Annotated in this window: 60 protein-coding genes and 1 pseudogene (2 of these 61 cut by a window edge); 40 read left to right on the top strand and 21 right to left on the bottom strand. The window is 44.4% G+C overall.

What is annotated here, in order from left to right; all coding sequences use genetic code 11:
- From RMO68_RS07025 to RMO68_RS06885, 29 genes are all read left to right on the top strand, one after another.
- Positions 1–537, top strand: partial view of a GGDEF domain-containing protein gene (locus RMO68_RS07025; RefSeq protein WP_310440018.1) — the 3' portion only. It extends 390 nt beyond the left edge of the window; 537 of the gene's 927 nt are visible here — the last part of the coding sequence; its start codon lies beyond the left edge, outside the window; the stop codon is at positions 535–537.
- The gene (locus RMO68_RS07020) at positions 537–1,088 is read left to right on the top strand and encodes a CvpA family protein (protein WP_310440017.1); all 552 of its coding nucleotides are present in this window, start codon (positions 537–539) and stop codon (positions 1,086–1,088) included. The genes RMO68_RS07025 and RMO68_RS07020 overlap by 1 nt, the downstream gene beginning before the upstream one ends.
- A gap of 3 nt (positions 1,089–1,091) precedes the next feature.
- Positions 1,092–1,574 (top strand): Fur family transcriptional regulator, encoded by a 483-nt coding sequence (locus RMO68_RS07015; RefSeq protein WP_310440016.1) that lies wholly within the window; start codon positions 1,092–1,094, stop codon positions 1,572–1,574.
- 25 nt (positions 1,575–1,599) lie between these two features.
- On the top strand, positions 1,600–3,117 hold the full coding sequence (gene lysS, locus RMO68_RS07010) for a lysine--tRNA ligase (RefSeq protein WP_310440015.1): 1,518 nt from the start codon (positions 1,600–1,602) through the stop codon (positions 3,115–3,117).
- Entirely contained in the window at positions 3,114–4,361 is a 1,248-nt protein-coding gene (locus RMO68_RS07005; protein WP_310440014.1) for a serine hydroxymethyltransferase, read from the top strand. The genes lysS and RMO68_RS07005 overlap by 4 nt, the downstream gene beginning before the upstream one ends.
- Positions 4,362–4,377: 16 nt before the next feature.
- Positions 4,378–4,920, top strand: coding sequence for a DUF1882 domain-containing protein (locus RMO68_RS07000; RefSeq protein WP_310440013.1), 543 nt, complete (start codon positions 4,378–4,380; stop codon positions 4,918–4,920).
- Positions 4,921–4,953: 33 nt separating this feature from the next.
- Positions 4,954–5,853, top strand: a complete 900-nt coding sequence (locus RMO68_RS06995; protein ID WP_310440012.1) for an SPOR domain-containing protein — start codon at positions 4,954–4,956, stop codon at positions 5,851–5,853.
- A 1-nt stretch (position 5,854) separates the two neighbouring features.
- Positions 5,855–7,267, top strand: a complete 1,413-nt coding sequence (locus RMO68_RS06990) for an anthranilate synthase component I family protein (RefSeq protein WP_310440011.1) — start codon at positions 5,855–5,857, stop codon at positions 7,265–7,267.
- Positions 7,264–8,058: a shikimate dehydrogenase gene (locus RMO68_RS06985; RefSeq protein WP_310440010.1), complete on the top strand. Its 795-nt coding sequence runs from the start codon at positions 7,264–7,266 to the stop codon at positions 8,056–8,058. Before RMO68_RS06990 ends, RMO68_RS06985 begins: the two co-directional genes overlap by 4 nt.
- Positions 8,055–8,831: a TOBE domain-containing protein gene (locus RMO68_RS06980; RefSeq protein WP_310440009.1), complete on the top strand. Its 777-nt coding sequence runs from the start codon at positions 8,055–8,057 to the stop codon at positions 8,829–8,831. The genes RMO68_RS06985 and RMO68_RS06980 overlap by 4 nt, the downstream gene beginning before the upstream one ends.
- Before the next feature lie 35 nt (positions 8,832–8,866).
- The gene (locus RMO68_RS06975) at positions 8,867–9,298 is read left to right on the top strand and encodes a hypothetical protein (RefSeq protein WP_310440008.1); all 432 of its coding nucleotides are present in this window, start codon (positions 8,867–8,869) and stop codon (positions 9,296–9,298) included.
- A gap of 286 nt (positions 9,299–9,584) precedes the next feature.
- Complete coding sequence (locus RMO68_RS06970) at positions 9,585–10,001, top strand: molybdopterin-binding protein (RefSeq protein ID WP_310440007.1); 417 nt, start codon at positions 9,585–9,587, stop codon at positions 9,999–10,001.
- 12 nt (positions 10,002–10,013) lie between these two features.
- Positions 10,014–10,769, top strand: a complete 756-nt coding sequence (modA, locus tag RMO68_RS06965; RefSeq protein ID WP_310440006.1) for a molybdate ABC transporter substrate-binding protein — start codon at positions 10,014–10,016, stop codon at positions 10,767–10,769.
- A 73-nt stretch (positions 10,770–10,842) separates the two neighbouring features.
- Positions 10,843–12,252, top strand: a complete 1,410-nt coding sequence (locus tag RMO68_RS06960; RefSeq protein WP_310440005.1) for an OprD family outer membrane porin — start codon at positions 10,843–10,845, stop codon at positions 12,250–12,252.
- Positions 12,253–12,287: 35 nt separating this feature from the next.
- Positions 12,288–12,869: a globin gene (locus RMO68_RS06955; protein WP_310440004.1), complete on the top strand. Its 582-nt coding sequence runs from the start codon at positions 12,288–12,290 to the stop codon at positions 12,867–12,869.
- A 1-nt stretch (position 12,870) separates the two neighbouring features.
- Positions 12,871–13,635 (top strand): TonB family protein, encoded by a 765-nt coding sequence (locus RMO68_RS06950; protein WP_310440003.1) that lies wholly within the window; start codon positions 12,871–12,873, stop codon positions 13,633–13,635.
- Positions 13,636–13,645: 10 nt separating this feature from the next.
- Complete coding sequence (locus RMO68_RS06945; RefSeq protein WP_310440002.1) at positions 13,646–14,665, top strand: ABC transporter substrate-binding protein; 1,020 nt, start codon at positions 13,646–13,648, stop codon at positions 14,663–14,665.
- Positions 14,665–16,908, top strand: coding sequence for a TonB-dependent receptor domain-containing protein (locus tag RMO68_RS06940; RefSeq protein ID WP_310440001.1), 2,244 nt, complete (start codon positions 14,665–14,667; stop codon positions 16,906–16,908). The genes RMO68_RS06945 and RMO68_RS06940 overlap by 1 nt, the downstream gene beginning before the upstream one ends.
- A gap of 1 nt (position 16,909) precedes the next feature.
- The gene (locus RMO68_RS06935; protein ID WP_310440000.1) at positions 16,910–17,929 is read left to right on the top strand and encodes an iron ABC transporter permease; all 1,020 of its coding nucleotides are present in this window, start codon (positions 16,910–16,912) and stop codon (positions 17,927–17,929) included.
- A complete protein-coding gene (locus tag RMO68_RS06930) occupies positions 17,920–18,711 on the top strand; it encodes an ABC transporter ATP-binding protein (protein ID WP_310439999.1) in 792 nt (263 codons plus the stop codon). Before RMO68_RS06935 ends, RMO68_RS06930 begins: the two co-directional genes overlap by 10 nt.
- Positions 18,708–19,679 carry an ABC transporter substrate-binding protein gene (locus tag RMO68_RS06925; protein ID WP_310439998.1) on the top strand — a complete coding sequence of 324 codons (972 nt, stop codon included), beginning with the start codon at positions 18,708–18,710 and terminating at the stop codon, positions 19,677–19,679. The genes RMO68_RS06930 and RMO68_RS06925 overlap by 4 nt, the downstream gene beginning before the upstream one ends.
- A gap of 40 nt (positions 19,680–19,719) precedes the next feature.
- Complete coding sequence (locus RMO68_RS06920) at positions 19,720–20,727, top strand: LLM class flavin-dependent oxidoreductase (protein WP_310439997.1); 1,008 nt, start codon at positions 19,720–19,722, stop codon at positions 20,725–20,727.
- Between the two features lie 15 nt (positions 20,728–20,742).
- Positions 20,743–22,710, top strand: a complete 1,968-nt coding sequence (locus RMO68_RS06915) for a TonB-dependent receptor (protein WP_310439996.1) — start codon at positions 20,743–20,745, stop codon at positions 22,708–22,710.
- An 86-nt stretch (positions 22,711–22,796) separates the two neighbouring features.
- The gene (locus RMO68_RS06910; RefSeq protein ID WP_310439995.1) at positions 22,797–23,591 is read left to right on the top strand and encodes a class I SAM-dependent methyltransferase; all 795 of its coding nucleotides are present in this window, start codon (positions 22,797–22,799) and stop codon (positions 23,589–23,591) included.
- Positions 23,588–24,436, top strand: a complete 849-nt coding sequence (gene modD / locus RMO68_RS06905; RefSeq protein ID WP_310439994.1) for a ModD protein — start codon at positions 23,588–23,590, stop codon at positions 24,434–24,436. Before RMO68_RS06910 ends, modD begins: the two co-directional genes overlap by 4 nt.
- Positions 24,433–24,828 carry a hypothetical protein gene (locus tag RMO68_RS06900; RefSeq protein WP_310439993.1) on the top strand — a complete coding sequence of 132 codons (396 nt, stop codon included), beginning with the start codon at positions 24,433–24,435 and terminating at the stop codon, positions 24,826–24,828. The genes modD and RMO68_RS06900 overlap by 4 nt, the downstream gene beginning before the upstream one ends.
- Positions 24,818–25,492, top strand: coding sequence for a molybdate ABC transporter permease subunit (gene modB / locus RMO68_RS06895; protein ID WP_310439992.1), 675 nt, complete (start codon positions 24,818–24,820; stop codon positions 25,490–25,492). Before RMO68_RS06900 ends, modB begins: the two co-directional genes overlap by 11 nt.
- The gene (locus RMO68_RS06890; protein ID WP_310439991.1) at positions 25,489–26,364 is read left to right on the top strand and encodes an ATP-binding cassette domain-containing protein; all 876 of its coding nucleotides are present in this window, start codon (positions 25,489–25,491) and stop codon (positions 26,362–26,364) included. The genes modB and RMO68_RS06890 overlap by 4 nt, the downstream gene beginning before the upstream one ends.
- Positions 26,365–26,372: 8 nt before the next feature.
- Positions 26,373–26,846 (top strand): peptidylprolyl isomerase, encoded by a 474-nt coding sequence (locus tag RMO68_RS06885; protein ID WP_310439990.1) that lies wholly within the window; start codon positions 26,373–26,375, stop codon positions 26,844–26,846.
- Between the two features lie 4 nt (positions 26,847–26,850).
- On the opposite strand, the gene RMO68_RS06880 is transcribed toward RMO68_RS06885, so the two are convergent.
- The 10 genes from RMO68_RS06880 to gltB all read right to left on the bottom strand — a co-directional run bounded on the left by RMO68_RS06880 (position 26,851) and on the right by gltB (position 38,399).
- A complete protein-coding gene (locus tag RMO68_RS06880) occupies positions 26,851–27,492 on the bottom strand; it encodes a DUF3530 family protein (protein WP_310439989.1) in 642 nt (213 codons plus the stop codon).
- Between the two features lie 68 nt (positions 27,493–27,560).
- Entirely contained in the window at positions 27,561–28,550 is a 990-nt protein-coding gene (locus RMO68_RS06875; RefSeq protein WP_310439988.1) for a tRNA-dihydrouridine synthase, read from the bottom strand.
- A gap of 48 nt (positions 28,551–28,598) precedes the next feature.
- Positions 28,599–29,621, bottom strand: coding sequence for a hypothetical protein (locus RMO68_RS06870; protein ID WP_310439987.1), 1,023 nt, complete (start codon positions 29,619–29,621; stop codon positions 28,599–28,601).
- A gap of 12 nt (positions 29,622–29,633) precedes the next feature.
- Entirely contained in the window at positions 29,634–29,987 is a 354-nt protein-coding gene (dksA, locus tag RMO68_RS06865) for an RNA polymerase-binding protein DksA (protein WP_015653385.1), read from the bottom strand.
- A 9-nt stretch (positions 29,988–29,996) separates the two neighbouring features.
- On the bottom strand, positions 29,997–30,455 hold the full coding sequence (locus tag RMO68_RS06860) for a 23S rRNA (pseudouridine(1915)-N(3))-methyltransferase RlmH (protein ID WP_310439986.1): 459 nt from the start codon (positions 30,453–30,455) through the stop codon (positions 29,997–29,999).
- Entirely contained in the window at positions 30,452–31,009 is a 558-nt protein-coding gene (locus RMO68_RS06855; protein WP_310439985.1) for a thiamine phosphate synthase, read from the bottom strand. The genes RMO68_RS06860 and RMO68_RS06855 overlap by 4 nt, the downstream gene beginning before the upstream one ends.
- A gap of 2 nt (positions 31,010–31,011) precedes the next feature.
- Entirely contained in the window at positions 31,012–31,854 is an 843-nt protein-coding gene (gene accD, locus RMO68_RS06850; RefSeq protein ID WP_310439984.1) for an acetyl-CoA carboxylase, carboxyltransferase subunit beta, read from the bottom strand.
- Positions 31,851–32,579, bottom strand: coding sequence for an inositol monophosphatase family protein (locus RMO68_RS06845; protein ID WP_310439983.1), 729 nt, complete (start codon positions 32,577–32,579; stop codon positions 31,851–31,853). Before RMO68_RS06845 ends, accD begins: the two co-directional genes overlap by 4 nt.
- On the bottom strand, positions 32,579–33,961 hold the full coding sequence (locus RMO68_RS06840; RefSeq protein ID WP_310439982.1) for a glutamate synthase subunit beta: 1,383 nt from the start codon (positions 33,959–33,961) through the stop codon (positions 32,579–32,581). The genes RMO68_RS06845 and RMO68_RS06840 overlap by 1 nt, the downstream gene beginning before the upstream one ends.
- Positions 33,962–33,965: 4 nt before the next feature.
- Positions 33,966–38,399 carry a glutamate synthase large subunit gene (gltB, locus tag RMO68_RS06835; protein ID WP_310439981.1) on the bottom strand — a complete coding sequence of 1,478 codons (4,434 nt, stop codon included), beginning with the start codon at positions 38,397–38,399 and terminating at the stop codon, positions 33,966–33,968.
- Between the two features lie 181 nt (positions 38,400–38,580).
- Between gltB and recO the strand changes: the two genes are divergently transcribed.
- The gene (gene recO, locus RMO68_RS06830) at positions 38,581–39,198 is read left to right on the top strand and encodes a recombination protein RecO (RefSeq protein WP_310439980.1); all 618 of its coding nucleotides are present in this window, start codon (positions 38,581–38,583) and stop codon (positions 39,196–39,198) included.
- On the opposite strand, the gene RMO68_RS06825 is transcribed toward recO, so the two are convergent.
- Positions 39,195–40,034 carry a CheR family methyltransferase gene (locus RMO68_RS06825; protein ID WP_310439979.1) on the bottom strand — a complete coding sequence of 280 codons (840 nt, stop codon included), beginning with the start codon at positions 40,032–40,034 and terminating at the stop codon, positions 39,195–39,197. The genes recO and RMO68_RS06825 overlap by 4 nt on opposite strands.
- Complete coding sequence (locus tag RMO68_RS06820; RefSeq protein WP_310439978.1) at positions 40,018–40,605, bottom strand: CheB methylesterase domain-containing protein; 588 nt, start codon at positions 40,603–40,605, stop codon at positions 40,018–40,020. The genes RMO68_RS06825 and RMO68_RS06820 overlap by 17 nt, the downstream gene beginning before the upstream one ends.
- Before the next feature lie 113 nt (positions 40,606–40,718).
- Here RMO68_RS06820 and RMO68_RS06815 point away from each other — a divergent pair, with 113 nt between their 5' ends.
- Entirely contained in the window at positions 40,719–40,964 is a 246-nt protein-coding gene (locus tag RMO68_RS06815) for a hypothetical protein (protein WP_310439977.1), read from the top strand.
- 28 nt (positions 40,965–40,992) lie between these two features.
- On the opposite strand, the gene RMO68_RS06810 is transcribed toward RMO68_RS06815, so the two are convergent.
- The 6 genes and pseudogenes from RMO68_RS06810 to RMO68_RS06790 form a co-directional block, all read right to left on the bottom strand.
- On the bottom strand, positions 40,993–41,397 hold the full coding sequence (locus RMO68_RS06810) for an Rrf2 family transcriptional regulator (protein WP_310439976.1): 405 nt from the start codon (positions 41,395–41,397) through the stop codon (positions 40,993–40,995).
- Complete coding sequence (locus tag RMO68_RS06805; protein ID WP_310439975.1) at positions 41,397–41,840, bottom strand: DUF4395 domain-containing protein; 444 nt, start codon at positions 41,838–41,840, stop codon at positions 41,397–41,399. The genes RMO68_RS06810 and RMO68_RS06805 overlap by 1 nt, the downstream gene beginning before the upstream one ends.
- 121 nt (positions 41,841–41,961) lie before the next feature.
- Complete coding sequence (locus RMO68_RS06800) at positions 41,962–42,333, bottom strand: response regulator (protein ID WP_310439974.1); 372 nt, start codon at positions 42,331–42,333, stop codon at positions 41,962–41,964.
- The gene (locus RMO68_RS11160) at positions 42,330–42,746 is read right to left on the bottom strand and encodes a CZB domain-containing protein (protein ID WP_409574823.1); all 417 of its coding nucleotides are present in this window, start codon (positions 42,744–42,746) and stop codon (positions 42,330–42,332) included. The genes RMO68_RS06800 and RMO68_RS11160 overlap by 4 nt, the downstream gene beginning before the upstream one ends.
- Before the next feature lie 51 nt (positions 42,747–42,797).
- Positions 42,798–43,127 (bottom strand): annotated as a pseudogene (locus tag RMO68_RS11155) (methyl-accepting chemotaxis protein); the annotation flags it as partial.
- Positions 43,128–43,641: 514 nt separating this feature from the next.
- Positions 43,642–45,549 (bottom strand): PAS domain-containing sensor histidine kinase, encoded by a 1,908-nt coding sequence (locus tag RMO68_RS06790; protein ID WP_310439972.1) that lies wholly within the window; start codon positions 45,547–45,549, stop codon positions 43,642–43,644.
- Positions 45,550–45,651: 102 nt separating this feature from the next.
- On the opposite strand from RMO68_RS06790, the gene RMO68_RS06785 reads away from it, so the two are divergent.
- Positions 45,652–46,164, top strand: coding sequence for a rhodanese-like domain-containing protein (locus RMO68_RS06785; RefSeq protein WP_310439971.1), 513 nt, complete (start codon positions 45,652–45,654; stop codon positions 46,162–46,164).
- 14 nt (positions 46,165–46,178) lie between these two features.
- Here the strand turns inward: RMO68_RS06785 and RMO68_RS06780 are convergent, their stop codons facing one another.
- From RMO68_RS06780 to fliP, 3 genes are read right to left on the bottom strand one after another with little or no spacing between them, the layout of a single operon-like run.
- Entirely contained in the window at positions 46,179–47,438 is a 1,260-nt protein-coding gene (locus RMO68_RS06780) for a hypothetical protein (protein ID WP_310439970.1), read from the bottom strand.
- A complete protein-coding gene (gene trmA / locus RMO68_RS06775) occupies positions 47,435–48,550 on the bottom strand; it encodes a tRNA (uridine(54)-C5)-methyltransferase TrmA (RefSeq protein WP_310439969.1) in 1,116 nt (371 codons plus the stop codon). The genes RMO68_RS06780 and trmA overlap by 4 nt, the downstream gene beginning before the upstream one ends.
- Positions 48,551–48,558: 8 nt before the next feature.
- Positions 48,559–49,266, bottom strand: coding sequence for a flagellar type III secretion system pore protein FliP (gene fliP / locus RMO68_RS06770; protein ID WP_310440308.1), 708 nt, complete (start codon positions 49,264–49,266; stop codon positions 48,559–48,561).
- A 140-nt stretch (positions 49,267–49,406) separates the two neighbouring features.
- Here fliP and glmU point away from each other — a divergent pair, with 140 nt between their 5' ends.
- The 8 genes from glmU to RMO68_RS06730 all read left to right on the top strand — a co-directional run.
- Positions 49,407–50,711, top strand: coding sequence for a bifunctional UDP-N-acetylglucosamine diphosphorylase/glucosamine-1-phosphate N-acetyltransferase GlmU (gene glmU, locus RMO68_RS06765; RefSeq protein ID WP_310439968.1), 1,305 nt, complete (start codon positions 49,407–49,409; stop codon positions 50,709–50,711).
- Positions 50,711–51,979 carry a bifunctional phosphopantothenoylcysteine decarboxylase/phosphopantothenate--cysteine ligase CoaBC gene (gene coaBC / locus RMO68_RS06760; RefSeq protein WP_310439967.1) on the top strand — a complete coding sequence of 423 codons (1,269 nt, stop codon included), beginning with the start codon at positions 50,711–50,713 and terminating at the stop codon, positions 51,977–51,979. The genes glmU and coaBC overlap by 1 nt, the downstream gene beginning before the upstream one ends.
- Positions 51,976–52,653: a di-trans,poly-cis-decaprenylcistransferase gene (locus RMO68_RS06755; protein WP_310439966.1), complete on the top strand. Its 678-nt coding sequence runs from the start codon at positions 51,976–51,978 to the stop codon at positions 52,651–52,653. Before coaBC ends, RMO68_RS06755 begins: the two co-directional genes overlap by 4 nt.
- On the top strand, positions 52,653–53,402 hold the full coding sequence (locus RMO68_RS06750; RefSeq protein ID WP_310439965.1) for a prepilin peptidase: 750 nt from the start codon (positions 52,653–52,655) through the stop codon (positions 53,400–53,402). The genes RMO68_RS06755 and RMO68_RS06750 overlap by 1 nt, the downstream gene beginning before the upstream one ends.
- Complete coding sequence (locus RMO68_RS06745; RefSeq protein ID WP_310439964.1) at positions 53,395–54,417, top strand: LptF/LptG family permease; 1,023 nt, start codon at positions 53,395–53,397, stop codon at positions 54,415–54,417. The genes RMO68_RS06750 and RMO68_RS06745 overlap by 8 nt, the downstream gene beginning before the upstream one ends.
- The gene (truA, locus tag RMO68_RS06740; protein ID WP_310439963.1) at positions 54,414–55,142 is read left to right on the top strand and encodes a tRNA pseudouridine(38-40) synthase TruA; all 729 of its coding nucleotides are present in this window, start codon (positions 54,414–54,416) and stop codon (positions 55,140–55,142) included. The genes RMO68_RS06745 and truA overlap by 4 nt, the downstream gene beginning before the upstream one ends.
- Before the next feature lie 92 nt (positions 55,143–55,234).
- On the top strand, positions 55,235–57,115 hold the full coding sequence (gene htpG, locus RMO68_RS06735; RefSeq protein WP_310439962.1) for a molecular chaperone HtpG: 1,881 nt from the start codon (positions 55,235–55,237) through the stop codon (positions 57,113–57,115).
- Between the two features lie 198 nt (positions 57,116–57,313).
- Positions 57,314–57,671, top strand: the beginning of a protein-coding gene (locus RMO68_RS06730) for a hypothetical protein (protein ID WP_310439961.1). 404 nt of this gene lie beyond the right edge of the window; 358 of the gene's 762 nt are visible here — the first part of the coding sequence; the start codon lies at positions 57,314–57,316; the stop codon falls past the right edge of the window.

Here is a 57,671-nt window from a genome sequence, read left to right as displayed (position 1 = left end):
AATGAAGTTATTTATACCCTATTGGAACAAGTCAAAACGTTGGAGATCAAAACTTCACTTGATCCTTTGACGAAAACCTACAACCGTTACGCTCTGCATGAACACATTCGTGCCCTTTTAGAAAAAGAGCAGTTAAATTTTGAAATTTTTGCCCTAATGGTAGATGTCGATAACTTCAAACTCATCAACGATAAATTCGGCCATATCGCAGGTGATAAAGTACTGATATTTTTAGCCAAACTCTTTAAAAAAGCTCTGCGTGAAGGGGATCGCGTATATCGATTCGGCGGGGAAGAGTTTATCATTTTACTCAATCGTACGGATATGGAAGGGGCGCATTTGGTAGCCGAACGGCTCCTAACCCTTTGTCGTAATAATAAACCTTTGTTTCAAAACCAACAAATTGCGGTTACTTTGAGTATCGGGATGACAAAAATTAAAGAAAAAGATACGATTGATACCATTATCGAACGTTCAGATACGGCGTTATATAGAGCTAAAAACAATGGTAAAGACCGTTTGGAAATGGAGTTATAATGGATTTAAATTATTTTGATGTTGCGGTTGGTTCCGTTATCCTCTTATTAGGTTTAAAAGGGCTTTTAAACGGCTTTTCGAAGGAAGTATTCGGATTAGCGGGAATCGTCGGAGGGGTCTTTGTCGCTTCACATATCGGCGGAATTATCGGGAAGTTTTTAAGCGATACTCTCTTTCATTTTGAGAGTGCTACCGCCGTTAATCTCGTCGGATTTATTTTTGCGTTGGGAATTTTTTGGCTCCTCATGGTTGCCTTGGGAACAGGATTTAAAAAACTCACGGCTCTAAGCGGTTTAGGGCCGTTGGATCGCGTATTGGGTTTTGTCGTCGGAAGCAGTAAATTCTTCTTTATTATCTCGATTATCGTGTATGCACTCTTCAGTGTTACGGCAATCCGAGAGAATTTTGAAGAGAAAATGGCCGATAGCTTTTTTTATGAACCCATGTTTGCAACCGGAAATTTTATTTTACATATTGAAACGGATGATGTCACATCCCTTATGGATGATGAGAACGAGACCGATATCAATACCTCTACAAAGGAGAACTAATCGATGAATTCTTATACCGATTTTACGGAACGAACCGTTGAATACAATAAACTATTAAGTGATTTCAAACAGCTTCTAAAAGTCAACGGGCTAAAATTCACCATTCAACGTGAAGTCATTTTAGAGATGCTTTATAATTCCGACGAACACCTCACACCCGAGGGGCTTCACCATCTGATTCAACAAAAGCATCCTGAACTCAATACCGGCATTGCTACCGTTTATCGTACGCTATCTTTGCTTGAGAGTTCTGATATGGTAACGTCCCTCTCTTTCGGTGCGCAGGGAAAAAAATATGAACTCGGTGCCAAAGATCATCATGATCACGTTATCTGTACCCAATGCGGAAGTATTACTGAATTTGTGGATGAGCAAATCGAACAGCGTCAACGAGAGATTACCGAAGCGTTGGGTTTTGTGATGCAAGAGCATTCCATGCAAATTTACGGTATCTGTAAAAATTGTCAAAATAAGTCTAAAAAATAATTCTATAGTTACGAAAGGAACCCCATTGGCATTCGAAAACCAATACGTACAACAACGAATCGAAAAAGCTGAGGCACTAAGAGCGCTCGGTATCGATCCATATGCAAATAACTCTTTCCGAAATACGACCATTGATAAATTTCATAACGTCAACTCAGATTTATTCCAAAGTGAAGAAAAACGAAATGAAAACCGTCACTATACGGTTGCCGGACGGATCAAACTTTATCGTCTGATGGGAAAAGCGAGTTTTGTTAAAATCGAAGACGAAAGCGGAATGCTCCAAATCTACGTTGCACGTGATAATCTTAGCGAAAATTTTTATAACGACGTTTTTAAAAAACTGATTGAAGTAGGCGATATCATCGAAGTGAGCGGTTATCCGTTTGTAACCCAGCACGGAGAACTTTCGCTCCATGCCGATAAACTTACCATCCTCACTAAAGCAATCTCCCCTCTCCCGGAAAAATTTCACGGAATTGTCGACAAAGAGATGCGTTATCGCCAACGTTACCTTGATCTTATTATGAACTCGGAAGTGCGTAAAACGTTTCATATCCGTTCACGTGTAATCAGCCTTACCCGACGCTTTTTCGAAGACAAAGGGTTCCTTGAAGTGGAAACACCGATGATGCACCCGATCGCCGGCGGAGCCAATGCAAAACCGTTTGTAACCCATCACAATGCCCTCGGCATTGATCGTTTTTTACGGATTGCCCCTGAACTCTATCTCAAACGGCTCATCGTCGGAGGATTTGAAGCGGTATTTGAAATTAACCGTAATTTCCGTAATGAGGGGATGGATGCAACCCATAATCCTGAGTTTACCTCTATCGAGTTTTATTGGGCATTCAAAACCTATAAAGATCTTATTGTTATTACCAAAGAGTATTTTGAATATCTTTTTGACCACCTTGATCTTCCAAAACGCCTTCCGTACGGCGATTTGGAAGTCGATTTCGATCAATTCACCGAAATTGAGCTGATTAAAAGTCTTAGCGTCATCGGCGGTGTTCCTGAAGCAATCGTTAACGACAAAGAGGCAATTTTGGCATTTTTAAAATCCAAAAACCTCGAAGCCAACGCGGCTATGAATCTCGGACAACTTCAAGGGGAGCTTTTCGATGAATTCGTCGAAGCCAAACTTATCAATCCGACCTTTATTACCCACTATCCGGTCGAGATATCGCCTCTTGCGCGCCGCAATGACGAACGTCCTGAACTCACCGATCGTTTCGAGCTCTTTATCGCGGGACGCGAAATCGCTAACGCTTTTAGCGAACTTAACGATCCTGTCGATCAATTGCAACGTTTTGAGGGGCAAATGGCGGCTAAAGATTCGGGTGATGATGAAGCTCACGAAATGGACGAGGATTTCGTCACCGCACTCAGCTACGGAATGGCACCGACAGCGGGTCAGGGGATCGGGATTGATCGTCTCGTCATGATGCTGACCAACCAACACTCAATTCGGGATGTATTGCTCTTCCCGGCTATGAAACCGCACCACAACAACCAAACCAACCACGGAGAAGAAGAATGAGTTTCCTCAAAGAATACGACAACGAAATTTACGCCCTATGTGAGCAAGAGCTTGAACGTCAAACCGACCATTTGGAGATGATCGCGTCTGAGAATTTCACCCTCCCTGCAGTTATGGAAGCAATGGGATCTGTATTTACCAATAAATACGCGGAAGGATACCCTGCGAAGCGTTACTACGGCGGATGTGAATACGCGGACGGTGTTGAACAGCTGGCGATTGATCGAGCTTGCAAACTATTCGGTTGTAACTTTGCCAACGTACAACCGCATTCGGGCTCATCGGCAAACGGTGCAGTCTATGCTGCCCTACTCCAAGCGGGAGACAAACTCCTCGGTATGGATCTAAGCCACGGCGGGCACTTGACTCACGGTTCAAAAGTAAGCTTCTCCGGTAAAAACTACCACAGCTTCTCATACGGTGTCGAACTTGACGGACGTATCAATTATGAGCGTGTCATGGACATTGCTAAAATCGTTCAACCGAAAATTATCGTCTGCGGTGCGTCAGCCTACGCTCGTGAAATCGATTTCAAAAAATTCCGTGAGATCGCCGATGCGGTCGGAGCACTTTTATTCGCCGATATCGCCCATATCGCAGGTCTTGTGTGTGCGGGTGAGCACCCTAGTCCGTTCCCATATGCGGATGTCGTTACCACGACAACTCATAAAACTCTCGCAGGCCCACGTGGTGGTATGATTATGACCAACGATGAAGAGATCGCGAAAAAGATCAATTCTGCTATTTTCCCAGCACTTCAAGGGGGGCCGTTGGTACACGTTATCGCGGCAAAAGCGGTCGGATTCAAATTTAACCTCTCTCCTGAGTGGAAAGTATACGCTAAGCAAGTAAAAGCCAATGCGGCCGTACTGGCTAAAGTGTTGATGGAACGCGGCTATGATATCGTCAGCGGCGGAACCGATAATCACCTCGTTCTCGTATCTTTCCTCAACAAGCCGTTCAGCGGTAAAGATGCCGATGCGGCACTCGGTCGTGCAGGGATCACCGTTAATAAAAATACCGTACCGGGTGAAACACGCTCACCGTTCGTCACTTCAGGTGTTCGTATCGGAAGTCCTGCTCTGACGTCACGCGGTATGAAAGAGAAAGAATTTGAACTTATCGCCAATAAAATTGCGGATGTTTTAGACGATATCGAAAACGTCACTAAGCAAGCCGCTATTAAAGAAGAGCTCAAAGCTCTCGCTAAAAACTTTGTTATTTATAAACAACCAACGTATTAATTAAGGAAAAATGCCCATGACATCGATGGATATGAAACTAATCAAAATGATTTCAGACCATTACTGGCTGAAACATGATAACGTTGTCGATAAAATCGATTTCAAAGGGCGTACATTTTTCAACAAATACGAAAAGATCGATAAAACGCTTACCCAAGCGGTTATCGATCAACATCTCAAAAAACAGATTACCGTAGCTCACTCTCTCATTAATAAAATGAATAAAGTTGAAAACATCGTTATCGACTACAACGGGACTGATCCTCAACGCTTTTACCATAAGGCACAATTATTGCTTAGAGAAGAGGGATTCATCAATTTCACCGCATTTGAGACCAAAACACCGGGACATTTGCATGTTTATATCCATAAAGGGCATACTACATTCCAAGAAGCGATACAATTGGGTAAAATGCTTTCGATGAAATTGGCTGCAAAGCAACCGAAACAGTGGAGAATGTTTCCAACGGACGAACTGCCGCCGGAATATAATATTCTCAATCTTCCCTACGAGGTATACGCAAAAGAGCGTGGAGCTTCGTGGTCGAAGCATATGTAACACGATCAATACTTAATAAGGAACGGCACATCAATGGAAGAAAAAAATGAACTTAATGACATCATTCTAAGTAAAAGCGGATCAAATTCCAATAGTAAAAAGCTACTATTGGCTATTGCGGCCTTAACCCTTATTCTCATCATTGTCTTAGTGATTATGAACTCACTTAAAACACAAGTTGACGAACAACCGCCGATTGCTGCCGTTCCCCCTGAACCGACTGCTCCAACCGAAATTATCGATGATCCTCTTTTTGAGCCCGTAGAGGTGATCCAAGAAGGTGCAGGAAATGTATCTACTGCAGAAGGATCTCAAGATTTAGGACAAATTGCACAAAAAATCAAACAAGAATCTATGCAGAATGCACCCGGATCAGAGGTTATTCAACCCGTAACAGCAGCCGTAGTTCAACAAAGCGCCCCTGTAGTCAAACCTGTTTCTGCCCCTGTAGCGACAACGCCTGCACCGGCTAAAATTGCACCGAAACCTATCGTTCAAACTGCCCCTAAAGCGGCACAACCTGTCGTCAATACCCCTACAATCAAAACTGCCAAACCGGCTGAAGTCAAAAAAACTCCTGAACCGAGAGTCGCGGCATCAACCCCTAAAGCGGTGAGTGAACCGGTGAAAAAAACAGCTGAAAAAGTAACTACGGAGCCGGCAAAAGCCGTAACCGATACAGCCCCTAAAACCGAGGCCAAAGCGGCTGACACAACCGGAACGTACTACATCCAAGTCGGTTCATTTACCAAAGAGCCGAGCAAAGTTCTTTTTGATCGTTTGAATGCCAGCGGACTTAAATACACAACGGTCCCAAGTGGAGCTGCGACAAAAGTGATGGTAGGCCCTTTCCAAGGTGAAAAGGCGGCGCGCGACGTTCTTGGAACCGTAAAACGCAATATTGAATCCGGCGCATACATAACAAAGGGGTAACGTGATCACTTCACGCCATTTTTCTCTCGATCAATTTGCCCCTATCGCCGTCTACGAAAAGGCCAAAAGCCTTTTTTCTCACGAAGTCAGTTTTTTATTTGAGAGCGCCGGAAACAGTGAAGGCAACTACACTATTATCGTTATCGGTGCCCGAGAACGTCTCCTCTACAAAGACAAAATCACAACTTATATTAATGCAGAAGCCCAAAGTCAACAGCTAAGCGTTTCACCGTTCGAATTTTTAAAAGAGTATTATGCCCACCTCGATCAAAAAGCCTATCGTGAGCGCGCGCGTGAGTTGGGTGTCGGGTATATCGACGGATTTATCGGCTATATCGGATACGATATGGTGCAGGTTTTCGAACCTACTCTCGAAGAGTCTATGAATTCGCTCATCGATCAGACCAATATTCCCGATATGGATCTCATCCTCCCGAAACTCACCCTCGTCGTCTCTCATAAAAATGCAAGCATTACGATGCTCAGTTGTATCGAGTCCATAAAAGGGCGTTTTGAAGAGATAGAGAGCTTTTTAAAGTCTCCTTATCACTATACTCCTCTAAAACCGATACGTGAAGATAAAGGGGGAGAATTTATCTTTTCAAAAGAGAAATTTTTCTCAATGGTGGACGAGTCAAAAAAAATGATCCTCAGCGGCGATGTGTTTCAAATCCTAATGACAAACCGCTATATCCGTCATGCTGAAGTGGATCCTTTTAGTTTTTACCGTATTTTAAGACTTAAAAACCCCTCTCCGTATATGTATCTGATGGAATATGAGGATTTCAGCATCGTCGGAAGTTCACCGGAGGTGATGGTACGCCTGAGTGATGGCGACATCTTACTCCGACCGATTGCCGGAACCCGTAAACGCGGCGGTACCAAGCAACGTGATTTGGAACTCGAAGAGGAACTTCTCTCCGATCCAAAAGAGCTCTCCGAACATCTTATGCTCATCGATTTAGGGCGCAACGATGTCGGTCGTGTTGCTAAAACGGGAACGGTAAAAGTCGAAGAGATGATGCACGTCGAGCGCTATTCGCACGTTATGCATATCGTCTCCGACGTCCACGCTCAAATTTCCGAGGATAAAGATATGTTCGACCTCCTCGCCGCAACGTTTACCGCAGGGACGATGACGGGTGCTCCGAAAATACGCGCCATGGATTTGATCGCTCAATTTGAAGGGGTTAAACGGGGCTTTTACAGCGGAACTATCGGCTATTTCGGCTTTGATGGCAATATGGACAGTGCCATAACTATCCGCACCGCCCTTATTAAGCCCGATACCGTTATTTTACAAGCGGGGGCAGGAGTCGTTGCCGATTCGGTGCATGAACTCGAATACCTCGAAGTGACCAATAAACTCGGTGCACTTATGAGTACATTGGATGATTTGGTCTCCCCCAAATGAAACTCTTTAGTATCTTCGGTGATCCTGTAAGCCATTCACGCTCACCGCTGATGCACAACAGTGTTTTTAAATGCCTCGATCTAAATGCTTGTTATACCCGTACTCATCTCACTGAGGGATCGCAACTTCGTGACGTTTTTTTTGCGAAAGCCCTTAGCGGTGCCAATGTCACGGTACCGCATAAAGAAGCCGCGTACGCACAATGCGATGAAGTACGCGGAATCGCTAAAACGATCCAAGCCGTCAACACCCTCGTTTTAGAAAATGGTAAACTTATCGGTTACAACACCGATGCAGAGGGTTTTATGCGTGCGATAGAATCTTTTGGAGCTCTCCGTAACGCTCTTATTCTCGGTGCGGGTGGAACAGCGCGCGCCCTCTCTATCGCGCTGCGTCAAGGATCAATTACGCCGACCATTCTTAACCGCTCACAAGGACGTCTGGAGTATTTTAAAAATGAGGGGATTGAATCCTACATCTGGGATAATTTCACCCCTACGCCGTATGATTTGATTATCAATACGACTTCGGCAGGTTTATCGGATGATGAGCTTCCTCTCGAAAAATCACTCCTAATGACACTCTTATCACAGACCAAAGGGGCTATTGATGTCATTTACGGCAAAGAAACCCCTTTTTTACGCGAAGTTAAAGCCACTGCCCTCCCCTATAAAGACGGTTCGGATATGCTTTTGGCGCAAGGGGTACTCGCCAATCACCTCTTTTTAAACGGTGCATATCCTCTCAGTGTCATCGAACCGCCTATGAAAGCGAGTTTTAGCCTCTCATGAAAATCGACGGACGTTTCTGGCTTACGAAAGAGGGACAAAGCTTCTTGGGTGCAGGTCGTATTGAGCTGTTGGAGCGAATCGATAAAATCGGTTCAATCCATGCCGCCGCAAAAGAGATGAAAATGTCCTATAAAGCGGCGTGGGAGAGAATCAATAGCATGAATCTCCTTGCCGATCAGCCTCTCATCGAGCGTACTACCGGAGGCAAAGGGGGCGGAGGGACGAAACTCACCCCTTATGCTCGCGAACTCATTGCCACCTTTCACCGTTTTAACGAACTCCACCGCCAGTTTATCGACCGTTTTGCCGAAGCGGGAAATGATCCCGAACGTCTCGCCCGCATCCTCAGCCGAACGTTTCTCACCACCAGTGCGCGTAATCAGCTCCCTGCCACCCTCCTCTCTATTGAGGAACAAGGACTAAACGCTCTCCTCACCCTCTCATTGACGGGTAGCCATACAATCCAATCCGTTATTACCCTAAAATCAGTTCGAAACATGGGGTTGAGCGTCGGATGCGACCTCTACGCCATCATCAAATCAAGCGATGTCACTATCGTTACGACTCCCCCTAAGGGTAGTGAGCCTCTAAACTGCCTCAAAGGGACGATCAGCCGTATCGAATCGCAGGATGAAACGGATGAGATTAGCTTTGCACTTGATCTCTTTACCGAGCTTATCGCCCTGATGAATCCCAAAGATACCAAAAAGCTCTCCGAGGGGATGAACGCCTACGCCCTCATCTCTCCGAAACATATAATTATTGGGTTGTGAATCCAACCGAGACTGCGGAATCGAGGTGAATGATTATGCCTATTAAAATACCAACGTACGAAGATTTTTATAATTATAACGGACTTCATTGCCATAGACTTTGGGAAGAATTAGATGATGGATGGATATGTCCATCTTGCAAACGAAGCAAATATCAAATAATGCGATGGGCAAAAAGAAACCCAAAATCACCAAGTGCTTTTTATGACTGGGTAGCTTGTCTACATAGGCATCATGATCATGCACAAGGTATTATGAATACAAACAAAGGACGTTTTTCAGAAACCATCATTTGTGATCAGTGTAATTCCGCTGATGGAGTTGCAAAGCGAAAACTTAATCTTCCAAAGAATTTTTCATTTTCTCCAGAAGAAATAAGTTTTTTTGTTATTGCCATACCGCATGGAAAGCATAAAGTTGATACAGCAATAGCAAAAATAATATATGATTCAATTTCTCAGAATTAATTTCTTATTCCAATGTATTCGAATAATACTATCCCCATTCGTGGTGAGCCTGTCGTATCATGAACGTCCACCCTTCGACTAGCTCAGGGCGAACGGAACATCACTCTTGATTTGTTTCCATAATAACACTTTTTTATCACTCCCTACAAAAACTTTAAGCCTTTTTCTCTATAATTTCGTTATATCCTACAAAGCATAACGAAATTGTCGCATTTTCTTGCGAACCGTTTTTGCACTGTAGAGTTTGTGTTTATCGTTATATCAAAAAAGAAATAAAGGAAAGCAAATGTTAACCTCTGCTAGAAATACTCTTTATGGAACCGTCGATTCGGTGGTGACCGGTGCGGTCAATTCCGAACTCGTACTCTCACTCGGAAATGAAAAAATCGTCGCTACCCTAACCAATGAGTCGGTTAAACACCTCGAGATCGCCATAGGAAGCAGTGCCTATGCTCTCATCAAATCAAGTTCAATCATTTTGGCGAAGACTAAACCGTTACGTATCAGCGCACGTAATGTCCTCCCTGCTACCGTAAGCGATGTCATCAAAGGTGCCGTCAATTCCGAAATTAAAATGACAATCGGGAATACAACGCTCACCTCAATTATTACCAATGAATCGTGCGAAGAACTGATGATGAAAAAAGGGGATGATGTCTACGCGATTTTCAAAGCCTCAAGTGTTATCATCGGTATGTTATAAAAAGGAGCCTCTATGAATCTGTTAAAACTCATCCTCACCTCTCTTGCCTTTGCTTCGGCATTAGCGGCTCAAACGATCACGGTTGCCGCCGCGGCTAATATGAAATATGCGGTGAGTGATATCGCAAAAGAATTTACCAAAGAATCGGGAATCGGTGTCAAAATCATCACCGGAGCATCCGGTAAACTGACTCAACAGATTATGAGCGGTGCTCCGTATGATGCATTTTTGTCTGCGGATGTCGAGTATCCTGCCAAACTGGCACTTGGGGGATACACCACAACCCCTGCTCAGGTGTACGCCTATGGAACATTGATCCTCTGGAGTGATACGGGTGCCGATCTCTCAAAAGGGGTTGCCATCGTCGCTGATCCATCCGTCAAAAAGATCGCCCTTGCTAATCCTAAAACAGCACCGTACGGTATCGAAGCGATGAATGCGATGAAATACTACAAAGTCGCTGACGATGCAGCGGGTAAAATCATTACGGCTGAATCAATTTCGCAAGTGGGTGCCTACGTCACGACCAAAGCGGTCGATGTAGGGTTTATGGCCAAATCGATTGTCCTTAGCCCAGAGATGAAAAACGTAGGAAAATGGGTAGAGGTAGACGACAAAGCCTACAATACCATCGATCAGGCAATGGTTGGGCTCAAAAACGGTTCACCTGCCAATCAGATCGCCGCTAAAAAATTCCTCCGATTTATGTCCTCTCCCAAAGCATTAGAAATTTTAAAAGCAAGCGGTTACGGCTTGCCGAAAAAATAATAACTTAGCCTCAATAGAGGCTAGTGGAATTTGTCCACTTACCGTTATATCAAAATATAAATAAGGATAGATTATGAGAAAACTGAGTATAGCAACGGCACTCATTTTAGGGACGGCAGTATTTGCAACAGCTGCAGATGATTTAGTAGGTGCATTCAAAGAAGGGAAATTCGACGGACGTTTACGAATGCAGTATTTCAATACCATTTGGGACGATAACAGCGCTGCTACCGGTAAAGGTACCGCTAACGGAACCGGTATGGCCGTCGGTGGAAGTTTGATCTATAAAACGGCTCCATTGTATGGTTTTAGTGTCGGTACCGGACTTTATACAACCCAAAATTTGGGAGGTATTACCGGTGCTAATGACGGTGCAGGTGCTACAACGTCAGCTGACCTTTTTTCACGTGATTCTCACTATGAGGGGACAACTAAAGTGACCGATACCTACGGTACAGGATACGCGATTTTAGCCCAATCCTATTTGGAATACGGTATTCAAAAGAGTAAAGTCAAAGCAGGTCGAATGTTAATGACCAATCCTTGGATTACCCCTAATGATACGAAAATGATTCCGATCGCTATCGAAGGTGCGCAAGCTATCTCAAACGATTTGCCAAATACGACGATGCAACTTGATTATGCGGATAAAATCAAAGAGCGGGGTATGACCTATTTCGGAAATATGGCCGATGGTTTGGATGTACCTAACGCGATTCGTAAAAACTACGATACCCACTACAATGCCACTTCAGCTGAGAAAAATGACGATGCACCCGGAGTCATGATCGTCGGGATTAAAAATAAATCCATAGACGGATTAGAGCTTCAAGTGTGGGGAATGCATTGGAATGATCTTGTAGATCAAGCTATTATTGAGGCCAATTATGCCCTCGAAGCGGGTGATGTAATCCTCGGATTCGGAGGTCGCTATATCCAACAATATGATAAAGGGGCAGGTAATTTAATCCTTCCGTTGAGTAATAACGGCGATAACGATAACAGCATCGATACCTCTTTGTGGGCATTAAAAGTAAGCGCCGATTATCGTGCGGCTAAAGTGTTGCTTGCAATGTCCGACACCAGTGCCGATGGGGATATGATTGCACCATGGCGCGGATTTTCTACGGGTGATTATACACGCAGTAAAACCGTTACGGATTGGAATGCCAATACACGGTCGTATAAAGCACTACTGAATTATGATTTCGATGCCATGGTTTCAGGGATAAGTACTATTGTCAGTTATTCATTTTATGACCGTGACCCAAGTAAAACCCCTTATGCTTCGGCTACTAATAGAGGATTTCAAAACGGTGACACCCGTCAGTGGAATCTTGATGTGATTTATAACCTTGCAGGAAATTTTAAAGGGACAGAATTAAAAGTCCGTTTGATGGATCAAAACAACGACACGACACAGGCATACCCTAAAGATACCTCCAATCAAGAGATGCGTCTCGAAGCGAACTATCGTTTTTAAATGAACACAAAATTGCAAGCCATAAAGGAGATTCCATGACGTTTTTTACAACTTCTGAAGGAAAACCCGTCTCAATGTTTAGTGCGTGCAGTACAAAACCGTTTCAGAGTGCTACTGAATTACAATACATCGGTGAGGCCAAGATCGATTTTGTCTATCCCGAAGTGCCGTTTCCTAGAATATATCTCTATCGCGCATGGGGAGAAGAGAACATTCGTAAGATGGTACATTATCATCACCGACTATTACGAAAAAGTGCTATCGGAGATCTCTTCCCAAGAAATGATGCCATGTTTGCATTTGCAACGGAAAAAACGGCAGACTTCTTTGTGGAAGCCCTCGGCGGAGAAAAGCTCTATACTCCGGTACATGGTCATCCAGCTCTTCGAATGCGCCATTTTCATATCACCATCGATGAAAAAGGTCGTGAAATTTGGCTGATGCTGTACAAAAAAACGCTCCAAGACCTCGCTATGCCACCAGAATGTATCGAAGAGTTTTGGAACTGGATTGAGCCTCTCTCCATTCGGATGATTAATCGACGTACAACCGTTTCTGCAATAGAACGTTACCCCTATTCGTCCGTATTTCACCAGAATAAAATTGAGGGTAACTGAGATGTATTTTTTAAACCCTACCGTTATATCTAAAAAGATACATAAAGAAAATCATTTTACAAAAAGTAAGTCATTCGCCGCATCTTTTGGGGTTCATGCTTCCCTTTTGGCTGCCGTAACGTATCTTACCTCAAGCCATCCGATCCCACTTCCGCAATCCGAACACAGCGTAGTGATTTCCTTAGCACAATTGGATTCGGCATCCGGCGATATCAATCGTTTAGAATCATTATCCAAAGATACCCTCCTTCCCACCGCAAAAAGAGACCCTCTAAAGGTAAAAAAAACTCCATTATCTCCTACGACTAAGACATCTTTGGAGAGACCGTTACCAACTCCTTCGGTCTCTCCAGAGGCGTCAGCGCCCCTAGCTCATGCTGCAACGTCGGCTTCGACTCCGCCGAATACAAGCATTGATTCTCCTCTAGCAACACCTTCTGCACCTTTACACGAATTACCAAAACCTTCTATTACAGGAAATGAACTCGGCGGTGCGGCGTTGGGGCATATACGAGCTATGATCGAAAATGCTATCACCTACCCCTCAATCGCTCGGAAATTGCGACTGGAGGGTGTGGTATTGGTAAGCTTTGTCCTCAAACCCGACGGTACCGTTGAAACCGCCCACGTCAAATCAACCAGCGGCAGTAATCTGCTCGATACCAAAGCAATCCAGACGATTCTCAGCCTCAGTGGTGATTACCCGGCATTGGGTAAAACCTTTGAATTGAGTATCCCTATCGCATTTACTTTACATAAATCCTAAAGGAGCCACTATGAATCTTTTACTGAATGCATTCCTTATAATGTTCATCAGTTTAACGCTAAACGCTAAAACCCTGAACGATATCGATGGAAAAACGGTTACTCTCCCCGATCAGACCGATCGTGTTTTCGGTTCTTCTCCGCCGATGAACTATCTCCTCTATACCCTGAATCCCGACAAAATGATCGGACTCAATTTCAAAGCAAAAAATGGCAATAACAGTGCAGATGAGATATTTTTGAGTAAAAAGTTTCTCTCACTCCCACTCATCGGATCATTTCACGGTGGAGGACAGAATATCAATCTTGAAACTCTGATGGCGTATAAACCCCAACTGGTATTGGTATGGCAAGACGATATGTTGGTTCAGACCGTAGCGAAAGAGATCGAAAAAACGAAAATACCCTCTTTTATGATTCCGTTTCGTGAGATCAGCGATATGTCCCGCGCATTTCGTCTCGCGGGCAATGCCATCGGTGAATCCAAACGGGGGGAAGTTCTCGCATCCTACTCTCAAAAGATTATCAGCGAAGTTCATAAAAATGTCTCAAAAGCTAAACCGATCCGTTATTACTATGCTGAAGGGATTGATGGTCTCTCTACCGAATGTGATAAGTCGTTTCATGTCGAAGCGATGAATTTTGCTGGCGGTGAAAATGTCCATAAATGTCAACAAAGCGGGATATTGGGACTAGAGAAAATCAGCTTTGAAACGCTTCTAAATTACAACCCTGAGGTCATTATCGTACAGAATCGCTCAGTCTACAACGACCTCATCAACGATCCGATGTGGCAAAATCTCCGTGCCGTGAAAACAGATCGGATACATCTCGTTCCCGTACAACCCTTTAACTGGATTGACCGACCGCCCTCATTTATGCGGGTTATCGGAATTCAGTGGTTGGCACAGCTCTTCCACCCCAAAGAGTATAAGGTCAATCTTCCTCAACGAACCAAAGAATTTTATGATCTTTTCTTACACGTCAAGCTAAACGACCAACAAACGAAAAACCTACTAGGAGCCCAATAATGAAACCATCCGTTCTTATCCTCTCTCTTGCTGCGTGTGCAGTTCTCGCCGCTGATCCTCTCGGGATTGAGCGTATCGTCGTCAATGACCTCATCGATGATGGCGATACCATGATTGCCGATTCCAATCTCAGCGGTTCCAATCAGACGTTCGGAGTTAAAAGCATCGCTACCCTCTCTACTCAGGCGAACATGAACCCCTATAGCGTTATCGCCTACTCACCCTCGGTTAATTTTACCCCTGTCGATCAGGCAGGTTCAAACGAACCCTCCTACCACGATCCGATCCGTATTCGCGGAAAAAGCCAATCAGGCCCCGGCGGAGTCTATATGATTGACGGAATGCCGATTTCCAGTAATCCCGGTGGCGGCAAACAGCTTATGGATATGGAGAACGTCAGCTCCATCGATCTGCTCAAAGGGTATCTCCCTATCGATAAAAATCTCGGCTTTTCCAGCTTGATCGGTAAAGTCGATATGAATCTCCTATCCGCCCGTTCTAAATCGGGAGCTGAAGTATCGCAAAGCTTCGGAAGTGATGATTTTATGCGCTCCTTTGTCCGCTTCGATTCAGGTAAACTCGGTGATGTCGCCGTATTCGGTTCATTTTCATACCTTACCAATGATAAAACAAAAGGGGATGGTGACCTTAAACGGCTTAACGGTACCCTCGGGCTTACCTATACACCAAATAATGCATTTAAAGCCAAAATCACCGCTATTCGCAATTCAGACGACCACCACAACTACTATAACCTCTCTTTTGCTGAAGCAAGTGATTTAGGGGCGAATTTCAACAAAGATTTTGCGACCGCGAAACCGACCGCTTCCAATGATGTCAACTACTACGACTGGAATAAACAAAATTTTGATACTACTGCGCTCATGGGAGAAATTGAGTATAAGCCGACATCGAATGATACGATCACGATCAAACCCTATTATAAAAAAGACAAAGGAGACTACTGGTATTCCAACGTCAGTAGCGATGGCAATACCAGTAAAAACCGCGTCATTAATTGGCAAATAGACCACGATCTCTATGGAGCTACTGCCGCATATGAGCACACCTTCTCCGAAGCACTCAAAACCAAGATCGGATACTGGTATCACAAACAGCTCCCTCCCGGGCCTCCAAGCGATCAGGAAAAATACAAAGTTGTCAACGGCGCTTTAGTATTTGACGGATACAGCGTCCTCGCCGACAATGATTATCATGTTTTACAAGCCCCGTTTGCACAGGTTAGCGGTACACTCAGTAACTTTAACTACGTAGCAGGGGTTCAATATCAATCCTTTAAAATCGGCTCCCTCCAAAGCCATACCGCGAGCAGCAGTGCCGCAACCAGCTCTGATTATGATGCCGCCATCGCCGCAACCGCAGTGGATCCTTGGGCAAGCGTCGATGCTAAAACATTCTATACCTATATCCCTTCTCTCTATTTAGGATACAGTCTCTCACCCTCAACCGCCCTTTATCTCGATTACTCGCGTACGTACGGATTTGATGTTAATCTCTTTCCGACTTATGTCTCCAACCGAGCCAATTTCGTGAGCAAAAACGTCACCCTCCAGCAGTTGTGGGATAAGCTTGATCTCGAACTCTCCGATAACATCGATGTAGGCGTTAAAACAACGGTAGGCTCTCTTACCCTCAATCCGAGTCTGTTCGTCTCCTTCGTCCAAAACAAACAAGCCAATATCTATGATCCCACGTATGGGGTTAGCTACCCCGCCAATATCGGCGATGCGCTCGGCTACGGAGCGGAATTTTCAGCCTATGGCCCAATCAGCGAACAACTCGAAGTTCTACTCGCGCTCTCTTATAACCGCTACAGTTTTACCCAAAACTTCCAAAGCGGCGCGGCTACCACGGTCGATACCGACGGTAAACAACTCCCAGATGCACCGAAATATATGGCGAAAGCCGCCCTCTCCTACCACGTAGGGGATTGGACGCTCACCCCTAGCGCACGCTACACTTCCAGTCGCTACGGAGATGTTCAAAATACCCAAAAAATCGATGACTATACTTTGGTAGATTTTGATATAGCTTACCGTATGGCACAGTTTATGGGTTCACGCAATGCCCTGTTCCGACTTACCGCGACCAATCTAACGGATGAGAAATACATCGCGACGATCAACGCCACCGATAATTTCTTGGCTGCCTCAACTACGGCAAGTACGTACCAAACCGGAGCTCCTCTCGGAGTTTACGGCAGTTTAAACCTAAAGTTCTAAGATGCTGAACATCAAGAGTTTCGGCATCGTTTCAGTATCGCTTGCACTACTCCTACTGATCACTATCGTATCGCTCCTTTGGGGGCAGTACCCTATCGATTTTCCTACCTTTATGGGGTACATTGAGTTCAAGCTGCTCGGAGGAGCAGAAAACGATACCTATACGCTCCTCGATAATATCATTTTGCAGATCCGTTTACCGCGCGTACTCCTTGCTATCTTGATCGGTGCATCGTTAGCCGTTTCGGGAGCGGCGTTTCAGGCTATGTTCGTGAATCCTCTCGTCTCACCCGGTATTCTAGGTGTCCTCGCCGGTGCATCCTTCGGTGCGGCGCTGGGGATGCTCCTATCGGAACAATGGTATGTTGTCCAAGCACTTGCTTTTCTTTTCGGATTTGTCGCCGTCGGTGTAGCCGTATTAATAGGGGGGATGGTGAGTAACTCGCGTTCCACCATCATGCTCGTTCTCGGCGGTGTCATCAGCGGTTCGCTCTTTACCGCGCTGCTCTCTGTTATTAAATACGTTGCCGATCCCTACAGCACCCTCCCCGCCATCGTTTATTGGCTGATGGGAAGTTTGACAATGGGTGATTTACACGGTGTATTACTCGTCAGCATTCCAATGATTTTGAGTATATTGGGGATGATTGCCCTCTCTAAATACTTCGACCTTCTCAGTCTCGGAGATGAAGAGGCCAAAGCATTGGGCGTCAACGTTCCCCTGATCCGGTTTCTCGCCATTCTCCTCGCGACATTAGCCAGTTCCCTCTCCGTCGTCATGGCAGGGATGATCGGATGGGTCGGACTGATTATCCCCCATATCATCCGTATGGCGGTGGGGCCGTCGCATCGATTACTGATCCCCCTCTCCGCGATTGTAGGGGCTATCTTTTTGTTATTGGCGGACACGATCTCCCGATTGGCACTCAGCGTCGAAATCCCTATCGGGATCCTCACCTCTCTCATCGGTATCCCCGTCTTTATTATCGTACTAAAAAATGCGAGGGCAGCATGGAACTAAAGAATATTATTACCGTTAACGATCTCCACTTTTCCTACCCCAAACATTCTGTTTTGAATGGAATTGTTTTTAACCTTAACCGTGGCGAGGTTGTAAGCTTGCTCGGACCGAACGGATGCGGAAAAAGTACACTTATTCGCCTCATCCTAAAACTGATTCAGCCTCATCAGGGGGAGATATGGCTGGAGAATAAAACACTGCACCGCTATTCCCACCGTGAAATTGCAAAGCATATCGCCTATATCCCCCAATACAATAATGTCCCTTTCAACTATTCCGTATTGGAGATGGTAATGATGGGAAGGGTTGCAAAACACGGATTTTTCGCTTCCCCCTCCGCGAAAGATGCAGAAGTTGCGCACGAATCACTCCGACGTATCGGGATTGATGACCTCGCATCACGTCCGTTCGGTCATCTCAGCGGCGGACAAAAACAGATGGTACTTCTCGCCCGAGCCCTCACCCAAGAGGTCAATACTTTTATCATGGATGAACCCGTATCGGGTCTGGATTACGGCAACCAAATCCGCCTGCTTGAACTCATCTCAGATTTGGCAAATCAAGGCTACACCTTTCTCAAAACGACCCATTATCCCGATCACGCCCTCATGGTCTCCAGTCGTGTCGTCGTGATGAACGAAGGTCGTATTATCGCGAACGGCCTCCCCGAAGAGGTTATTACCTCGAATAGGATCCGTGAAGTATACGGCATTGAAGCCGACCTCATCACCCATAATACCCGTACATGGTGTATCCCCTCACCTACAAAAGGAATCCGATGAAAACTCTCCTAATACTTGTTATCGTATTGCTTATTAACGGACATGCGCGAACGATCACCGACGATTATGGAAGAGTCGTCACTGTTCCGGAGAAGATCACTAAAATCTATGCCGCTTCACCGCCTCTGACGATGAGTCTTCTCGCGTTTGATTCCACTCTCGTCGCAGGGCTCAATTCTCCGCTTAGACCTGATCAAAAGCCCTACGTCGGTATTGCCGCATCACGTCCGGTGGTAGGAGGATATTTCGGTCAGGGAAATACCCCGAATTTCGAAATCTTGGCTTCGCTCAAACCCGATGTGATCCTTATGTGGGGCAAAGCTACGGGAGCCGAAACCCACCTCAATAAATTCAGTGCGCTCGGTATCCCCGTACTAATGGTGCGTAATGAATCGATTAACGACCTTGTAGGGCAATTCGACCTTCTTGGAAGACTCACCGGCAATACGAAACGTTCCACTGAACTTATCGCCTATACTCGTGAAACACTGGGACTGATTAAATCGCTTCAGAGCAAAGTCAATGCCCGCAAAGAGATACGCTATTACTTCGCAGAAGGGTTAGATGGGATGTCGAGCGAATGCGAAGGATCGTTTCATCTTGAACCTTTTACCTACGCCGGAGCTAAAAATGCTATCGACTGTAAAAGTTCCTCGAACTACGGTATGGAGAAGATCCCTATGGAAACCATCCTTCTCTCTAATCCCGATGTTATTATTGCCATGGAAAAAAGCTTTGCTGATAGTATTGCAACCAATCCGAAATGGAAATCACTCCGCGCAATCCACTCAGGGAAAATTCTAATAGTACCGACAGTACCGTTTAACTATATCAGCCGTCCTCCCTCCTTTATGCGACTGATGGGAATTCGCTGGCTCATTCATGTATTTTACCCCGATTTAATCGCCCCGGTAGATCAGGAAAAAAAACGGTTTGAAAAGCTATTTTTCCCTGCCTATCGTGGATAAAAGAGTTTTTTAGTTATCGTTATATCAAAAAGGATATAAAATGAAAATAGGATTATTTTGCCTGAGTGAAAATTACTCCGGTGATATTCAAGAGTGTATTATGGAACAGCTCCGTCTCGTCGAACTAGCGGATCAACTCGGATTTGATGAAGCATGGTTCGGCGAACATCATTTCAACAATTTCAGCGTCATTCCCGATCCTGCTCTAATGATCGCTTATGCTGCCGCACGTACCGGATGTATCCGACTGGGAACGGCAGGTTTCCTCGCCCCGTTTTACCATCCTGTCCGTCTGGCTGAGAGTATCGCCATGCTCGATAACCTCACAAGAGGACGGGTCAATGCAGGCTTTGCCAAAGGGGGATTTGCCCCCGATACCCGCCATTTCGTACGTTCTAGAGAAGAGTTAAGAACCGTTATGTTTGAGACGGTAGAAGCCGTCGATCTGCTACTTCATGGAAAACCGACTACGTATCACGGAGAATTTGTTCAAATCGATCAAGCGCTTATAACACCTCTCCCTATCCAAGATGAAATCCCTTTTTATGTAGCCACCTTCTCCTCGGAAGAGAGCATCGCATTTGCCGCACAAAAGGGATATGGCTTACTAATGTCTCAAGGGGCGACACTTCATGAATGCGTCGAAGCTAATAATTTCTACCGCTCCATTGCAGGACACGATCCTGAAATGGTACTCATGCGGGTTTTTTACGTTGCTTCAACGACTACGGAAGCACACCACGGCGCTATCCCCGGAATCGATCATTTTGTTAAATGTATGCGTGCCGTTCAAGCAGAGCAATCTCAACCTCATTTTGACCAGGAAAATTATTCCCTCTTACTTCGTGAGCGTGAAGCTTTCTTCGACGGTCAAAAATTTTTCGACAACGGCATCATCGGAACCTCCTCCGAGTGTCTTGAGAGTATTAAAATCATCCAAAAGGAGCTTCCAAACGTCCATCTTGTTCTTAAACCCTCATCTGCCGATTCACTACAGAATCGCGAAATGCTCTGTGTCTTCAATACACAGATTAGACCCTACATTTAAACTTAAGGAAAAAACATGAAGAAACACGTATTACTTCTATCGCTGGCTGCTTCAGCGGTACTGGCCGATACTTTTACGTTGGGACAAATCAATGTTCTTGATACTCCAATCAATGAAAATCCATTTGAACAAACCATGAGTTCAGAAACTATTGAACAACAAAACAGTGAAACAGTAGCTGATGCTTTAGATAATATCAGCGGTATCAGTTTAGGGATGATGGGAGCCCGTAACGAAACTACCGTAAGTATTCGCGGACATGATGCGAAACGTGTCGGAGTCTTTATTGACGGTATCCCCGTCTATGTCCCGTATGATGGAAATTTCGACTATGACCGTTTTCTTACCAGCGATATAGCCCAAATCGACGTTGCCAAAGGGTACTCGTCCATCGCCTACGGTGCCAATACAATGGGAGGTGTCATCAATATCATCTCCAAACGTCCTACTAAAGCACTTGAAGGTGAAATGAAAGCCGGTATGGTGTTGGACAGTGACGGCGATCTCTCTCGCCGCATTGCATCCATCAATGTCGGTACACGTCAAGATCACCTCTACGCACAACTCGGAGCCGTTTATAGCGATCAAAATCATTTTCGTCTTAGTGATGACTACACACCCTCAGCATCACAACCGGAAGGGAATCGTTTACGCTCTGAAGCAGAAGATTACAAAGTAAGTTTTAAAACAGGATACATTGCCGATGATGGTAGTGAAATAGCTATCGGGTATTCCAATCAAAACGGACAAAAGCAACAACCACCTAGTACAAATGGTGCATATAACACAGTACGATACTGGGATTGGCCGTATTGGGACAAAGAATCGTTATTTATAACAGGACAAAAAAACTTTGGAAACAGCTACCTCAAAGCACTCGCCTATTATGACAACTTCCAAAATTCGCTATACAACTACAACAATGCAAATTATCAAACCTTCACCGGTGGTGCAAGCTTTAAATCCAGATACGATGATTACAGTGCCGGAGCACGTCTTGAATACGGTGTCGAATGGGATAAGCATTTTCTCACTACTGCCGCAAATTATAAAAAGGACGGACATAAAGGGTATGATATTAGCAAAACAACGGATGCGGAAACGATGAGTGAGAACTATGAAGACCATACGATTTCATTAGGTATCGAAGATACCTACACCCTCAATTCACAGTGGCAAATTCTTGGTGGAGTAAGTTACGATCGTCGTGAAGCCGATAAAATATATGACACCAATACCGCTTATCTCAATATGCTCGCACTCGAAACCCAAAGTGCGTATAACCCGCAAGCAGCATTAATTTTTTCACCGGATACAACCTCAAAAATTCGTGCCAGTATCTCCCAAAAAACCTATATGCCGTCTATGAAAGATCGCTACTCGCGCAGACTCGGAACGTCGGTTCCCAACCCAGAACTCGAAAATGAAGTTGCTACCCATTATGAGCTAAGCTATCAAAAACAACTTGGATCCGTTTCTGCACGCCTTAACGGTTACTTTACCAGAGTCGATGATGCTATCCAAAGCGTTACACATGTAGCGACGGGATTACAACAAAATCAAAATGTCGGTAGTTTTGATCACCGTGGTATTGAAGCAGAGTTAAACTATAAATCAGACTTTCTAGAGGCAGGTGGAAATTACGCTTATGTTAATGTGAAAAACAAAACCAATGAGAGTATTAAACGTACCGATGTCCCTAGACATCAGATATTTGCCTACGCTCAAACTGAACTCGGCTCAGGAATTTCACTTTATGGAGATATGAAATTCCGTAAAGGAGCGTATGACCAGATTACAGACAGTTCTTATGTTATCAGTTCAACCTTTACAACGTTTGATCTCAAAATGGCATACAAAGTCTCCACGGCCATTTCAGCAGAAATAGGTGTAAAAAATCTGACGGATAAACTCATTCAATATGATTTAGGATTTCCTGTAGCAGGACGAGAGTTCTTTACAAATATAGGCTATAAATTTTAATCTATTATTTATCTCCCCGCAGGGGAGGTAATAGAGCAAATCGTTAAATCAATTATGATACAATTTAATACTTTTGAAGGATACCCATGTTTTTAGAACCGATCAATTTTCCTGCGATGTACCGCGAGCATAAAGCTACTACCGATTTCAAAGGTAAAACGAGCAGTGATTGGGATGAAAAGTCCGCCGATATGGCGGCATCCGTCATTAACAGCCCCTATGTGGAAGATTTTATCTCTCGAATGAATCTCATCGGTGGTGAAGTGGTCCTCGATATCGGATGCGGGCCGGGAACGTTGGCAATTCCCTTGGCTAAACGGGTCAAAGAGGTAATTGCCATCGACTTCTCCGCGCAGATGCTCGAGGAGTTAAAAGCCTATGCCGCGCGCGAGGGTGTTACTAATATTAAAACATATCATATCGGATGGGACGATGATTGGAGTGGACTGCCTCAAGCTGACATCGTTGTCGCGTCACGCTCCATGGAAGTTTCCGATGTCGAAGCCGCCCTCACTAAAATGTCCGCACACGCGGCTAAAGCATGCTATCTCACCTACAAAGTGGGGGGAAGTTTCGTCGATATGAACATACTCGATTACATCGGTAAAAAAGTGAAAACCAAACCCGACTACTGGTACATCCCGATCATCCTCTACTCACACGGTTACCTCCCTCGCGTCGATTACATCGAAACGGGTCGAGGAAGCGTCCGTGCAAATTCGGAGGATGAGTTTGTCGAATCGCTGATTTGGAGCGTCCACACCTTGGACGAAGAGCAACAGCACAAAGCGCGTCAATACTACCGTGAGATCGTTATAGCCCAAAACCGCCCTCCTCGTGCCGTTAACTGGGCATTTATCGGATGGGAGACATCAAAATGATTACCCTTAACGATTCTGAGCTTGAAGCCTTGCTAGGTGAAGATGTCCCCTACGGCGATCTAACAACCGCATCATTAGGAATCACCGATCAACGCGCCCGTATCACCTTCTCTACCCGTGAGCGCCCTCTCGTCACGGCGTGCATGGAAGAAGCGGTACGTCTGTGCGGACTGTACGGATTAGAAATCGACGGTTTTGTTAAATCGGGAACTTTGGTTCCGCCCAAAAGTGTCTTTCTTGAAGCACACGGTGAAGCGGGTAATATCCACCGTATCTGGAAATCGGTTCAAAACCTCCTCGATTATGCAAGCGGAATCGCTACCTATACCCGTGAAGCGGTGTTATTAGCTCGAAGTATCAATCCTGATATAGTGGTTGCCACTACCCGAAAAACAACCCCGTTTACGAAAAAAATCGCGATCAAAGCGGTTGAATCGGGAGGTGGTGTCGCACATCGTTTGGGACTCTCTGAATCTATCCTCGTATTTGAGTATCATCGGGTATTTTTCCCGCATGATGAAGCATTTGCGGAAGTGCTAAACCGTGCCAAAAAATCTAATCCTGAGAAAAAAATTGTAATGGAAGCCGAAGATATCGCCCAAGCATTAAAATTTGCTCTCCTAGGAGCTGACATCCTCCAACTCGAAAAATTTTCCCTCAGCAAGCTCTCCGATGCTGTCCGTATCCTCCGCACCGATTATCCCCATATCACCCTCATCGCCACGGGGGGAATCAGTGCTAAAAACATTGCCGAATACGCGGCTACGGGAGTCGATATGATCGTCACCTCATCGCCCTACAACGCACAACCTGCCGATATAAAAGTGAGAATTGAACCGTTATGAACATCCTCCCTGCCACCCTAACAGCCATCACCGCCTCCGAGCACCTCAGCATCCTCACCGTCGCCGTAGGGGAAGATAACTTTCACCTCCTCCTCGCCGAACAGTGCCATGATGAGATCGGGACACCGCTCACACTAGCTTTCAAAGAGACCGAAGTGATCCTCTCAAAAGAACTCTCCTCAAGTACGGCCAATGTACATCGTGCAACCGTGCAAAAGATTGAGCAAGGTCTAGTCCTCTCCCAAATCACCCTCGCCTATCATGAGATGAACCTCGTTGCGTTAGTCCCTACACTAACGTTTAATACCCTCACGATACGTAATGACGATGAAGTGTGCTGGATGGTACAACCCTCTGAAATATCACTCCTGCGAGGTCACGATGGAATCTGAATTTTTAAGCACAATGGCGCTCACATTTAAACTCGCCGCCATCACCACTGTAATACTTTTAGCCATCGGAATCCCCCTTGCGTCATTTTTAGTCTTCTCCAAAATGCGGTTTAAAAGTATCATTGAAACCATCGTTAGTATGCCCCTCGTCTTGCCTCCTTCGGTATTGGGGTTTTATCTCCTCCTTGCATTTAGCCCTGCCTCCGCACTCGGGAGCTTTTTAACCGAGCACGGACTCCGTTTGGCCTTCAGTTTCGAGGGATTGGTGATCGGCTCCGTCCTCTTTAGCCTCCCGTTTATGGTGCACCCGATCCAATCCGCACTCTCCCAAGTTCCCCTCTCGATCTTTGAAGCTTCCTATACCCTCGGTAAATCGAAAGTGGAGACGATGGTGCGGGTTATCCTCCCCACCATCCGTCACGGTCTTATCTCAGGTATCGTCCTTGCGTTCGCCCACACCGTCGGCGAGTTTGGGGTAATATTGATGATCGGGGGAAATATCCCCGATGAAACGCGCGTCGCATCCATCGCCATCTACGACGAAGTCGAGTCGCTCAACTATGCCTTAGCGCATCAATATGCCCTCACCCTCTTTGTCGTGACGTTTGCGATATTGCTCATCGTCTATACCCTCAATAAAAAATCACTCGGAGGGATTCGATGATAGCAGTTAATATTACCAAACGTCTCAATACCGCTGAGGGGCCCTTAGAAGCCGTTTATGAGTTGAATATTAACGATGGGGAGTTCCTTACCCTTTTCGGCTCTTCGGGGGCGGGAAAAACAACCCTGCTACGTCTTATCGCAGGGCTAGAGCAGCCCAACAGCGGTAGAATAGAAGTAGACGGTGAAGTATGGTTTGACTCGGAAAAAAAGATTAATCTTCCGCCACAGCGCCGAAGCATCGGATTTGTTTTCCAAGACTACGCCCTCTTCCCGAGTATGAGCGTTCGGGAGAACCTCCTTTTTGCGGCCGAGAATACTGAACAACGCAAAGGTGTCGATGAACTGATCGAACTTGTTGAACTCTCCCAGCTTGCAGAGCGCCGTCCCGATACCCTCTCGGGAGGACAAAGACAACGTGTTGCACTTGCCCGTGCATTGGTACGTCGTCCGAAGATTTTACTTCTTGATGAACCGCTCTCAGCCCTCGATCCCGCGATGCGTACGAAATTGCAAAACGAACTCGCCCTTATTCACTCCCGCTTAGGGGTGACAACCTTGCTTGTGAGCCACGATATTGCCGAAACGGTAAAACTCTCCGACCGTCTCGCATCGGTAGTATCGGGACGGATAGAACGCGTATGTCCACCGATGGAGTTTTTCAGTCCGCAAACCCTCAGCGGTAAACTTCAGCTTATCGGTGAGGTGCTCAAAATCGAAGAAGATTTCCCTGCTGTGATTGTTACACTGCTTGTCGGCGCTTCCATCGTCCGCACAGTTCTAAGCGCAAGCGAAGCTTCAGAGCTGAGAATGGGAGAACACGCTATAATCTCGACCAAAGCATTCAACCCTATTCTTATTCCACTCCCCTAAGGAACCACATGACCATCACAAAAGACTGTATCGTCACCCTCGATTATCATATCAATGACACAGAAGGAAATCTTCTCCATGAAGAGGAAGAATCACTTGTGTATCTCCACGGTAATTACGGTCACATTTTCCCAACCGTAGAAAAAGCATTAGAAGGGAAAAGCATCGGAGAAGCTTTTAAAATCGAGCTATCCGCCGACAAAGCATTCGGGATCTATGACCCTTCGTTAGTGGTCACAGAAGCACTGAGTGAACTGCCGTTAGAAGTAAGTGTCGGAATGGAATTGGACGGATATTTCGAAGAGGATTCTGAGGATGTCATCATCTATACCGTCACCGAAATCGACGGCGATCATGCGACACTCGATGGAAATCATCCTCTCGCAGGGATGGATCTCGTTTTCGAGGGGACGGTTTTAGATATTCATGAAGCAACCCCCGAAGAGATCAAAGAGGTATTAGAGTTTCATCATCACCATTGATAACTTAGGGTGCCAACCACCCTTCGATCTCTTCAATAACAAACTCCATTGACCCGTCTAAAACATGGTTAGCACCTTCGACACCGTATTGTCGGTAATGTTCCCCGATAAGCGGTAAACGTAGTGTGGCAAAACTTTCATCTTCACCATTGTCTCTGCCCCAGATATCTAATGTTTTGATCTTTATTTTCGGCATATTATCGGTACACGAAATCAGTTTACTCTTATTCCCTCGACACCCGATTGCAATATACCCTTTGATCGGTGCATTTGGATGAGAGACCAAATAGCTACTCATCATCCCTGCACCCAAAGAATGTCCCATCAAATAAATCGTTTTTACCCCTTTACTCTGTAAAAAAGCGATTGATTGATCGATCATGGCATCGACTTTTGTCTGTTCCTTCTCATAATCTTCATATACTTCATATTGATTGGGCATTTGTAACGATAAAGTGTGAAACCCCAAATCTTTATTGAGGGCTAACCGTAAAGGTTTTACTACTTTAAAATCAGGATCCATCCCTTTACCGTGCGCCAAAATGATTCCCTGATCGATTTGCCCTTGCAAAAAGAGTGCCTTATCCGGCATCGATGCGGAGAATACATAGAGGGGAATTAAGCTCAAGAGTAGCAACAAACGCATAGGGTATCCTTCTAATTTTAGATAAGCATACTTAAATTACGTAAATTTTATATAAAAGAAATATTTGATTAACACTCGCACTTCATATCGGAAGCTTTGAATCCTTCACTGATCTGTCGATGGGTGAGAAAAAATTCATCAACCACAGCGCGGAAGTGGACGGGATCATCGATACGGTTGACGAGATCACGCAATGCCGATGCCCCTTCATACCCTTTTGAATAGGTATGAACGTGCTTACGGAACGTCACCACACCGCGAGCCCCGTAACAACTCACCATACCGTCCAAATGCTCCATTATGATTGCATGTTTAACCATCAAATCGACCGTAGCACTGCCGGTTTTGAGCTGATGGAAAATCCACGGTGCGCCCACCGCTCCGCGACCGATCATAACACCGTCCGCTTTCGTATGCTCCAGTACCCATTGCGCCTTCTCAAAAGAGTCAATATCACCGTTGGCAATCACAGGAATACCGATAGCGGCTTTGATCTCTCCGATAGCGTCATAATCGACGGGAGCTTTAAATTTCCCCGCACGGGTGCGCCCGTGAACGGCAAGGAAATCGGCACCGCATGATTCGACGAGCTTGGCAATCTCGATATGGTTTTTCGACTCAAATCCCAAACGAATTTTGACGCTGAGGGTTGATTTGTTGGAACTCTTTTTGATCATCTCGATAATGCGTGCCATACGGGGTAAATCGTTGAGAAGTGCGCTTCCCGATCCGTGACAAACGATTTTAGGGACGGGGCATCCGCAATTAAGATCGATAATATCGATGTCATCTACGCTATTGAGTACTTCCACGGCGCGGCGAACTATATCTTCTTCTGCTCCGGCAATTTGAACCGAATAGGGATCTTCATTGGGGCTTTTCTCCAACATACGAATCGTTTTAGCTGAACCGTATGCGAGGGCATTGGAGCTAATCATCTCACTCACCGTCAAATCGGCACCGAATTTTTTAACGACATTGCGAAACGGCAGATCGGTGTATCCGGCCAATGGGGCGAGAGCATATACTGGATTTGTGAAATCAAGTTTGGGAGTCATAAAAAATACCTTGGAAGAGGAAAGGTAGCAAAGCTACCTTTTAATTACTTAGCAACTACGGCGTAGGAAAATAGCAATATCATAGTGTTTATTAGCACGTTTAAGATCACGGTACGCTTTGAAGATTTGATAATCATTATGGGCAGTATTGTTTAGTATCTCATTAGCCGTATCGATCATTTGCAAATCATAAAGAGTGTATAAATACCCTTCCATCGCATCGTCGTTATTTTCACTCAACATTTCAAATAAACGGATGCGTTGTTCAGGAAGCATGTTTTTAGACATAGCCGCAGAGAGATCAATCCAATCGTTTACGTCCATTTTGACGGCACTAATAAGTGCAACCAAATCTTCATTCGAAATTTGGATTCCGTTTTCACTTGCATTGACACGTTGCACGAAATCGTGCAAAGAAGCTTTTGTAAAAAGATGTTTAAACTTCATAATTGATCCGACCGATGCCGTTTTGACATACGATTCATACGCTTTGGCACAAACAATTTCACCATAGCTCTCAGGACGGGAAAGGATACTGTCGGCATCAATCTCACCGCGTTCAAAACGGTTGAGATTATTTTGGATCATAATTGAGGTAGTGGTTGCCAAATGGAATTTTTTAATATCTACTTTTTTCTTCTCTTTGACATTTCGCATCAATTCAAGAGCTTCATCGATTTTTTCATTCCCGATAATGCGAAGTGTCTCATAAGGTAAGATAAGAGCATTGTCGATCAATTTGCCCATAAGCTTATAGGCATCACTTTTATAAACGTAATTACGTTCATGAACGCCTAATAATGAATCACGAAGCGCATCGATCATCTTTTCATGATCTTTATTCAAACGGCGAAGTTTGAAGTTACCGACCAATGCATAAACACCCATATGCAACAAACTGGCAAAATACATAATAATGAGAGGAACAACTACCCAAAACGCAACCGGTAAGTTTGGAAAATGCATCCCTAACAGATCGAATGAAATCGATTCGTTATCGATTGAATATACCGCCGCAGCGACTAAAATCATTAAAATCAGTGATGCGATGCTATAGCGTTTTAGTTGCATTTTCTCTCCCTTTTAGTGTTTGTTTTTTTCAACAATTGGACGACACACGATGCAATATTTTGCATGCGGTTTAACTTTCAAACGCTGAAAACCGATATCATCTTCACACATTTCACAAATACCGTATTGTTTCGATTTGATTTTATAAAGAGCCGCTTCGATCTCTTCTAGCTCATGCATCTGTTGTGAACCGATAGCATTTTCAACCATATTATCATTGCTGGCAGATGCGTAATCACCTTCATCATTGAGTTCCATCTCACGTAATTGATTCATTTCGCTCTCAACGCCGGTAAGATTTTTGATAATCTGAGCTTTTCGCGTCAGCAATATCTCCTCGAAATACTGCAACTCATGGTCTCTCATCAATGCTCCTCATTTGTGATACGGATGGTTTGCTAACAGTGAATAGGCGCGGTAGATTTGCTCTAGCAATACCGCTTTTGCGATTTTGTGGCTCATGGTCATCTCGGAAAGACTTATTGCCACATCACATTGGTCTACAAAACTCTTTTCAAAGCCGTAGGCTCCACCTATAAAAAATTGCAACGAAATTTTATCACTTATAAGCTTACTAAATGCAAAACTATCCATTTTTTTTCCCTCAGGATGCAATGCAATTGAATAATTTTTACCTAGCATAGGGGAAAGTAGCTTTGAATACGCTGCTTGTGAGGCCTCAGCACTGATTGTGTGAGCTTTTACAATCTCTTTGGGAAAGAGTTCTATATCTTCACATTTTGCAAAACGGGAGATCATTTTCATCTGCTCTTGATAAAGAGGATCGTAAAGAGAACGCTCTTTTTTCGCAATCGAAATAATCGAAATGTTCACAGTAGCCCACTGCCAATGACACGGTACGTGATGTGTTGAAACTCATCATCGAGTTTTACCCCTCCGATAGCGGCAACAGGGTGTTTGGAGTGTGATGCGATCTCATCGAGATGTTTTCCTAACACTTTGGCATCCGATTTCGTCGAAGTAGCACGATAAGCTCCCAAGCCGATATAGTTAATATTCAAATGGTTAGCAATCGTAATCTCTTCAATATTATGGGTAGAGAGACCGATAATTTTATCTTCGCCGATCGCCATTTTTAAAATTTTGATCGCACGTGAGGGATCACGATCAATCGCATATAGATCTTCTTGACCGATATGAACACCGTCACAAAACTGCGCCAGCTCATAATGATCGTTAACGATCAAAAAACCTTCCCATACTTGTCGTAATGCAATCAAATCGGCTTTAATAGTAGCAATATCAGAGTGTTTATTGCGGTATTGAAGTACCTGAGCACCTAATGATTTAGCCTGCTTTGCAAAAGAGAGGATATCTATCCCCTTTTGACGAAGCGTATCAATGTCACAAAGGGCGTAAAGCTGCATATTTAGGGGAGGAGCAGTTTGAGCATATCGCTCAGAGTCTCTTTGAGTTCACTCCGTTCTACGATCATATCGATAGAGCCTTTTTCAAGCAAAAACTCGGCACGCTGAAACCCTTCAGGAAGATCGCTCCCGATGGTTTGTTTAATAACCCGCTGACCTGCAAATCCGACCAAAGCGCCCGGTTCAGCGATAATAATATCACCGAGCGTTGCGAAAGAGGCACTGACTCCACCCATTGTCGGATCGGTAAGAAGGGAGATATACGGAAGCTTTTCGGTAGCCAACTTTGCCAAAGCCGCAGAAGTTTTAGACATTTGCATCAAAGAGAAAGTACTCTCCTGCATCCGTGCTCCACCGCTGGCGCTCACAATAATAAGCCCCATACGCTTCTCTATCGCACGATTTACCGCGCGGACGATTTTCTCCCCTTCAACCGAACCGAGAGAACCACCCATAAAATTAAAATCGAAAACGACAAGCTGTGCCGGAACGCTATTAATCGTACATTCGCCGCTCACCACCGAAGAGTAGGTACCGTTTTTGGCATATCCCTCTTCCACGCGGGCTGCATAACTTTTTTTGTCCACAAAATTAAGAGGATCAACCGGACGAAGATTTCCGTCAAATTCAACGAAGCTCCCCTCATCCGCAATAAGGGCTAGACGTTCTTTAACGCCGATACGGAGATGAAATCCGCATTTCGGACATACATGGTTTTGTTTTTCAATCTCTTTATAATACATCAGTGACTGGCACGAAGGGCATTTTACCCAGTGAGAGGGAGCCTCACTCTTAGTGGGTTGTTTTTTCTTTTCGGAGTCCCCGAACAGGTTAAATAGACTCAAAAATACTCCTTTTCTACAATCAAACGTATCTGCTCAAAAAGCTCTTTATCCGCACTTATAAGGATATACCTATCGTCGCTAATCACATGAAGGTGTTTGCTAAGATAGAGTCCGGCTTGGATATCGTAAGGTCGCATTGTACCTAAAAATAGCACATATTTAACATAAGGGGCATACGCCAAGGAGAGTGCCAGCGCTCCGGGAGAGCGAAATTTCAACTTTTTCATCATGAGTTTCTTGACCAATTCAGGATGCTCAGGTCCCTTTTCAAAAAGGCCGATTTTGGCAGACACATTGGTCATAATTTCGATTTTATTTTCCGGAGCATGTAGCATAATAGAATAATACTCATCCTCGGTTCGAATAAATACTTCGCCGTTTGCCAGATTGCATACAACCGCTTCAGTCGTTTTTCCCTCAGTAACACGCGCTATCGAAATCCCGTAATAGGGAAGTCTGGAAATGAAGTTGTCACTCCCGTCAATCGGATCAAGAAAAATAGTAATAGAGGACTCAGGAGACATCCACCCGCTCTCTTCGGAAAAAATCGATCCGAAAGGGGAGAGATGTTTAAAACAGATCGCTTCGGCTTTTAAATCGACACCGTTACTGATATCTCCGCCAAAACCCTGCTCATGCAGAATAAATAAAGTGTCACTCCCCTCTTTGATAAGAGAAGCGACTTCTTGAGCGGCAAGAAGTGACGCTTGTATAAACGCGTTCATTATCCCAACAAGGATTTAACGATTGATCGTGCCGCTTCACGCCCGTCATACGCAGCCGTAACGACTAAATCGGCACCGCGATAACAATCGCCTCCGGCATAAATTCCCGATGTTGTCGTTTCGTGTTTCTCATTAATGATAATACCGCCCCAACTGTTCACCGAGATACCGTTTTCAGCCAAAAACGGAGGGACACACGGATCAAATCCGAGTGCCATAATGATAACATCGGCGTTGACGTTAAAATCGCCCCCTTTGACCTCTTCCATTTTTTGACGTCCGGATTCGTCTTTCGCTCCGAGAATCGTTTTTGCCATATGAATACCGACCGCTTTACCGCCGTCATTCAAAATGATCTCTTTCGGAGAGGCATTAAACACAAAATCAACCCCCTCTTCAATCGCATTTTTGTACTCTTTGACTGATCCGGGCATATTGTGTGCATCACGTCGATACAGACACGTTACACTCTTTGCCCCCTCACGTTTGGCGCTGCGAACACAGTCCATCGCCGTATCACCGCCACCGACAACGACAACGTCAAGATCTTTAAAATCAAACTTTTTCTCATACGAAAGGGCAAAATTCTTACGCTGAATGGCGGTGAGATATTCCATTGCGGCATAGACATTTGAAGCATTTTCACCCGCAATTTTTGCCGATTTGCTTTTCGTTGCACCGATTCCGATAAATACAGCATCATGTTTATCCGCAATCGCATCAAATTCGATATCTTTGCCCACTTCGCAGTTTAGAACCAGCTCCAATCCCGCTTCCAAGAGAAGATTAACACGGCGTTCAACGATTTTTTTATCGAGTTTAAAATTCGGAATACCGTAGGTAAGCAATCCGCCTGCACGATCTGATCTTTCATACATCGTTACCGCGATACCGGAGCGGAGCAAATAGGTGGCCGCCGATAGACCTGCTGGGCCTGAACCTATAATGGCTACTTTTTTATCTGTGGTAATTCCCGGAAAATAAGGCTTTAACCCTTGCTTAAATCCCTCTTCATTAATAAACGTCTCAACCGAACCGATTGTGATCGCTCCATGACCGTCATTAAGGGTACAATCCCCTTCACAAAGTCTATCATGCGGGCATACGCGTCCCATTACTTCAGGAAACGGTGAGGGCTCATTGGAGAGGTTAAATGCAAATTTTAAATCTTTTTCCGCTACCGCTTTGAGCCATTGGGGAATGTAATTGTGTAACGGACATTTATTCAAACAAAACGGATCGCCGCATTGGATACAACGGTCGCTTTGGGATGAGGCATCACTCGCGGCCATCGGTTCATAAATCTCGCTAAAATCTTTTAGACGTTGTAGTACAAGGCGTTTTGAGGGATCGAGACGCTCAATCGTTAAAAATTCTCTCATTTAATTAGTCCCCTTTATCCGGATTGAGTGGCAATTTAGTTAAATTTTTCGGGCGAACAAGCCAGAAGTTTCGGATTTCAACACGGAAGTTTTTAAGCAGCTCTTGCGCCATTTCACTCTCAGTCTCCGCAACGTACTCTTTGAGGAGACGTTTTAGATAGTGGCGTGCTTCATCCCCGTCATCGGTATCGATGCGAAGCGCATCAATCAATTCACGGTTAACATTTTCCACGAAACTGTGATCTTGATCGTATACGAATGCAAAACCGCCTGTCATCCCTGCACCGAAGTTAATACCGGTTTTACCGAGAATAACGGCAACCCCTCCCGTCATGTATTCACACGCGTTGTCCCCTGTCCCCTCAACAATTGCGAGAGCCCCTGAGTTACGAACCGCGAAACGCTCACCGACGGAACCGGAAATGAAGAGTTTTCCTCCCGTTGCACCGTACAAACAGGTATTACCGCCTGCGCTAAATCGCTCCCCTTGGTTTTTGGATTTGATTACGATTTTACCGCCGTGCATCCCTTTACCGATATAGTCATTGGCTACACCTTCAAGATGAATAGAGACACCGTTGATCAAAAATGCACCCAATGCCTGCCCCGCAATCCCTTTGAGCTGCAGGCGGATCGTATCGGATTTAAGACCGCTATCTCCATAGTATTGAGCGATTTCACCGCTGATGCGTGCACCGAAACTTCGGTTAAGATTACAAATATCGCGTCCTATTCGTATCGGCCGTTCAGGATTTTTAATCGCATCCATCGCTTCAGCGAGAACCTCTTTTTCAAATTCATTCGAATCAAACGGTTCATTGCTTGGAGCTTGAGCGGTATTGAACCCCTCTTCACGGTGTAAAACAGAACTAAAATCGAATTTTTTTGCAAATTCGGTATCGATTACACGGAGCAAATCGCTTCGTCCGACAAGCTCTTCTATTGTTTTGTATCCCAATTGCGCCATTATTTTACGAACATCTTCCGCCAAATAGGTGAAATAGTTGATAAGCTGTTCGACCGTGCCGTTAAAATAGTCGTGTCGAAGCGTTTCATTTTGCGTTGCGATACCGACGGAACATTTGTTGACATGACAAATACGGAGCATTTTACATCCGATAATCGTAAGTGCCCCCGTACCGAACGCATAGCTCTCAGCACCTAGTAGTGCCGCTTTAACGATATCTTGACCTGTTTTGAGACCGCCGTCCGTTTGAACATGAACCAATCCGCGAAGGTTATTTACTTTGAGGGCATTATGCGCTTCGGAAAGACCGAGTTCCCAAGGATTCCCCGCAAATTTAATCGAAGTTAGAGGAGCCGCACCCGTACCGCCGTCTCCGCCGGAGATGATGATTTTATCGGCATACGCTTTCGCCACACCCGCCGCAATCGTACCGACACCCGCAGAGGAGACGAGTTTAACCGCCACTTTTGCATTCGGATTCACTTGTTTCATGTCGAAAATGAGCTGTGCCAAATCTTCGATTGAATAGATATCATGATGCGGTGGAGGGGAAATCAACGTCACGCCAGGCATCGTGTAGCGAAGACGTGCGATAAGACCGCTGACTTTATGGCCAGGAAGCTGTCCCCCTTCACCCGGTTTAGCCCCTTGAGCTACTTTAATCTGAATCTCTTCTGCTGAGCGCAAATAGGCCGGAGTAACCCCGAAACGTCCCGATGCGACTTGTTTGATTTTAGAGTTTTTGAGGGTTCCAAAACGTGCAGAGTCCTCTCCGCCCTCTCCCGAGTTACTTTGCGCTCCGATGGTATTCATGGCGACGGCAAGACACTCATGTGCTTCCGGAGAGATAGAACCCAATGACATTGCTGCCGAAGCAAAACGTTTAAAAATGGCCTCTTTAGATTCAACTTCGCTGATATCGATACTTGGACGATCGGATTTAAATTCAAAGAAGTCACGAATGAATTTTTGACCGCGACCGTTGATAAGGGCACTCAATTTATCAAAATCTTCACGCTTGCCTGTTTTAGAAACTTTATGAATAGCGTGAATCACATCCGGATTGAAATCATGATGCTCTTGTCCGTTGTAAAATTTATAATAACCACCGATTTTGAGTGGAAAAATACGGTTAAATCCACCCACTTCAAATGCATCTTTGTGATTTCTCTCAAGTCGCGCATCAATATCTTCATAGCTAAGGCCGGGAATCATCGCATGAGACTCACCAAAACAATCGTGTACAATCTCTTTACTTAAGCCGATGACATCAAAAAGACCTGAATTACGGTAAGAAGCGATAGTCGCAATCCCCATTTTCGACATAATTTTCAAGAGTCCCGCATTCAGTGCATGATGGACTGATTTAAACGCTTCCGAGCAGTTGATATCATTAACACTGCTTTCTGCGCGTGCGGCGACCGTTGCGAACAAAAGGGTCGGATACACCGCGCTTGCACCGTAAGCGATCAACGTTGCCGCACCGTGTGAATCAATCACTTCAGAGGTACACGCGACGATTGAAGCGAGGTGACGGATTTTAGCGTCCAACAAGGCACGGCTGATGCGCCCCACTGCCATGGCCATCGGAATTGCTTTATGTTCTTTATCAAAACCGCTGTCATCAAGGATAACAATACGGACACCCTCTTCCCGTACCGCTTTGATTACCCGTTCAACTAACGCTTCAAGTGCCGGCTTCAAAGCACCTTGATACGCCGTAGAAAACTCTTGGTTAGCATAGAACGATTGATAACGCGGTGATTTTTTATCCCCGAATGATTTGAGTACTTCCAGCTTCTCACGGATAATAATCGGTGAGATCGCTTTCAGACGATTCGCATGAGAGGGAATTTCATCTAAAATATTATGGGTTTCACCGAATCCGGTGTTCAAACTCATTACCACTTTTTCGCGGATAGGGTCAATCGGAGGATTGGTAACTTGGGCAAAACGTTGTTTGAAATAATCAGTAAAATGACGTTGTACGCTACTGAATGCCGCGAGAGGAGTATCATCCCCCATCGATCCGACCGCTTCTTTACCGTCACGCATCATCGGTTCAATCACTTGTTCAACGACCTCTTGGGTAATATTGAAATAGCGTTGACGTTCTACCAGATTCGAAGCATCATACTCACAGCGGGTACTGTATTGCTCTTCGACATGCTCTTGAAGATAGATCATGTGATCGTTTAGCCATTTCATGTAAGGGTTAGACGATTTTAGATATTGGTTGATATCTTCATCTTTAAGCACTTTCCCGAATTTCAAATCCAATCCGATCATTTGTCCCGATTGAAGACGTCCGCGCTCTTTGATCTGATCTTCCGGAATATCAATAACACCGTATTCGCTCGCGATCAGCAAGGTATCATCATTAGTGATAATGTATTTGGACGGACGAAGACCGTTACGATCCAGTACACACCCGATATAGCGTCCATCAGTCAAAGAGAACGCTGCAGGACCGTCCCATGCTTCGAAAACCGTCGAGTGGTATTCATAAAATGCACGGAGCTGTGGATCCATGTGCGGAGCATTTTGCCATGGTGCAGGGATAACCGCACGTGCCGCTTTGAAAAAATCCATCCCGTTAATAATCAAAAATTCAAAAAAGTTATCGGCACTCGCACTGTCCGAACCGCCCGGCTGAAGGATCGGTAAAAGACGCGCGATCTCTTCGTCGGTGAAGACTTCACTTTTGATGGATTCAGATTTTACCGCAACGTTAAAACGGTTGGCTTCGACCGAGTTGATTTCACCGTTGTGGGCAACCGCACGGAACGGTTGAGCCAAACGCCATTTCGGGAGGGTATTGGTTGAAAAACGTTGATGGAATAATGCAAAAGAGATTTTAAAATTTTCGTTTTGTAAATCGGTATAAAATTCTTTAATGTGCGTAGGCATAATGAGCCCTTTATACGACACGACACGCGCCGACATAGAGGCAATGTAAAAGTCACTGTCACTCACAAGAGCGTGCTCTATCTCTTTACGGCTAAGATACAACAATGCATCAAAACGCTGGCTGGCCATAAGGGAGTTCGGAGTAATAAAAATATGGTGGATTTCAGGCAACGAGGCAAGCGCTTGTTCGCCCAGTGCATTCGTATCAATCGGAACGATACGATCCAAAACTACTTTAAGATCATTTGCCATACAAATTTTTTCAAAATGTGCCAACGTTGAAGCATCGCGGGTAAATACGACGGCAACGGCATACATTTCAGGGAGTTCGACTCCCGCTTCAGCCGCTGCTGTTCGCATAAACTCATGTGGAAGAGACAAAAGCAATCCGCTTCCATCCCCCGTTTTACCATCAGCGGCAACGGCTCCGCGGTGCATCATTCGCTCTAAAGCCGTAATGGCGTTTTCCAAGTTTTCATGCGAAGGACGGTTTTTGATACTTGCAATCAAACCGAATCCGCAGTTATCTTTAAATGATCGTAATAGGTCTTGGTATTCCACTCTAATCGTCACCTTTCACCAGAAAATTTCGGCAAATTATTATTTTTTAATCTCTTTTTAAACATAAGTAGTTTAAAGGGAGATGAAATTTTCTTATTTTAACAATACTCAGGTTAAAAAAGGTTAAAATGGCGGGAATTAATGAAGATTTTGAAAAGAAACGTGTAAAGTAGAACTAATCATGCAGGGCTTTATAATCAAACTCAACCGTGCCCGCGAAGAAGATATGATCGTCACCATCATAGCCGAGGAAAGCTTACAGACCCTTTATCGCTTCTACGGAGCACGCCATAGCCCTATCAATATGGGGTTTAAAATTGACTTTGAAGCGGAGCACTCTTTTAAATCTTCTATTCCAAGAATGAAAGATGTCATACATCTAGGATTTTCGTGGATGGGTCAGTATGAGCGTCTTCGATTATGGCAGCAGTTCATTACCCTCTTTTACCCCCATCTCAAAGACTCCGAGTCAATCGGTGATTTTTATTTCGCCCTCTTAAACGACGCTTCCCTTCGATGGAAAGATCAAAATCCTAAACGTGTCGCCGTCGAATCGTATGTCCGACTTCTCGAGTATGAGGGGAGACTCCACCGTGAACCTAACTGCTTTTTTTGTGATCTTCCCATAGAAGAAGATATCTCATTGATTCGGGCTTTTTTGCCGGCTCATCAAAACTGTTCCCACACCCTCTCCATTAATCCAAAAGGGCTTGAATGGCTTTATACGAATGCTTCTACTTTGTTTTTAGACGATAAAGAGATTGACCGTTTATGGTACGTACTCAACGAAGGGTTTTAAGCACTTGTGTAAAACTTCATCCCATCATCATAATGTTCTGCTAAAGCGGGGGGCGTTTTAACAAAATCAGCATGCCCGAAAAAAAATAGCGATTCCTTACTGCGCGCTAACCTACCAAGGCGCTCAACCGCTCTTGCAACAGTCGGCTCATCGAAATAGATTAACATGTTACGTGAAAAGATCATATCGAATTTTCCTAACTCAAACAGACGCTCATCGAAAATATTGATCGTATGAAACGTCACCAATCGTTTCACATCATCACGAACCCTTAGAATATTTTCCTCTTTAATAAAATATTTTTCTTGTAGCTCTTGCGTCGTTTTGTGTAATGATCTGGCTGTATACCGCCCTTCTCTGGCTAATGCCGTTACTTCACTGTTGATATCCAAAGAGACGATTTCGATCTTCAATGGAGAGACCCCGCGATCGAGTAGCGCGATAGCTATCGAATAGGGCTCTTCTCCGCTAGAACCGGGCGCACATAAAATACGTACTTTTTCTTTACTGCACACCACTTTATCCACCAAAAAATTAATCTGACGTGCCTCTCTGAAAAAATAGGTTTCATTAACGGTTAATACGTTTATCAGCCCTTCCAAAATTTCATGATCGTTTTCGAGACATCTGTACAACTCATCAAAAGAAAAAATATGGTTATTGCGACAAAAATAGATTAATTTAGAAGCCGTAATAGACTCTTTTTGATTAAAATGGATACCGGTGATGGCGGTGAATTTTTCCAATACGGCTTTGGGATTGACAAAGTTTTCCACATTCTGACGAATCTGATCATCAGCCTTTAGAGTTTTTTTTGTATTAAGCCATCCGAACATGCAATCCTCCGTATTCTTTTATACGATCAATAATCTCGCCGATTGAGCCGACATTTCCGCTGGAAACTAGCTCTTTTGCACGACGCGGCATCCCATACACAATAGCGCTATCTTCGCTTTCAAATAGACACTCTCCCCCTGAATCATAGAGGGATAACGATCCGATAGCTCCATCATCCCCGATACCCGTTAAGATCACCCCTAAACGTTTAAGCGAAGAGGGAAGTGCCGCGGCGGAAGAGAATAATCGATCAATCTGAGGGTTATAAGGATAATCCCCCTCTTCCATCGGCTCCAGCCAGATCTCTCCGTTTTTTTGGAATAAACGCGAGGTAACGGAACAAACGTAAATATGTCTGTTCTCAATTTTTAAAGGATGCTCAACCGACGATATCGGAAAAGGTACAATCGATTGCAACTGATTAATAAAACTTGGAATAAATGCGGCGCTCATATGCTGCGCAATAATAATGGTCCCCTCAAAATGATTGTCCAATGCTGAAAGGATCGAATAAATTCGTCCAGGGCCGCCGGTAGAAGCACCGATAAGAATTAAGGCTGATATATTCATAAACTTATTTTACACCATTCTCACTCTATTTATAGAGTTATCAAAATAGGCTTAGGCACGATTCTTGCTTGTATTTTGTATTGACACTAAAATCCAATATAAATGAGTCTCCCATGCGTATCAATAAAGCAAGTGAAGCCGTGTTAGCGAAATATGCTCCCCAGCCTAAACTTCACGTCGAATCTATCTCTAAACCCCACGTTATTAATAAAAAAGGGACATCCCTTCAAGACTTTTATCATGAAGTTTATGCCAAAGGTAATTTATACGTCGAACAAATATACAATGGGAAAAATGCTGAAGAGATTGAATCGATGATGGTACAAAACCGTAGACTGATTGAAACAAAACGGAATTAATACCAAACCGATTATTCTAAATTGAGTATCAAATCTCATAATAGTGAGGTTGATACGCCTGATCCAATTCGGAGAGTTTCATGCCGAAGAGAGAGCGCATTTTTTCTTCTATATCGCCCCAAAAATACTCTAAAATCAAACTTGATCCGGTATTTCCGTCTATTTTATAAAATGGCCCTTCTAACGCTTCAATAATATCTATCACTTCAATCTCATGACTTGGACGGGAAAGTTTATAACCTCCCGAAGCTCCGCGAATACTGCTTACCAAATTATTACGGCGTAAAATCGAAAGAAGCTGTTCGAGATACCCGTGTGAAATTTGTGTCATAGCTGAGATTTCACGTACCTGCATCGCGCGTGCATGGGGTGCATGAGAGAGAACATGCATTGCGGCAAGGCCATAAATCGCTTTAGAAGATAAAGCCGCCATTACGTAAAAGCTTTCGGGTAGATTTTTTTGGCAATGTAATATACCTTACATGCAATACAGTATCCGAAGAAGAGTTCTAAAGCGGCACAAAAAAGGAATATTCCCGCGATAACATCTACCGCTAAATAAGCACCGAGCCATGACGTAATTAATAAAGCAATCGTAAAACCCGTACCGAAAAATGCCGCAAGACGTTTGGCGCCGGCATCCTCCATTTTAGAGGGTAATCCTAATTTCTTTTGGATAAACAACGAGCTTATATTGATCGGACTTAAATGTTTGTAACCGTACAATCGAAAAATAAAATCGATAATCAACACAATCAGTACAACAGAATTTTGAGTCACTAAAAATGCAATAATTCCTATGATGACAAATAACGTATTGATTCTCGTAACCGTTGCATCAACTTGACGAAAGATTAAAGGGCATTGCTGAGCCATATGTATTCTCCTAAATTTTTCACCATTTTAATACACTCGTCTCTAATTGTAAAGTATTCATACTAAAATACTAAGGTATAAAAAATTTGATCAAAAAAAAAGAGGGGAACCCCCTCCCTTTTTAGCTGCGTTCTTGAATCAATTCACGTATTTTTTTCTCAACGCTTGCAAGTGAGTCAAACGGTTTAAGTAAATAATGATCCGCGCCTACTTTATGACTTTGCAATACTTTATCCAACGTTGAATACGCGGTCATCATCACCACCACACACTCAGGGTCTTTCACTTTTATCTCTTCTAAAACACTCAGCCCGTCTTTTTGAGGCATCATAATATCGAGTAACACCCCATCATAATCACCTGCACGAAAACGGCTGACTGCATTAATCGGATTTTCGATATAGGTGATTTTAAAATCTCCGGAACGGCCTAACGCTTTTTCTAGCATGGCACCGATCGAAGGCTCATCATCGACGATTAGCAAACGTATCATTTTAAACCTCCAAATAATTGATTAATCGCACTGCCCATTAAATCTTCCGTTTTCTCCGCGACCAAGATATCCAATGCTTCAAATACGCCATGGCTTGCCTCTTCAATCGTTTTAATCCGTTGTTCTATTTGATGGCGTGAACATAATTTTTTCCCCTCACCGCAATCCGCGATCAGAGCATTCGCCTGTGTATGGACGGCAGCATGAGGTTTTTCTAAGAGGCCATATGATTTAAGATGACCGAATTGTTCTTTACCGATACCACCCTCATACCATTTGCCTAAGCGGCATGAATGGTGATCAACCGCTTTAAAATCATTCTCTTGCCCGAATAAGAAGGCATATACATTATTTTTGAAGATAACATGGTCTATTTTTGCTAAATTACTAAAAATATAGTTACTGATATCCATGATTTCATAAACACTACGTGATGAATTGCGTTGAAACGTCACCATACGATCACTCAACAAAGAAACTTCATTTTTGGTGCTGGAGACAATGGTTGAAAGTTCTTCCGTTGCACTTTCGATCTCATTGGTATCTTGCTGCATCGATTGAATTACAATTTCAATCTCTTTGGTCGCTTTTTGGGTACGTTCCGCCAATTTGCGTACTTCATCGGCAACAACGGCAAACCCGCGTCCGTGTTCACCCGCGCGTGCGGCTTCGATAGCGGCATTGAGCGCTAGAAGATTGGTCTGATCGGCAATATCTTTGATCAATGCGATAACATTAGAAACTTCATTGGAGCGGGTAACCAAACTCGCGGTTGTCGAGATCGTCCCCTCCATAAGCTCAGCTAGTTTATTCATGTATTCATCGACACGGTTGGCAATTTTTAGCCCTTCATCCGAACCTTCTGCTGTTTCACGCGATTGTTCTACCATATCTTTAAGTTTTTCGAGAATATCAATAAAAACTTTTTGGGTTGCACTCAACGCACCTTTGATACTTTTTTGGTGCATTTCAAGCAATCCGCCCTCTTCACCGCCGACAACCGATGATTTAATGAGAATAAAACCCTTCATCCCGTTATTAAACGTTTTGCTGACAACCGAGGCTTCACACTCACCGACAACGATTTCAGACGATCCTTTGGATAATTCGCGTGCAACGGCTTGTTTATCGGAAATATCTTGAGCGCGCGTGTTAAAAAAAATCGGTTCCCCTTGAGTATTTAACACAACTAAAGCCTCTTTGGCACTGAGTGCCGCGATCTCTTTGTAAAGTTCCAATTCGGCTTTTAGTGCATTACACTCTTCTTGAAGAAGATGCTTTTCTTCCTTGAGTCTTACCGCTTCTCCATTAAACCACATCCAGTTTCTCCTTATATCTTTTTAAACTAATCTCGAAAGTTGCACCTTCATTTTTGTTACTCACTCGAATACCCCCTCCGTGTTTCTCAATAATCGCTTTGGCTACGTTCAATCCGATCCCCATGCTCTTTTTCTTATCTCCACTGATCGCATAATCAAAGATTCCCTCCAGCATTGTTTCAGGAATCCCCCCCGCATTATCACTGACGGTAACGGTAATCAGCTCTTCATCGCACTGGAAATGAATATCGATGTGACGATTTTCATATGATATTGTACCCTTTTCAAACTCATCTAACGCATTATTTAGGATTATTATCCATACTTGTTCAAGTCGATTGGAGATTCCCATCGTCATACATGAGTTTGAATCATACACACTGGCAAGGCTAAAAAGTTCTCCGTTGATCAAAATAGGAACGATATGTTTCGAACGATTCATAATAATTCGAAGGGCATAAATCAACGTCATATGGATATTGCACGGTTTCATCTCCTCTTTCCCCGTTCCGGCAAATTCATACATGGAACTGACGATGGATTCAATCCGAGATATCCCCTCCTGAATCGGTTCGAACAAAGGGAGCGCTTCGGGAATTTTATCTTCACATTCCCATTGAAGCAACTCCAAGTTCCCTTTGATGTAGGTAATCGGCGTATTAATCTCATGGGTTATTGCCGCAGCCAAACGTCCTACACTCATTAGCTTGGCATCATTGATTTTATCCTCTTTGATACGTTCAATCGGAGTCACATCGATAAAATAAAGGATGTAATACTCTTCGCTCGGAATCATCGGATTGGGCATCGAACTGATATGAAGCGTATAATATTCTCTCTTTTGATGGTGACTTTCTAATACAACCCGCCCTTGTATTTCACCGTTATGGACTTGTCTGAAAATAGATTCCAGTACCTCTCTTCTCGTGCATCCGTCAAAATTTATAGGTTCCAATCCATCCGAAGTTTCAGCCATCCAAGTACGTGTAGGCGATGAGGCGAAAAAATCATCATTGCGCTCGTATCCAATCAGATCTAAGTATTTTTGATTGACTAAAATCGCTTCATAACGATGATTAAACAATACAGTCAAAGAAGATTCATAGTCTATTAACTGCTCCATACTTGCCAAAATAGCCCGATTAACTTCACTCAAGTCCTGCGCGATGCAAACAATCTCTTCAATCTCTCCGCGCTGGTTACGAATAGCATATATGGTGCTGTCAACCGTAATGAGATCCTCTTTTGCACTTACCAATTCAATTATGCCCCGATAGATATCTCCCGATTTAAGCCTTTCGCGTACCAATGTACGTAAAAAAATCCAAAAACGACGCTCAACAAACCGCATCCAATGACTTCCGATCATCATATCGCTTTGAAATCCCAACAATCGGCATAACAGGTCGTTTACCTCAATAATAAGACCGTTTTCTTCCATCCGTATTAAAAGGGATGTTTTTGAGATAGCGCCGAACATCAGATTAATCTGCTTAAACGCTTTTTGCGCCTGTTTGGCTTCCAACGATTGTCGCATTAAACGCTCAGAGACTTTTTTCACCGCACTCGGAAGAAGAGGCTTTAATAGGTACTTATCAACCCCGACGTCGATGGCCTGTAAAAACAGATCGCTTCCGTGCGCGCTTGAGATTACAACGGTTTTTATCGCGGGATTTTCGCTTTTACTATGACTAATCGTTTCAAAAATTGCACTGTTCATCTCCATAGGATGGAGAATTAAAAGATCAATTTCCTCAAAATTATGGGGCAAAGAGTTTTGGATACTTACGTCTGCATCAAATCCTAACAAAACTTCTCTGAAAGGGTCTGTATTTGATAATTTATTATCTCCTAATACCCAATCGGTAACATAAACGATCTTTATAGTTTCAGTCATAGTTCCGTCATTATTTTTTCGTAATGTTACATTATTTTTTTTCATCTGAGTGTAATATTTTTGAGATACAATCTCGTTTATTATATTCCAGAGGATTAAATGATGAAAAAAATATTACTTCTTCTCCTTACCTGTACCTTTTTGAGTGCTGATGATATTTATGAAGGAGATCTCAGTGCGACGGAAGCACATGAGATGCAAAAAAAAGGTTCAGCTATTATTGTTGATGTCCGTACGACGCTCGAGTTTATCTACACAGGTCACGGGGAGGGATTTATAAATATCCCCGCATATGAATGGACGTATGTTCCAAAATCGGTCGAAGAACGGGTAAAAAGTGCCGAATTTGAACTTAAAACCGATAAGCCAAAGGGGCATGTAGAAGTACAAAAACTCTACGATGCCAAAGAAGTTTTCAATAAAAACTTCGTAGGCGAAGTCATGAAAGCGATGAAGCTGCGCAATACCGATTCCGTCATCCTCGTATGCCGAAGCGGCCCACGCTCCAAAGCGGCGGCAAATCTCCTCGCAAAAGAGGGGATAAAAGCCTACAATCTTGATAACGGATTTATGTTCGGATGGAAAGAGGCTAAAATGCCGTGGGACGGGTATTAAAAATACCCTTTCCTTTATCTTCGGATAACGTCGCTCTCTCTCACATACAAATTCTCACCTTCTGCCGTGCGCTGCCATACCCGATTAACGAAATACCCCGTAATATGCACCCATCCGCCTGATGGATTTCCTGCCGTAAACGATCGGCGCTCTTCCCACGTATCAACCACAGAGCCGCCCGGTGCGTTATAGATCGGAGCATTGGAAGCCATACGATAAGCGGACGACGACCCCCCTTTTTTCGGTGTTGCAGGTATAGTAGCAGATACTTTAGATTCCTGAGCAACTTTTTGAACTTTCTCAGGAGCGGCAGCTATAACTTTTGTCGTCTTCGGTGGAGTCGGTTTTTGCGGCTGCGCTTTGAGCTTGGCCAGTTGAGCTTCATTTTGAGCTAATTTTGTTTGCAAAGCTTTGATTTTATCGGTCGGCTCAACGACTTTCGTCACGATTTTCTCTTGAACCACCGGACGATCTTTATAGACTATTTTTTCAACAATTTTTTCTTTGACGATAGTTTTACCTGTAGCACTGTTTTTTAAGTTGGCGATGGTCGCCTGTGCACTGGCAAGTTCTTTTTGCAACGCAATGATTTTTTCGGTCGGCTCAACGACTTTCGTCACGATTTTCTCTTGAATAACCGGACGATCTTTATAAACTATTTTTTCAACCACTCTCTCTTGTACCGAAGCAGGAACAGCTGCTTTTGCCGTACTCTGGATTGGTGCGGTGCGTGAGCGAAGTTTCTCAATTTCCGCTCTGGCTTCGGCCAATGAGCTTCTCAATGCCATAACATCTTTATCGGTTTTTCCCATCGATTTTTCGAGCTTTTCCGCGTCCATTTTGGCTTTTACGAGTGCCCGTTTTAGATTTTCACGCTCTACTTTTCCCACTTTAATCGTATTTGTCTCTTTAAGCAGACGCTCATTTTGGACGGTTGCTTCAAGGTATTTTTGGTCTTTGGAAGTAAGCGATTTTTCTAGACTCTGGATAACCCCTTTTTTTTGGGAAAGTTCATGCGCTATCTGCGTATTGCGCTCTTTAATCCTCAAAAGTTCACTATCGTTTTGTTTGATTTGATTTTCGAGATGGGCTATCCGTTTTTGATACCCTTTAATTTTAGTAGCCGCATCACTTGAGGATAGGAGACTTTGTTCCTGACGACACTCTTCGTATTTCTCTCTAAGTTTAGCTACCTCGTTTAAAAGAGACTGAGGATCGCCGTTGGCACCGTAAAGATAAATTGCACTGATAACACTCAATAAAATCGCTCTCACTCGCATCCTTTTTTAGTTAACTTCACACCCATCTCTAAATGGTGAGTGTAAGGAAATTGATCAAATGCCGCCATCGCTGTGATCGTATGGGTTGTACTCAATATCTCTAAATCGCGCTGTAGTGTCTCGGGATTGCATGAGATATAGAGAATATGATCAAAGCGAGCCGCGAATGCGCACGGTTCTTCCCCTAATCCTGCACGCGGAGGATCTACAAAAAGAGTTTTAAGGCGATAATCACCTACTTCAAGCCCCTCAAGACGACGAAATACACGTGTACCGTCCAATGCTTGGGTGAACTCTTCGGCCGATAGGCGGACAAATTCGATATTCTCCACACCGTTAAGTGCCATGTTTTGTTTTGCCGCATGGATCGAAGATTTGGATATCTCTGTTGCCAACACCCGATCAAACTTCGCCGCAAACGGAATCGTAAAGTTCCCCGCACCGCAATAAAGTTCGAGGAGATCACCGCCGATACCGTTCAGCTGAGAGAGCGACCACTCAATCATCTGCTCGTTGACTCTCGGATTAGGCTGGGTAAAACTATTTTCGATGTGGATATAGCGGTATTCACGTCCGTTAATATGAAGTTTTTCGGTGACGTAGTCTTGGGAGAGGATCAGTTTTTGTTTACGGCTCCGTCCGATAATGTACACACCGAGCCGTTTCTCAAGTTCACGCGCTTTGTTTTGCCACTGCTCATCCAGCGCTTTATGATAGAGCATACTGAGGGTTACTTCCCCCTCTCCTGAGGCTAAAAAATCGACTCCAAAGAGTTTATGAGCAATCTCTAAATCGCTAATTTCGATGAGAAGTCTCTCCATAACCGCAGCAATATGAGGAGAGACGATAGAACATCGCTCGATTTTCAAAGCCCCCTGCCGATCCAGTCGGCTCATCGCGTAGGAGATTCCCCCCTCATCGTGATAAATTTTGAATTCGGCACGAAAACGGTACCGCTCGCTTGGGGAGGGGCACACCGTAATCTCACCCGCATACAAAGGGGAAAACATCTCTTTCACGGAAGCGAGTTTATGTCTCAATTGCCCCTCATACCCCTCTTCATAATCGCGGCAACTTCCGCAGATTCCAAAATATTCACACTGCATTCTGACCCTTATTTGACACTGGCGATCAGATTTCCGATCAAAAGATTCCACCCATCGACCATGACGAATACAAGGATTTTAAACGGCATCGAGATCATAACCGGAGGGAGCATCATCATCCCCATCGACATCAAAATGGAGGCAACGACCATATCAATGACGAGAAACGGCAAGAAGAGCAAAAATCCGATCTCAAATGCCGTTTTCAGCTCACTGATCATAAATGCAGGGATGACGATAGTGAGCGGTACCTCTTTGATCGATTGGGGATTTTCCATATGACGGATTCGGAGGAAAAGGGCCAAATCTTTCTCTCTGGTATTGCGCACCATAAAGTTTTTAAACGGTTCGGTGGTTTTTTCAAACGCCTCATCGTAGGTTATTTTCTCTTCACTGTAGGGTTTAATCCCCTCATCATACGCTTTAGTTGCCACCGGTTCCATTACAAATACGGTCAAAATAAGGGCAAGCATAACGAGAAGCTGTGTCGGAGGAACTTGCTGTGTCCCCAGAGCTTGACGCAAAAACCCGAATACGATGACGAAACGGGTAAACGTTGTCATAACCAACACTAAACTCGGAGCTAAAAAGAGGACGGTGAGTACCAATAAAACATTCAAAGAGCTGACGACTTCTGCCGGAGATTCGGGAGCCGTAAGATTGAAATTCATCGCGGGGATCTGCGGATCGGCGCCCCAAAGGACGAGTGGGATCATAAAGATAAAAAAAGCTAAACGACCCAAACCGGACTCCGTATATGAATAATAGTTTTTAAAGAGGCGATAATACCACAACCTAAGGGTCTATCTTCATTAAATTCTGATAAAATTGCATCAATTAATCTCAGGAGCCCGCAATGGTAAACTCTCTCACTATCGTTATTTTAGCTGCAGGAAAAGGGTCTCGGATGAAATCGCCAAAGGCGAAAGTACTCCATGAAATCTGCGGTCGTGAGATGCTTTACTACAGTATTAAAGCCGCACGTGCGATGAGTGATGACGTTATCGTCGTCGTCGCGCATCAAAAAGATTCGGTTATCTCAGCGATGGAGAGATATTTTACGGGACTTACCTTCGTTACCCAAGACACCGATAACTTTCCCGGAACGGGAGGTGCAATGATGGATGTTCAACCCAAATATCAAAACGTACTCGTACTCAACGGCGATATGCCGCTTATCACCCCAAAATCAATCGAACAATTTTTACACAGTGACGCCGATATCGTCATGTCGGTTATTACTTTGGATAACCCATCAGGCTACGGTCGCGTCGTGATTGAAAAAGGGCACGTAGAGCGAATCGTGGAAGAAAGAGATGCTGACAATAGAGAAAAAACGATCCAAACCGTTAATGCCGGAGTCTATGCTTTTAAACACAACGTTCTCAAAACCTATCTTCCGCTTTTGCGTAATACCAACGCTCAAGCCGAATACTATCTCACGGACGTTATCGCCCTCGCTCGACGTGATGGACTTGTAATCGCACCGTTGTATGTCGAAGAGGTCGAGTTTAAAGGGGTCAATTCGAAATACGATCTCGCCCAATCCGAAATGATCATGATGGATCGCCTCCGCCGTACATGGATGGATGCAGGGGTGATTATGCAGCTTCCTGAGACGATTTATCTCGAAGAGGGGGTAATATTTGAAGGTGAATGTATCATCGAAAACGGGGTACGTCTGTGCGGAGAGAGCCTTATCTCAAACTCTCATATCAAAGCCCACAGTGTCATCGAAGATAGTTCGGTAAAAAATTCCGATGTCGGCCCGTTGGCTCATCTTCGTCCTTTGAGCGTACTTGAAGATACCCACGTCGGAAACTTCGTCGAGGTAAAGAAATCAACTCTCACGGGAGTCAAAGCGGGACATTTGAGCTATCTCGGCGATGCAACCATCGGTGAGGGGAGCAACATCGGTGCGGGAACCATTACCTGCAACTATGACGGGGTAAAAAAATACCAAACGCTCATCGGTAAAAATGTCTTTGTCGGGAGCGATACCCAACTCGTCGCTCCGCTCGAGATAGCCGATAACGTTATGATCGCCGCAGGTACAACCGTTACCGCAGGTAAATATGAGAGCGGTATTCTTATCCTCAGCCGTACTCCGATCCGAAAAGTCGAAGGTTTTTTCTCTAAATTCTTCGGTAAAGGGAAATAATGAATATCCCGATGAACCTTTTAGCGGGTAAAAAAATACTTCTCGGCGTTACGGGATCGATTGCCGCGTATAAATCCCTTGAACTGCTTCGACTTTACATCAAAGCGGGTGCCGACGTGCGTGTCGTTATGACCCCCTCCGCTAAAAAGTTCGTTGCACCGCTCAGTTTTGAAGCCCTCAGCCGCAATCGAGTCCTCGATGACACCAACGAATCGTGGGCGGATGATTTCAACCATATCAAGATTTCTCAGTGGGCGGATCTACTGGTGATCGCCCCCGTTACTGCGAACACCATTGCCAAACTCGCCAACGGTATTGCCGATACGATCCTCACCCAGTGCGCCCTCGCCTTTTCGGGAATCAAACTCATCGCCCCCTCGGCAAATACCGACATGATCCAAAATCCGATGATTCAAGCATCGATGAAAATGCTCGCCATTGCCAACTACGAGATCATCGCAACCCAAACCAAAGAACTAGCCTGTCAAGTGGTAGGGGACGGTGCGATGGCGGAACCTCTGGAGATTTTTTGGCACAGTGCGCGCACGTTGCTCAAAAACGAGTTTTGGAGTGATCGTCGTGTTATCGTTACAGGGGGAGGCACCGTCGAAAAGCTCGATGATGTCCGCACCATCAGTAACCGTTCCAGCGGTAAAATGGCCTCGGCACTCGCTACGGCACTTTTTCTCAAAGGTGCCGATGTGAATCTGATCGCTACCCGTTTTGAGAGTGATCTTCCCGCATCACTGCATACCATTGAAGTTGAGAGTTCTGAAGAGATGAACGAATACCTCACCGACTCCATCCGTATTGCCAAAAAAGGGAAACTCTCAAAACCCTCACTCATCCATGATGAACCTATTTCTCTCATCCAAAAAGAGCCCTATCTCTTTATGGCGGCGGCAGTCAGCGATTATCTGCCAACCCATCCGCAGGAGGGAAAACTCAAAAAAGAGACCTTGGGCGAAACGTGGAGTATTTCGATGAAGCAAAACATCGATTTACTCACCGAGTGTAATAAAGAGGGGATTAAAACCGTTGCTTTTAAAGCCGAAACCGATCCCTCTGTCGCCACTGAAAATGCGAAAAAACTCTTGGAACGCAAAGGAGTTCAAGCGGTATGCCTCAACATTATCGATGAGAATAACCCTTTCGGCAGTGACACCAACCGAATCGACTTTATCACCCCCAACGCAACGATTCCCCTCCCCAAAAGCGATAAATTGACCCTCTCGCTTCATCTCTTAGAACAAGCCGAATCTTTATGAGCAACCTCCCCCGTCATATCGCGATCATAATGGACGGAAACGGCCGCTGGGCAGAAGCACAGGGAAAAAGCCGAACGTTCGGACATGAAAAAGGTGCAGAAACCGTACGTGCTATCACTACCTATTGTGGCGCACATAGCGATATCGAACGACTCACCTTGTATGCATTCAGTACCGAAAACTGGAAACGGCCGAAAATTGAAGTCGAATTTTTGATGAAACTCCTCGAACGTTACCTCAAAAGTGAACGCTCCACCTATCTCGAAGGAAATATCCGTTTTGAGCCGATCGGTGATCTCTCGATCTTTTCTAAATCGCTTCGCAACGTCATCGACGATGTCCAAGCCGCAACGATCCATTGTAACGGTCTGACACAATGTTTAGCACTCAACTATGGAGGGCGTGATGAGATTGTCCGTGCCGCCAATGCCCTCCGAGACAAGGGGGAGATCACCGTTGAGTCGCTTAGCGCACAGCTTGATTGTTCCCATGATGTTGATTTACTCATTCGGACAGGGGGAGATCACCGTCTTTCAAACTTTTTGCTATGGCAAGCGGCATATGCAGAACTGTTTTTTACCAAGACCCTTTGGCCTGAGTTCACTACCGATGAGCTTGAAACTATTATTAAAAAATTTAAAACGGTCGAAAGACGCTTCGGAGGATTGAACTGATGGAATTGGTATTTATCTTTATTTTTGGGGCGGCAATCGGTTCTTTTTTTAATGTTCTTATTCTCCGTATACCGCGTGATGAGAGTGTCTCATTTCCCGCTTCGCATTGTATGAGCTGTAACACCCCTCTGAGAGCTTGGCATAATATTCCGATTATTTCATGGCTTTTTTTGCGAGGAAAATGTGCTTTTTGCGGAGCAAAGATTTCGATCCAATACCCTCTAATTGAAATACTCAGCGGTCTTATTTTCCTCTTTAGTGCTCTAAAACTGGGACTGACATTCCAAGCATTCGGAGTCGCACTCACTTTTGATTTTCTCTTGGCCCTCTCGGCAATCGACTATCGCTACAAAATGGTTCCGGACAGTCTTAACCTCGCCGCCCTCACTCTTGCCGTCTTTAGCGTCACCTCGTTTGAGCAATTCGGATACAACGTTACCAATGCTCTGCTCTTTGCCGGAGGTTTTTCACTCCTTCGTTTTTACCTCTCCTACGCCATCAAAAAAGAGGCGATGGGAGAAGCCGACATTATGATCGCCGCGACGATGGGGGCACTGCTGGGGATACAGCTCGGCCTCGCCGCTATTTTTCTGGGTGCTGTCTTGGCACTTCCCGCATTAATGCTAACCCGTGATGAGAGCGAAGAGTCCAAACAACTCCCCTTTATCCCCTTTTTAGCGATGGGATGTTGGATCGTTTTAATGTTTGATACCTATGTCAACAACTTTATGGTGGGTATCTATGGATAAATTACGCCGCTACATTTTATCGCATCTGTCGATACTCTTTTTCTCGATTTTCCTCCCCCTCTTTGCGATTGCCTCGGTCATTTTTATGATCAAGCTCGCGACCTACACGGCGGTCATTCAGCTGAGCATTGCGGAGATGGGAAAACTCTACTTGTTTGTTGTCCCTGAGCTGCTGTTTTATACCCTCCCTATCGCGTTTGTCGTCGGCGGTTCATTAGCCCTATACCGCCTCTCCAATGACAATGAAATGGTCGTGGTCTTCTCACTCGGAATTTCACCCTCGTTTGTAGCGAGAGTTTTAGCCCTCCCCGCATTATTCTTGAGTATTCTCCTCTTTGTCAACTTTGTCGTCGTTACCCCATATATCAAAATCATCTCCGCGAACTTTTTAGAGAAAAAAAGGGCGGAAGCGAAATTCAACCTTTCGGCTTCGGAGTTCGGTCACCATTTCGGAGACTGGATGCTTTTTATCAACAAAAGCGACTCAGAGTCGCGTGCATTCGGAGATGTCGTCCTCTTTAACAAAGAGATGAAAAGTGAAATCCTAATTACCGCCGATAAAGCCGAATTGATCAACAAAAACGGTGTATTACAGCTTAAATTGGATAAAGGGGAGAGTTACAGCTACGATGACAACCTCCTTAAAACAATGCTTTTCAAAACAGCCTATATCAACGATATGATGAATACCGACACAACCATCTATCGCAACACGCTCGATTATTGGACCAATAATGAAAAACGGGAGAAAAAGAATCAGCTTCTCATTACCGATACCCTTTTAAGCCTTTTCCCCCTCCTCTCGATCTTTTTGATTATCGCGATGGGAGTAGTCCATGCCCGCCATCAAAAGCGATGGATTTACCTATGGCTTTTCCTCTCCATCGTCGGATTTTACTCTGCCGCGATTATCACCCAGCAATGGTTCGGATTTCACACGATTTGGATTGTTACCCTCGGATGGCTTCTCATCACCTACGGATTTTATAAACGTCTGGTGGGGAGCCGTTTTTGAACCGAGCTAAAATTACGATGAGCTACAACGGCTCAGCGTTTATGGGGTCTCAACAGCAGCCCACTACCCATGAAACCGTTATCGGAACCCTTATCATTGCCCTCAAACGGCTTAAAATCAACTCCACTCCTAAAGGCTCAGGAAGAACCGACCGAGGTGTCCACGCCACTCATCAGGTGATGCACATCGACTTACCGCTGTTTTGGAGCGACTTACAGCGGCTCAAAGAGATGCTCAACCTCCAGTTGCCCAATTCATTACGAATCTTGCGAATCGAATTTGTGGAGAGCGATTTTCATGCCCGCTACAGTGCCAAGCGTCGCGTCTACCGCTACGTTATAAAAGAGGGGACGACCAACCCGTTTGAGGACAATTTCGTCTCGTTTATTCCCACCCTCAACCGAGAAGTGATCGCCGATGCCATCCGATGTTTCGAGGGGATCCATAGCTTTGAGCTTTTTAAAAAAAGCGGCAACGATATGGATCATTTTACCCGCATCATCTACCGAGCCTACGCCTATTCGCATAAAGGGTATTTTATCCTCGTGTTCGAGGGGAACGGGTTTCTCCGCTCCCAAATCCGCCTGATGGTCGGTTTCTTGCTCCGTATCTCGGCGGGGAAAGCGACGAAAGAGGAGCTTATCGAGCAACTAAACTGCGTTAAGCGATACTCCACCGATATCGCACCCCATAACGGCCTTTACCTCACTCATATTAAGTATTAGTCAACAAGACTCAACTTATTTGATATCTCTTGCATTATTAAAACTATTTCGTTACAATCACAGCTCAAAATTTAACCTTTAAGGATAGTCATATGGCAAAACATCAGTTCCAGACTGAAGTCTCACAAATCTTGCATCTCATGATCCACTCTTTGTACTCCAACAAAGAGATTTTCGTCCGTGAGCTTGTCTCAAACTCTTCGGATGCTCTTGATAAACTCAACATGCTCGTCCTCACCGACGAAGCCTACAAAGGGGTCAATTTCGCCCCTCGTATCGATATCGTGATCGACAAAGAGGCAAAAACCCTCAGCATTTCTGACACGGGTATCGGGATGAACGAAGCCGATTTAGTCGAAAACCTCGGAACCATCGCGAAATCGGGAACTAAAGCATTCCTCGAAAAACTCAGCGGCGATCAGAAAAAAGATTCCAAACTCATCGGTCAGTTCGGGGTCGGTTTCTATGCCTCGTTTATGGTCGCCGACAAAGTCGAAGTGATCAGCCGCAAAGCCGGAGAAGAGCAAGCGTACAAATGGTCATCTATGGCGGGATCAGAATACGATCTTGAGCCTGCAGAACGCGATTCTCACGGTACAACGATCATTATGCACCTAAAAGACGATGAGGGAGAGTTCCTAGAGACTCACCGTATCGACTCTATCGTCAAAAAATACTCGAACCACATCCCTTTCCCGATCTTCATGGACAAAGAGGAGTGGGTAGCCCCGGCTGAGGGAGAAGAGAAAGGTCATAACGAAATACTTAACAAACAAATCAACAAAGCCAACGCCCTTTGGACGATCTCTAAATCCGATATCTCTGATGAAGAGTACAAAGATTTCTACTCCAGTATCGCCCACGACTCCAGCGAACCGTTAGCATGGATGCATAATAAAGCTGAGGGGGCGTTAGAGTACACCACCCTCTTCTACGTACCGTCCAAAGCGCCGATGGACTTGTACCGTGTTGACTACCAAAGCGGTATCAAACTCTATATCAACCGTGTCTTCATCACCGACGATGAAAAAGAGCTTATGCCGACTTACTTACGTTTCCTTCGCGGGGTGATCGACTCTGCCGACCTTCCGCTCAACGTCAGCCGTGAAATCCTCCAAAGCAACCGCGTTATGGCGAAAATCAAAAACGCTTCGGTTAAAAAAGTGTTGGGTGAACTCGCTAAAATCGCGGAAAATGATGCGGAAAAATACGACGCATTCTACAAAGAGTTCGGAAACGTCCTCAAAGAGGGTCTTTACAGCGATATGGGCAACCGTGAGCGTATCCTAGAGCTTCTCAAACTCAACACGCTCAACAGTGCCGAGCCGGTGATGTTCAGCGAGTTCGTGAAAAACGTCGATGAAGAGAAAAAAGAGATCTATTACATCTCTGCCAAAATGTCTCTCCAAATGCTCAAAAACTCCCCTGCACTTGAGCGTTTCAAAGCCAAAGGGATCGATGTATTGGTGCTTAACGAAGAGATCGACACGATCGTATTCCCGATGGTCACCGAGTACAATGAGTATAAATTCGTCAACGTCACGGATGCGAAACTCGAAGAGTCCGAAGAGGAGAAAAAAGAACACGAAGAGAAAGCCAAAGGGATGGAAAGCTTCGTTGGTCAGCTCCAAAATGCTCTCGGTGAGAACGTATCGAAAGTCGAAACGACGTTTGATCTCACCGAGTCTGCCGTATGTCTGAAAGTCGATAAAGAAGACCAAGGGTACATGATGGCGCAGATGATGAAGCAGTTCGGTAACATGGGCGGGGATTTCCCGGCTCCGAAACCGATCCTCCAAATCAACCCGAACCATGAGTTGATTAAAAAGCTTAGTGACTCAGCAGATATGAACCTCATCGACGATGCGGCGCATGTGTTGCTTGATCAGGCGAAACTCTATGAGGGTGAGACGCTTGCAGATACCGCAGGGTTTATTGCACGATTGAATCGTATTATGGCGAAAGCGCTGTAAGTTTTTCTCTCTGCCAACAAAAGGATAGCGTTTGTAGAGCTATCCTTTTACTCTATATCCTTCTAAAATAACTTTTTTATTTTATTAAGTTTATTTTATTTCCTAATTGATGTTGTTTACATCCCTTTCAGTAGCAAATTCTACTATTAATTAAGAGTATTTTTTATATAATCAAAATAATTTATAGCAAGGAATAATATGGAATGGTTAAAAAGTATTTCAGCATATTTAACAAATAGTCCATATCTTAATTTAATTTTTTTATTATTAGCCATTATTAGTGTAATAATATCTATATTTTTGTATTTCAAAAGTAAAAAAGTAAAAAAACCAACATATTTATATAAAAGCTTTGCTCTTATTAAAAATTCTATTTCAGCATTAGATGGTCTACAAATAACATACAATAAAGAGCAAATCCATACTTTGACATTAACAAAATTTGCATTCTGGAATAATGGAAACGATGTTATCGATGGAAATGATATAGCCCCGATTGATAAATTACGTATATCTATACCTGTAGATAAAAAAATTATAAATGTTAAATCAATCT

This window comes from Sulfuricurvum sp. (genome assembly GCF_031427015.1).
Classification (GTDB): Bacteria; Campylobacterota; Campylobacteria; order Campylobacterales; family Sulfurimonadaceae; genus Sulfuricurvum.
The sequence above is the reverse complement of the archived record's forward strand: the minus strand, read 5'-3'. Positions and strand labels throughout refer to the sequence as shown.

What these genes read in the sequence shown, in the direction of transcription:
- RMO68_RS07020 (WP_310440017.1), top strand. Translation starts at nt 537, where the DNA reads ATGGATTTAAATTATTTTGATGTTGCGGTTGGTTCCGTTATCCTCTTA.
- RMO68_RS07015 (WP_310440016.1), top strand. Translation starts at nt 1,092, where the DNA reads ATGAATTCTTATACCGATTTTACGGAACGAACCGTTGAATACAATAAA.
- RMO68_RS07005 (WP_310440014.1), top strand. Translation starts at nt 3,114, where the DNA reads ATGAGTTTCCTCAAAGAATACGACAACGAAATTTACGCCCTATGTGAG.
- RMO68_RS07000 (WP_310440013.1), top strand. Translation starts at nt 4,378, where the DNA reads ATGACATCGATGGATATGAAACTAATCAAAATGATTTCAGACCATTAC.
- RMO68_RS06995 (WP_310440012.1), top strand. Translation starts at nt 4,954, where the DNA reads ATGGAAGAAAAAAATGAACTTAATGACATCATTCTAAGTAAAAGCGGA.
- RMO68_RS06985 (WP_310440010.1), top strand. Translation starts at nt 7,264, where the DNA reads ATGAAACTCTTTAGTATCTTCGGTGATCCTGTAAGCCATTCACGCTCA.
- RMO68_RS06980 (WP_310440009.1), top strand. Translation starts at nt 8,055, where the DNA reads ATGAAAATCGACGGACGTTTCTGGCTTACGAAAGAGGGACAAAGCTTC.
- RMO68_RS06975 (WP_310440008.1), top strand. Translation starts at nt 8,867, where the DNA reads ATGCCTATTAAAATACCAACGTACGAAGATTTTTATAATTATAACGGA.
- RMO68_RS06970 (WP_310440007.1), top strand. Translation starts at nt 9,585, where the DNA reads ATGTTAACCTCTGCTAGAAATACTCTTTATGGAACCGTCGATTCGGTG.
- modA (WP_310440006.1), top strand. Translation starts at nt 10,014, where the DNA reads ATGAATCTGTTAAAACTCATCCTCACCTCTCTTGCCTTTGCTTCGGCA.
- RMO68_RS06960 (WP_310440005.1), top strand. Translation starts at nt 10,843, where the DNA reads ATGAGAAAACTGAGTATAGCAACGGCACTCATTTTAGGGACGGCAGTA.
- RMO68_RS06955 (WP_310440004.1), top strand. Translation starts at nt 12,288, where the DNA reads ATGACGTTTTTTACAACTTCTGAAGGAAAACCCGTCTCAATGTTTAGT.
- RMO68_RS06950 (WP_310440003.1), top strand. Translation starts at nt 12,871, where the DNA reads ATGTATTTTTTAAACCCTACCGTTATATCTAAAAAGATACATAAAGAA.
- RMO68_RS06945 (WP_310440002.1), top strand. Translation starts at nt 13,646, where the DNA reads ATGAATCTTTTACTGAATGCATTCCTTATAATGTTCATCAGTTTAACG.
- RMO68_RS06940 (WP_310440001.1), top strand. Translation starts at nt 14,665, where the DNA reads ATGAAACCATCCGTTCTTATCCTCTCTCTTGCTGCGTGTGCAGTTCTC.
- RMO68_RS06935 (WP_310440000.1), top strand. Translation starts at nt 16,910, where the DNA reads ATGCTGAACATCAAGAGTTTCGGCATCGTTTCAGTATCGCTTGCACTA.
- RMO68_RS06930 (WP_310439999.1), top strand. Translation starts at nt 17,920, where the DNA reads ATGGAACTAAAGAATATTATTACCGTTAACGATCTCCACTTTTCCTAC.
- RMO68_RS06925 (WP_310439998.1), top strand. Translation starts at nt 18,708, where the DNA reads ATGAAAACTCTCCTAATACTTGTTATCGTATTGCTTATTAACGGACAT.
- RMO68_RS06920 (WP_310439997.1), top strand. Translation starts at nt 19,720, where the DNA reads ATGAAAATAGGATTATTTTGCCTGAGTGAAAATTACTCCGGTGATATT.
- RMO68_RS06915 (WP_310439996.1), top strand. Translation starts at nt 20,743, where the DNA reads ATGAAGAAACACGTATTACTTCTATCGCTGGCTGCTTCAGCGGTACTG.
- RMO68_RS06910 (WP_310439995.1), top strand. Translation starts at nt 22,797, where the DNA reads ATGTTTTTAGAACCGATCAATTTTCCTGCGATGTACCGCGAGCATAAA.
- modD (WP_310439994.1), top strand. Translation starts at nt 23,588, where the DNA reads ATGATTACCCTTAACGATTCTGAGCTTGAAGCCTTGCTAGGTGAAGAT.
- RMO68_RS06900 (WP_310439993.1), top strand. Translation starts at nt 24,433, where the DNA reads ATGAACATCCTCCCTGCCACCCTAACAGCCATCACCGCCTCCGAGCAC.
- modB (WP_310439992.1), top strand. Translation starts at nt 24,818, where the DNA reads ATGGAATCTGAATTTTTAAGCACAATGGCGCTCACATTTAAACTCGCC.
- RMO68_RS06890 (WP_310439991.1), top strand. Translation starts at nt 25,489, where the DNA reads ATGATAGCAGTTAATATTACCAAACGTCTCAATACCGCTGAGGGGCCC.
- RMO68_RS06885 (WP_310439990.1), top strand. Translation starts at nt 26,373, where the DNA reads ATGACCATCACAAAAGACTGTATCGTCACCCTCGATTATCATATCAAT.
- RMO68_RS06880 (WP_310439989.1), bottom strand. Translation starts at nt 27,492, where the DNA reads ATGCGTTTGTTGCTACTCTTGAGCTTAATTCCCCTCTATGTATTCTCC.
- RMO68_RS06875 (WP_310439988.1), bottom strand. Translation starts at nt 28,550, where the DNA reads ATGACTCCCAAACTTGATTTCACAAATCCAGTATATGCTCTCGCCCCA.
- RMO68_RS06870 (WP_310439987.1), bottom strand. Translation starts at nt 29,621, where the DNA reads ATGCAACTAAAACGCTATAGCATCGCATCACTGATTTTAATGATTTTA.
- dksA (WP_015653385.1), bottom strand. Translation starts at nt 29,987, where the DNA reads ATGAGAGACCATGAGTTGCAGTATTTCGAGGAGATATTGCTGACGCGA.
- RMO68_RS06855 (WP_310439985.1), bottom strand. Translation starts at nt 31,009, where the DNA reads ATGCAGCTTTACGCCCTTTGTGACATTGATACGCTTCGTCAAAAGGGG.
- RMO68_RS06845 (WP_310439983.1), bottom strand. Translation starts at nt 32,579, where the DNA reads ATGAACGCGTTTATACAAGCGTCACTTCTTGCCGCTCAAGAAGTCGCT.
- RMO68_RS06840 (WP_310439982.1), bottom strand. Translation starts at nt 33,961, where the DNA reads ATGAGAGAATTTTTAACGATTGAGCGTCTCGATCCCTCAAAACGCCTT.
- recO (WP_310439980.1), top strand. Translation starts at nt 38,581, where the DNA reads ATGCAGGGCTTTATAATCAAACTCAACCGTGCCCGCGAAGAAGATATG.
- RMO68_RS06825 (WP_310439979.1), bottom strand. Translation starts at nt 40,034, where the DNA reads ATGTTCGGATGGCTTAATACAAAAAAAACTCTAAAGGCTGATGATCAG.
- RMO68_RS06820 (WP_310439978.1), bottom strand. Translation starts at nt 40,605, where the DNA reads ATGAATATATCAGCCTTAATTCTTATCGGTGCTTCTACCGGCGGCCCT.
- RMO68_RS06815 (WP_310439977.1), top strand. Translation starts at nt 40,719, where the DNA reads ATGCGTATCAATAAAGCAAGTGAAGCCGTGTTAGCGAAATATGCTCCC.
- RMO68_RS06810 (WP_310439976.1), bottom strand. Translation starts at nt 41,397, where the DNA reads ATGGCGGCTTTATCTTCTAAAGCGATTTATGGCCTTGCCGCAATGCAT.
- RMO68_RS06805 (WP_310439975.1), bottom strand. Translation starts at nt 41,840, where the DNA reads ATGGCTCAGCAATGCCCTTTAATCTTTCGTCAAGTTGATGCAACGGTT.
- RMO68_RS06800 (WP_310439974.1), bottom strand. Translation starts at nt 42,333, where the DNA reads ATGATACGTTTGCTAATCGTCGATGATGAGCCTTCGATCGGTGCCATG.
- RMO68_RS11160 (WP_409574823.1), bottom strand. Translation starts at nt 42,746, where the DNA reads ATGGATATCAGTAACTATATTTTTAGTAATTTAGCAAAAATAGACCAT.
- RMO68_RS06790 (WP_310439972.1), bottom strand. Translation starts at nt 45,549, where the DNA reads ATGACTGAAACTATAAAGATCGTTTATGTTACCGATTGGGTATTAGGA.
- RMO68_RS06785 (WP_310439971.1), top strand. Translation starts at nt 45,652, where the DNA reads ATGAAAAAAATATTACTTCTTCTCCTTACCTGTACCTTTTTGAGTGCT.
- trmA (WP_310439969.1), bottom strand. Translation starts at nt 48,550, where the DNA reads ATGCAGTGTGAATATTTTGGAATCTGCGGAAGTTGCCGCGATTATGAA.
- fliP (WP_310440308.1), bottom strand. Translation starts at nt 49,266, where the DNA reads ATGATCCCACTCGTCCTTTGGGGCGCCGATCCGCAGATCCCCGCGATG.
- glmU (WP_310439968.1), top strand. Translation starts at nt 49,407, where the DNA reads ATGGTAAACTCTCTCACTATCGTTATTTTAGCTGCAGGAAAAGGGTCT.
- coaBC (WP_310439967.1), top strand. Translation starts at nt 50,711, where the DNA reads ATGAATATCCCGATGAACCTTTTAGCGGGTAAAAAAATACTTCTCGGC.
- RMO68_RS06755 (WP_310439966.1), top strand. Translation starts at nt 51,976, where the DNA reads ATGAGCAACCTCCCCCGTCATATCGCGATCATAATGGACGGAAACGGC.
- RMO68_RS06750 (WP_310439965.1), top strand. Translation starts at nt 52,653, where the DNA reads ATGGAATTGGTATTTATCTTTATTTTTGGGGCGGCAATCGGTTCTTTT.
- RMO68_RS06745 (WP_310439964.1), top strand. Translation starts at nt 53,395, where the DNA reads ATGGATAAATTACGCCGCTACATTTTATCGCATCTGTCGATACTCTTT.
- htpG (WP_310439962.1), top strand. Translation starts at nt 55,235, where the DNA reads ATGGCAAAACATCAGTTCCAGACTGAAGTCTCACAAATCTTGCATCTC.